General features: G+C 37.4%; 51 protein-coding genes, 1 tRNA gene, 1 pseudogene and 2 CRISPR repeat arrays (1 of these 55 only partly in view). Of the genes and pseudogenes, 34 read left to right on the top strand and 19 right to left on the bottom strand.

What is annotated here, in order from left to right; translation table 11 throughout:
* Window positions 1-82 carry the beginning of a prolyl oligopeptidase family serine peptidase gene (locus BC008_RS22830; protein WP_036265241.1) on the bottom strand. Its footprint begins 1,991 nt before the window's first position, so only the first 82 of its 2,073 coding nucleotides appear in the window; the start codon lies at window positions 80-82; its stop codon lies beyond the left edge, outside the window.
* A 491-nt stretch (window positions 83-573) separates the two neighbouring features.
* On the opposite strand from BC008_RS22830, the gene BC008_RS22825 reads away from it, so the two are divergent.
* The 4 genes from BC008_RS22825 to BC008_RS22810 all read left to right on the top strand — a co-directional run bounded on the left by BC008_RS22825 (window position 574) and on the right by BC008_RS22810 (window position 3,928).
* A complete protein-coding gene (locus BC008_RS22825) occupies window positions 574-1,041 on the top strand; it encodes an S-layer family protein (protein ID WP_058183865.1) in 468 nt (155 codons plus the stop codon).
* A 25-nt stretch (window positions 1,042-1,066) separates the two neighbouring features.
* A complete protein-coding gene (locus BC008_RS22820) occupies window positions 1,067-1,579 on the top strand; it encodes a methylated-DNA--[protein]-cysteine S-methyltransferase (protein ID WP_027842935.1) in 513 nt (170 codons plus the stop codon).
* 25 nt (window positions 1,580-1,604) lie between these two features.
* A complete protein-coding gene (locus BC008_RS22815) occupies window positions 1,605-2,372 on the top strand; it encodes a DNA alkylation repair protein (protein ID WP_027842934.1) in 768 nt (255 codons plus the stop codon).
* A 77-nt stretch (window positions 2,373-2,449) separates the two neighbouring features.
* The gene (locus BC008_RS22810; protein WP_027842933.1) at window positions 2,450-3,928 is read left to right on the top strand and encodes a cytochrome P450; all 1,479 of its coding nucleotides are present in this window, start codon (window positions 2,450-2,452) and stop codon (window positions 3,926-3,928) included.
* 6 nt (window positions 3,929-3,934) lie between these two features.
* Here BC008_RS22810 and BC008_RS22805 read toward each other — a convergent pair whose 3' ends face one another.
* Complete coding sequence (locus tag BC008_RS22805; RefSeq protein WP_058183863.1) at window positions 3,935-5,356, bottom strand: SGNH/GDSL hydrolase family protein; 1,422 nt, start codon at window positions 5,354-5,356, stop codon at window positions 3,935-3,937.
* Window positions 5,357-5,871: 515 nt separating this feature from the next.
* Here BC008_RS22805 and BC008_RS22800 point away from each other — a divergent pair.
* The 11 genes and pseudogenes from BC008_RS22800 (at window position 5,872) to BC008_RS22755 (ending at window position 15,353) form a co-directional block, all read left to right on the top strand.
* A complete protein-coding gene (locus BC008_RS22800) occupies window positions 5,872-6,828 on the top strand; it encodes a phosphate/phosphite/phosphonate ABC transporter substrate-binding protein (protein ID WP_027842931.1) in 957 nt (318 codons plus the stop codon).
* A gap of 37 nt (window positions 6,829-6,865) precedes the next feature.
* A pseudogene (locus tag BC008_RS52785) lies at window positions 6,866-6,964 on the top strand (histidine kinase dimerization/phospho-acceptor domain-containing protein); the annotation flags it as partial.
* A gap of 13 nt (window positions 6,965-6,977) precedes the next feature.
* A complete protein-coding gene (locus BC008_RS52490) occupies window positions 6,978-7,151 on the top strand; it encodes a hypothetical protein (protein ID WP_161938145.1) in 174 nt (57 codons plus the stop codon).
* 12 nt (window positions 7,152-7,163) lie between these two features.
* Window positions 7,164-8,465, top strand: coding sequence for a sensor histidine kinase (locus tag BC008_RS22795; protein ID WP_235595911.1), 1,302 nt, complete (start codon window positions 7,164-7,166; stop codon window positions 8,463-8,465).
* Between the two features lie 245 nt (window positions 8,466-8,710).
* Entirely contained in the window at window positions 8,711-9,571 is an 861-nt protein-coding gene (locus BC008_RS22790) for an AraC family transcriptional regulator (protein WP_072207748.1), read from the top strand.
* Window positions 9,572-10,035: 464 nt separating this feature from the next.
* The gene (locus BC008_RS22785) at window positions 10,036-10,725 is read left to right on the top strand and encodes an isochorismatase family protein (RefSeq protein ID WP_058183862.1); all 690 of its coding nucleotides are present in this window, start codon (window positions 10,036-10,038) and stop codon (window positions 10,723-10,725) included.
* Between the two features lie 383 nt (window positions 10,726-11,108).
* Window positions 11,109-11,840, top strand: a complete 732-nt coding sequence (locus BC008_RS22775) for an SDR family oxidoreductase (protein WP_027842927.1) — start codon at window positions 11,109-11,111, stop codon at window positions 11,838-11,840.
* A gap of 30 nt (window positions 11,841-11,870) precedes the next feature.
* Window positions 11,871-12,503: an antibiotic biosynthesis monooxygenase family protein gene (locus tag BC008_RS22770; protein ID WP_027842926.1), complete on the top strand. Its 633-nt coding sequence runs from the start codon at window positions 11,871-11,873 to the stop codon at window positions 12,501-12,503.
* A 56-nt stretch (window positions 12,504-12,559) separates the two neighbouring features.
* Entirely contained in the window at window positions 12,560-13,771 is a 1,212-nt protein-coding gene (locus BC008_RS22765; protein WP_058183860.1) for an MFS transporter, read from the top strand.
* Window positions 13,772-13,880: 109 nt separating this feature from the next.
* The gene (locus BC008_RS22760) at window positions 13,881-14,615 is read left to right on the top strand and encodes a glucose 1-dehydrogenase (RefSeq protein ID WP_027842925.1); all 735 of its coding nucleotides are present in this window, start codon (window positions 13,881-13,883) and stop codon (window positions 14,613-14,615) included.
* Between the two features lie 24 nt (window positions 14,616-14,639).
* On the top strand, window positions 14,640-15,353 hold the full coding sequence (locus tag BC008_RS22755) for an SDR family NAD(P)-dependent oxidoreductase (protein ID WP_027842924.1): 714 nt from the start codon (window positions 14,640-14,642) through the stop codon (window positions 15,351-15,353).
* 112 nt (window positions 15,354-15,465) lie between these two features.
* Here BC008_RS22755 and BC008_RS22750 read toward each other — a convergent pair whose 3' ends face one another.
* Together BC008_RS22750 and BC008_RS22745 are read right to left on the bottom strand one after the other, a co-directional pair.
* Window positions 15,466-18,696 (bottom strand): alkaline phosphatase, encoded by a 3,231-nt coding sequence (locus tag BC008_RS22750; RefSeq protein WP_027842923.1) that lies wholly within the window; start codon window positions 18,694-18,696, stop codon window positions 15,466-15,468.
* A gap of 381 nt (window positions 18,697-19,077) precedes the next feature.
* The gene (locus tag BC008_RS22745) at window positions 19,078-19,773 is read right to left on the bottom strand and encodes a Crp/Fnr family transcriptional regulator (protein ID WP_027842922.1); all 696 of its coding nucleotides are present in this window, start codon (window positions 19,771-19,773) and stop codon (window positions 19,078-19,080) included.
* A 472-nt stretch (window positions 19,774-20,245) separates the two neighbouring features.
* On the opposite strand from BC008_RS22745, the gene hcp reads away from it, so the two are divergent.
* Entirely contained in the window at window positions 20,246-21,895 is a 1,650-nt protein-coding gene (hcp, locus tag BC008_RS22740) for a hydroxylamine reductase (protein WP_027842921.1), read from the top strand.
* 519 nt (window positions 21,896-22,414) lie between these two features.
* On the top strand, window positions 22,415-23,044 hold the full coding sequence (locus tag BC008_RS22735) for a hypothetical protein (protein ID WP_058183858.1): 630 nt from the start codon (window positions 22,415-22,417) through the stop codon (window positions 23,042-23,044).
* A gap of 57 nt (window positions 23,045-23,101) precedes the next feature.
* On the opposite strand, the gene BC008_RS50690 is transcribed toward BC008_RS22735, so the two are convergent.
* The gene (locus BC008_RS50690) at window positions 23,102-23,248 is read right to left on the bottom strand and encodes a hypothetical protein (RefSeq protein ID WP_201026157.1); all 147 of its coding nucleotides are present in this window, start codon (window positions 23,246-23,248) and stop codon (window positions 23,102-23,104) included.
* 274 nt (window positions 23,249-23,522) lie between these two features.
* On the opposite strand from BC008_RS50690, the gene BC008_RS22730 reads away from it, so the two are divergent.
* Together BC008_RS22730 and tmk are read left to right on the top strand one after the other, a co-directional pair.
* The gene (locus BC008_RS22730) at window positions 23,523-23,975 is read left to right on the top strand and encodes an Hsp20/alpha crystallin family protein (protein ID WP_027842920.1); all 453 of its coding nucleotides are present in this window, start codon (window positions 23,523-23,525) and stop codon (window positions 23,973-23,975) included.
* Between the two features lie 237 nt (window positions 23,976-24,212).
* Window positions 24,213-24,869, top strand: coding sequence for a dTMP kinase (gene tmk, locus BC008_RS22725; RefSeq protein WP_027842919.1), 657 nt, complete (start codon window positions 24,213-24,215; stop codon window positions 24,867-24,869).
* 95 nt (window positions 24,870-24,964) lie between these two features.
* Here the strand turns inward: tmk and BC008_RS22720 are convergent, their stop codons facing one another.
* The 8 genes from BC008_RS22720 to BC008_RS45775 form a co-directional block, all read right to left on the bottom strand.
* Entirely contained in the window at window positions 24,965-25,600 is a 636-nt protein-coding gene (locus tag BC008_RS22720) for a Uma2 family endonuclease (RefSeq protein WP_027842918.1), read from the bottom strand.
* Window positions 25,601-25,686: 86 nt separating this feature from the next.
* Window positions 25,687-26,015: a CRISPR direct-repeat array (repeat unit 38 nt; unit sequence TGTTTCAATCCCGCAAGCGGGATTCGTAAGGTTTCAAG).
* Window positions 26,016-26,604: 589 nt separating this feature from the next.
* Entirely contained in the window at window positions 26,605-28,743 is a 2,139-nt protein-coding gene (gene cas3 / locus BC008_RS22715; protein ID WP_027845261.1) for a CRISPR-associated helicase Cas3', read from the bottom strand.
* A gap of 264 nt (window positions 28,744-29,007) precedes the next feature.
* Window positions 29,008-29,625 (bottom strand): DEAD/DEAH box helicase, encoded by a 618-nt coding sequence (locus BC008_RS45780; protein WP_063800802.1) that lies wholly within the window; start codon window positions 29,623-29,625, stop codon window positions 29,008-29,010.
* Window positions 29,622-31,772, bottom strand: a complete 2,151-nt coding sequence (locus tag BC008_RS22700) for a TIGR03986 family type III CRISPR-associated RAMP protein (protein ID WP_058183856.1) — start codon at window positions 31,770-31,772, stop codon at window positions 29,622-29,624. Before BC008_RS22700 ends, BC008_RS45780 begins: the two co-directional genes overlap by 4 nt.
* Window positions 31,769-32,341 carry a type III-D CRISPR-associated protein Csx19 gene (gene csx19, locus BC008_RS22695; RefSeq protein WP_027845260.1) on the bottom strand — a complete coding sequence of 191 codons (573 nt, stop codon included), beginning with the start codon at window positions 32,339-32,341 and terminating at the stop codon, window positions 31,769-31,771. Before csx19 ends, BC008_RS22700 begins: the two co-directional genes overlap by 4 nt.
* On the bottom strand, window positions 32,338-33,507 hold the full coding sequence (locus tag BC008_RS22690; RefSeq protein ID WP_058183855.1) for an RAMP superfamily CRISPR-associated protein: 1,170 nt from the start codon (window positions 33,505-33,507) through the stop codon (window positions 32,338-32,340). The genes csx19 and BC008_RS22690 overlap by 4 nt, the downstream gene beginning before the upstream one ends.
* 110 nt (window positions 33,508-33,617) lie before the next feature.
* Window positions 33,618-35,045: a Cas10/Cmr2 second palm domain-containing protein gene (locus BC008_RS22685; RefSeq protein WP_058183854.1), complete on the bottom strand. Its 1,428-nt coding sequence runs from the start codon at window positions 35,043-35,045 to the stop codon at window positions 33,618-33,620.
* Entirely contained in the window at window positions 35,042-36,334 is a 1,293-nt protein-coding gene (locus BC008_RS45775; RefSeq protein WP_063800801.1) for a PDDEXK family nuclease, read from the bottom strand. Before BC008_RS45775 ends, BC008_RS22685 begins: the two co-directional genes overlap by 4 nt.
* A gap of 150 nt (window positions 36,335-36,484) precedes the next feature.
* On the opposite strand from BC008_RS45775, the gene BC008_RS22675 reads away from it, so the two are divergent.
* The gene (locus BC008_RS22675) at window positions 36,485-37,909 is read left to right on the top strand and encodes a TIGR03985 family CRISPR-associated protein (protein ID WP_027845259.1); all 1,425 of its coding nucleotides are present in this window, start codon (window positions 36,485-36,487) and stop codon (window positions 37,907-37,909) included.
* Between the two features lie 192 nt (window positions 37,910-38,101).
* Window positions 38,102-38,320 (top strand): plasmid mobilization protein, encoded by a 219-nt coding sequence (locus tag BC008_RS22670; protein ID WP_235595910.1) that lies wholly within the window; start codon window positions 38,102-38,104, stop codon window positions 38,318-38,320.
* A 226-nt stretch (window positions 38,321-38,546) separates the two neighbouring features.
* On the opposite strand, the gene BC008_RS22665 is transcribed toward BC008_RS22670, so the two are convergent.
* On the bottom strand, window positions 38,547-40,097 hold the full coding sequence (locus tag BC008_RS22665) for a hypothetical protein (RefSeq protein WP_058183852.1): 1,551 nt from the start codon (window positions 40,095-40,097) through the stop codon (window positions 38,547-38,549).
* An 83-nt stretch (window positions 40,098-40,180) separates the two neighbouring features.
* Here BC008_RS22665 and BC008_RS22660 point away from each other — a divergent pair, with 83 nt between their 5' ends.
* The 3 genes from BC008_RS22660 (at window position 40,181) to BC008_RS22650 (ending at window position 45,380) form a co-directional block, all read left to right on the top strand.
* Entirely contained in the window at window positions 40,181-40,360 is a 180-nt protein-coding gene (locus tag BC008_RS22660; RefSeq protein ID WP_027846947.1) for a hypothetical protein, read from the top strand.
* A 101-nt stretch (window positions 40,361-40,461) separates the two neighbouring features.
* A CRISPR array of direct repeats spans window positions 40,462-42,106; the repeat unit is 37 nt; unit sequence GTTTCAATCCCGCAAGCGGGATTCGTAAGATTTCAAG.
* A 337-nt stretch (window positions 42,107-42,443) separates the two neighbouring features.
* Window positions 42,444-43,409: a DNA polymerase III subunit delta' gene (locus tag BC008_RS22655; RefSeq protein WP_036268759.1), complete on the top strand. Its 966-nt coding sequence runs from the start codon at window positions 42,444-42,446 to the stop codon at window positions 43,407-43,409.
* 303 nt (window positions 43,410-43,712) lie between these two features.
* Window positions 43,713-45,380: a sensor histidine kinase gene (locus BC008_RS22650; RefSeq protein ID WP_027846677.1), complete on the top strand. Its 1,668-nt coding sequence runs from the start codon at window positions 43,713-43,715 to the stop codon at window positions 45,378-45,380.
* Window positions 45,381-45,700: 320 nt separating this feature from the next.
* Here the strand turns inward: BC008_RS22650 and BC008_RS50685 are convergent, their stop codons facing one another.
* Window positions 45,701-45,853 (bottom strand): hypothetical protein, encoded by a 153-nt coding sequence (locus tag BC008_RS50685; protein ID WP_201026156.1) that lies wholly within the window; start codon window positions 45,851-45,853, stop codon window positions 45,701-45,703.
* A 545-nt stretch (window positions 45,854-46,398) separates the two neighbouring features.
* Window positions 46,399-46,908, bottom strand: a complete 510-nt coding sequence (locus tag BC008_RS22645; RefSeq protein ID WP_027844420.1) for a pentapeptide repeat-containing protein — start codon at window positions 46,906-46,908, stop codon at window positions 46,399-46,401.
* Window positions 46,909-46,923: 15 nt separating this feature from the next.
* Here BC008_RS22645 and BC008_RS22640 point away from each other — a divergent pair, with 15 nt between their 5' ends.
* Window positions 46,924-47,529 carry a YraN family protein gene (locus tag BC008_RS22640; RefSeq protein WP_027844421.1) on the top strand — a complete coding sequence of 202 codons (606 nt, stop codon included), beginning with the start codon at window positions 46,924-46,926 and terminating at the stop codon, window positions 47,527-47,529.
* An 89-nt stretch (window positions 47,530-47,618) separates the two neighbouring features.
* Here the strand turns inward: BC008_RS22640 and BC008_RS22635 are convergent, their stop codons facing one another.
* On the bottom strand, window positions 47,619-48,008 hold the full coding sequence (locus BC008_RS22635; RefSeq protein ID WP_027844422.1) for a hypothetical protein: 390 nt from the start codon (window positions 48,006-48,008) through the stop codon (window positions 47,619-47,621).
* Window positions 48,009-48,249: 241 nt separating this feature from the next.
* On the opposite strand from BC008_RS22635, the gene queA reads away from it, so the two are divergent.
* Window positions 48,250-49,395: a tRNA preQ1(34) S-adenosylmethionine ribosyltransferase-isomerase QueA gene (queA, locus tag BC008_RS22630; RefSeq protein WP_027844423.1), complete on the top strand. Its 1,146-nt coding sequence runs from the start codon at window positions 48,250-48,252 to the stop codon at window positions 49,393-49,395.
* Between the two features lie 28 nt (window positions 49,396-49,423).
* On the opposite strand, the gene BC008_RS22625 is transcribed toward queA, so the two are convergent.
* Window positions 49,424-50,218, bottom strand: a complete 795-nt coding sequence (locus tag BC008_RS22625) for a potassium channel family protein (RefSeq protein ID WP_027844424.1) — start codon at window positions 50,216-50,218, stop codon at window positions 49,424-49,426.
* 342 nt (window positions 50,219-50,560) lie between these two features.
* Here BC008_RS22625 and BC008_RS49635 point away from each other — a divergent pair, with 342 nt between their 5' ends.
* A complete protein-coding gene (locus BC008_RS49635; protein WP_161938144.1) occupies window positions 50,561-50,707 on the top strand; it encodes a hypothetical protein in 147 nt (48 codons plus the stop codon).
* A gap of 90 nt (window positions 50,708-50,797) precedes the next feature.
* Here BC008_RS49635 and BC008_RS22620 read toward each other — a convergent pair whose 3' ends face one another.
* Window positions 50,798-51,286 carry an Hsp20/alpha crystallin family protein gene (locus BC008_RS22620; RefSeq protein ID WP_058183851.1) on the bottom strand — a complete coding sequence of 163 codons (489 nt, stop codon included), beginning with the start codon at window positions 51,284-51,286 and terminating at the stop codon, window positions 50,798-50,800.
* Window positions 51,287-51,702: 416 nt separating this feature from the next.
* Here BC008_RS22620 and BC008_RS52485 point away from each other — a divergent pair, with 416 nt between their 5' ends.
* From BC008_RS52485 to BC008_RS22585, 7 genes are all read left to right on the top strand, one after another.
* Window positions 51,703-53,187 (top strand): tetratricopeptide repeat protein, encoded by a 1,485-nt coding sequence (locus tag BC008_RS52485; protein WP_063800800.1) that lies wholly within the window; start codon window positions 51,703-51,705, stop codon window positions 53,185-53,187.
* 313 nt (window positions 53,188-53,500) lie between these two features.
* Complete coding sequence (locus BC008_RS22610; protein WP_027844425.1) at window positions 53,501-53,701, top strand: hypothetical protein; 201 nt, start codon at window positions 53,501-53,503, stop codon at window positions 53,699-53,701.
* A gap of 683 nt (window positions 53,702-54,384) precedes the next feature.
* Window positions 54,385-54,460: transfer RNA gene (locus BC008_RS22605), tRNA-Gly, on the top strand.
* 729 nt (window positions 54,461-55,189) lie between these two features.
* On the top strand, window positions 55,190-55,657 hold the full coding sequence (locus BC008_RS22600) for a hypothetical protein (protein ID WP_058183850.1): 468 nt from the start codon (window positions 55,190-55,192) through the stop codon (window positions 55,655-55,657).
* 158 nt (window positions 55,658-55,815) lie between these two features.
* Window positions 55,816-56,523: a hypothetical protein gene (locus tag BC008_RS22595; protein ID WP_027844427.1), complete on the top strand. Its 708-nt coding sequence runs from the start codon at window positions 55,816-55,818 to the stop codon at window positions 56,521-56,523.
* A gap of 74 nt (window positions 56,524-56,597) precedes the next feature.
* Window positions 56,598-57,005, top strand: a complete 408-nt coding sequence (rplL, locus tag BC008_RS22590; RefSeq protein ID WP_027844428.1) for a 50S ribosomal protein L7/L12 — start codon at window positions 56,598-56,600, stop codon at window positions 57,003-57,005.
* An 11-nt stretch (window positions 57,006-57,016) separates the two neighbouring features.
* The gene (locus tag BC008_RS22585; protein WP_027844429.1) at window positions 57,017-57,472 is read left to right on the top strand and encodes a hypothetical protein; all 456 of its coding nucleotides are present in this window, start codon (window positions 57,017-57,019) and stop codon (window positions 57,470-57,472) included.
* The last annotated feature ends 199 nt before the right edge of the window (window positions 57,473-57,671 follow it).

Below are 57,671 nucleotides of genomic sequence, written 5' to 3'. Positions count from 1 at the left end.
CTGCAATTTCGGTACCGTGGTAGTTATCAATTTGGTCTTCTTTACGAGTAGATGGATAATTCAAAGGTGTTATTGAAGACATATCATCAAGTTGGGAAGGTACTGTTACATGGTAAGGTAACTCTTTGTTTTGAGAAGTTGAAACCTCAGAATTTAAATTTGATGATGTATAAAAATAATTTTTAGAGGTTAGTTCAACTAAAGTTTTTTCAAAATTTGCATAGTTTGCCTGTGTTATAACAGCTAAAAATATAGCAAAAGCAAGTATATACATCCTAATAGCTTTAATTTTTATCAATATTTTGCCCCCTATTTCCCATTTCATATTCTTTATTCTTCATTTTTCATAGCCTTTTATCCGCAATAGTAAAAAAACTTCTGGGAGTTTTCCGAGATAAATTTTAGTTTTAGGAGTAAATTGTTATCTTAACTGATGCAAAAACTACAGGACTTTCTTTCCCGTTTATCTTGCAATTATCTTTCCCTTGAAATCAAAATACGACTGCAGGCTTAAGTGTTATTTGCTACTTATGGGCACTGTATATAAAAGTCGACTAATACAGCCTCCACGTTATGTTTGTCCTCCCGCCCCAAAAGCAATATTTTCATCCTTGTTGCTGGTTGGGAATCCTGACTATTGCATCTTTACCAAACATAAAACCTTCTTCCCTCTTCCTTCGCTGTGATCCCAGTTCAAGTTTGACAGCATTACCTTCCGATATAGTTGATCGCACTCAACAAATTGCTAGGGGATGTAGTGCAAATCAAGGAAATAGTTTTACGATTATAGGTAAAGGTGGTTTTCCTACAAATCCTGAAGATATAATTTCACAGGTGAATGTATGGGAAGATCTGCGCGATATTAATATTGTTGGTCGTACTCAAAAAACAAATATTCAAATAAAAAATAATTTTCCCGAACCAATTATCGAAGCTACTAATTTGGTAATCGATAAACACAGAAATTTTGAATTGATTGCTCGGTCTGGTAATCTAAACACTCAAAATAATTGGCGTAACATCCTTAATTGCAGCGGTTAAGTAACCGAATAATATCAAAAGGCAAATGATTTACTTTACCTTTTATGAAAGTCCAATTCAATCACTGCGACTCGTCTCCGATGGGCGATCGCTAACAGGACTTTATATGATGTCTGAGAAACATCATCTCATCCCCCAAGAAAATTGGTTAGAAGATGACTCTATTGCACCTTTTCCCGAAACGAAAGAACAACTGACAGCATATTTTGCAGGAACTTTAACCGAGTTTGATTTACCTTTAAAGATGGAAGGTACTGTCTTTCAGGAAATAGTTTGGGAATCTCTTAGAAATATCCCCTACGGTAAAACCATATCTTACGGGGAGCTAGCTGACCAAATTGGACGACCTAATGCATCTCGTGCTGTAGGTTTAGCCAATGGAAGAAACCCAATATCTATTATTGTTCCCTGTCATCGGGTAATTGGAGCTAATGGTAAATTGACAGGATATGGTGGTGGTGTTGAGCGCAAACAATGGTTGATAGAACACGAGCATAATATCTGCATGAAACAGCCGATGGTTCTTGAGGGTAAGTAGTGCGATAACAGTCAACACAGGAAATATGGAAGTAAAACGTAAAGGTGCACGTCGAATAATTGATATTCCCCCTGATATTCTTGAGCAAATAAATCGTGGAGAAATTGAAACTGTCAATCTCACCGAATGTCTGGCGCTCGATTTTGCAAAATTGATGAATTATGCTCTACCAGGTATTAACGACACTGCAATCGCACAAATGAAAGCTGCATCTGAGCTTGGTTGGATGAACAGAACTCGACTTGCACCCAAACTGATCTATGAGTGTTTTGGAGCATCGATTATTGATACGCTTTTAGCTCATACTTCTGATAACGTTCGCGGTTGGGCTTCTGGGGTTGTTGCTTTGATTCCTAATCTTTCCACTGAAGAACGACTCAACCGAATAAAACCCCTTGCTGACGACCCTAATTCTAGCACTCGGGAAACTGTATGGTTACTAATGCGCGAACATATTGCAGATAATATCGAACAAAGTATTCAAGTACTTATCCCTTGGACAGCCAGCAATCGCGAAAATATCCGCCGATTCGCCACAGAATCTACCCGTCCCCGTGGTGTCTGGTGCAGTCATATACCCAAGTTGAAAGAATCACCAGAGTTAGGTTTACCATTGTTGGAACCTTTGAAGTCAGATTCTGCAAGATATGTTCAGAACTCAGTAGCAAATTGGCTCAATGATGCAGCCAAGTCAAAGCCTGATTGGGTATTGAATCTAACAAACTGTTGGTTATATGAGTCTAACACCAAAGAAACCCATTACATTGTCAAACGGGGAAAACGTAGTCTTTAAGAAAATATACGATTAAAACTTAATTTTGACTGCTAATTGCTAGACTTTTAACCAAGTCGATAGCATATATACCCAAAATGATCGTATCAACTAAAAAACCTAAGTGGACAATTCCCGGACCAGACGCTTTACCCTTGATTGGTCGCACCCTTAATGTAATTAATTTTGGCAAAGATTGTATTGCTTATAGTAATCAACTGTTTAAAACCTATGGAAATGTAGTTTCTTTAGCTGCATCAGGAGGTACGAATATTTACTCACCGGATACTGGTTGTCCGGGGACAGTTTTAGCTCACGGTCCAGATATTATTCGTCAAGTTACTAATCAACATCATATTTACTATAAAAGCCCTTTATCAGGAACCCTGTATCGTCAAAAAGATAAATCAAAAAGAACCCAACCTTTAACTAATTTTGGGGTCGGATTGTTCGGCGTTAATGAGGAAGCGCATCTGCAACAACGTAAATTAATGATGCCTGCTTTCCACAAAAATAAAGTTGAATCATATCGTGATGATATGGTTGCTATGACCCAATTTGAAATTGACCAACTTTCAATAAATCAAGTTTGTGAAATTAGTCAATTGATGCAAAGATTAACCCTGCGAATAGCAACTAAAACTTTATTTGGCGAGGATATAAATACTGTAGATAGTACTGCAGGAGAAGTGCTTCAAGAGATTCTCAACTGCCAAAGATCCTCATCAATTAAGTTATTCCCTTTTGACATCCCTGGGCTAATCTTCCATCGTTATCTCGATCTCCTCGCTGAGTATGAAACAAAAATCAAAAAAATTATCGCTGACAAAAAAGCCAAAGGGGCTGATGATAACGATGTATTATCTATGCTGATCCAAGCTCGTTATGAAGAGAGTGGTCATTCATTAAGTGAAGACGAATTAATTGCCCATACAGGAGTGATTTTTCTTGCAGGTCATGAAACTACTGCAAACACCCTGACTTGGACAATGTTTTTTTTATCACAACATCCTCAAGTAACTTATGATTTGGTTAATGAACTTGATAGCGTGCTTCATGGAGAATCGCCCACAATTGAACAATTAGAACAACTTCCGTTACTAGATCGAGTTATTAAAGAGAGTATGCGAGTCTTAACCTCTGTTCCTTGGAATGGTAGGGTTACTTCTGAAGCTACTGAACTAGGAGGTTATGAGCTTCCCAAAGGGACTGAAGTACTTGTAAGTATCTACCACACCCATCATATGCCGGAACTTTATGAAGATCCTGAAGCATTTAAACCGGAGCGATGGGAAACAATCAATCCTTCCATTTATGAATATAATCCCTTTAGTTCGGGACCGCGTCTCTGTTTGGGTGCAGCTTTTGCCAAAATAGAAATTAAAATTATTCTAGCCATGTTACTGCAACGTTTTCGATGGGAATATATCAATAGCCAAAAAGTCGACCGTGCTGGTGTAATTTCCATTAAACCTAAATATGGGTTACCGATGATAGTTCGTCCTCAAGATCGTAATTTCAATCAAGGTGTTGGTAATGTAGAAGGTAACATTCGAGAAAGTATTAAGTTACCTTAACAGGAATTACGCAACTAGAGTTGGTCTATCAATTGAAAACTTTTGATTTTCCAGGAAAATATTAGTGCGAAAGCCCCGCGCATAGTCAAAGCCTGGCATTTTGTGTTCGCTTCGCGCGTTGCGATCGCCCAATTCATTAACATCAAAAATACCTGTAAAAACGCTTGACATACTGCTACCCGGTATATTATTACATCCGGGTTCCACCTCCAATTCAACATCGGAAACTTGATTTATATGCTCATCACTAAATACATAATTACTCTGAGAGAAAGTTTCAGATTTTAAAGAAGTATTAGTTGAGGAAGTAGTAATTGCATCTTTAAACAGATCTGCAAATAATTTTTGAGCTTGGGTAGTAAAATGAACTCCATCCCAAAAAAGAAATTCATCTGGGTTTTCTGGGTTAGTCTCTTCAATTAAAGGGTCGGAAATGTTCGAGAAACCAAATTCCTGGGGAGAAGATACGATCGCTTGGGTAAATCCAAATACATCAATTTCAATGATATCTAGTCCTAAATTGCTTTCTAAATTATCAATGGTGTCAGCCAAAGCATAATTTATCGCAAGTGTTGTGAGAGTTCCTTGTAAGGAAGCGCCACTTTCAATCGCTTTTGGTAATAAACCCAAATTAGATATGTTTGGTATCGCAATTTTTTCTGCACCCAAATTCGCTAATCGTGTGACTGCTGTGGAAATATTACTCACATATTGTGCGATTGCTACTTGAATTTCTGAAACATTATTTGAAGTTAGATTTGAATTTGAATTTAAATTTGAACTTGAATTTGAACTTGAACTTAAATTCGAATTTAAAAGTTGAAAATCATTACCATTCATCCAAACAAAGTATATGTCATTGGGGTCAGCACCATCTTGACCAATCCCATCAGCAAACTGGTCAACTTGATCGAGTAGTCCCGGTAATTCTGAAGTGAAGCCTGGTTCTTCTGCAATAATATTAGTACCTTCAGGAACAAAAACTTCACGACCACTTGTTGCACCTGCAAAAGCAAAGTTTTGAATATCACTTTCTTGCAAAGATAATTCAGAAGCTATTTTGTCAACCCAGATTGGACCATTTGACAAACGTCCTTCAAAATATGGTGGACTTGGAGGAAATGTATTATTTGATAGATGAAATGCATTTCCAGTGTCTGAATAACTGTCACCAAATATAACTAAATCGTCAAAGCTATTGTTGGATTTATCTTCTAAGTTATTTTCGTTGTGATGACAAAAAGGATTTTCATAACTTTTTAAATTATTAACTTTTAAACCATTAACCTTCCAATTTGGCTTCGTTATCAGATTTTGACCAGTTGAAGGATAATCTACTCGTAAGTTATTAGATTTATTATCATTGTAGCTTGTGATATCAAATAACTGTCTATTTTGAACGTTAAAATTTGCACCTCTTTGATGCATAGTTATTTCTATCCTTGTTTTTTTAGCAATCAAAATATCTTGATGAAGATACTTGTTTACTATTTATGATATTAATAATATTTAATTAATAATATTAAGTATTTGACTTTAAGTAATAATTACTTATTTTAGGACTTGTACATACCATTAAAAAATATAAACTAATAATTTTAAATCCATAGTTTCAAACTGTGAACAAGTAAGTTTTTTATTAATTGTATATGTTTCTAATAATATATTTATTTTTGGCAAAAAGTTATCCAATATTGTAAGTAAAAACCATAAAAGTTAACTAATTAACAAAAATAATAACGATTCTATTCCAGTTCAATAAAGGATTTCTAAACGATCATCTATTAACATAATTCTTAATAATGTTCGCTACTGTATACGATTGGGAATCATACATATAGTTATAAGTATTTTACTTATGCATGGGAACTATTCCTCATGATTCATAGTAAATACTGTGCCGTCTGACTATTGATTCAAAAGCCCCATGGTAGGTAAATCTTATGAACCTTCCTCAACCATTTCCCCGACAAAATCACCCCTATCTTTTAAGGATAAGAACATTGACAATCGCTGCGATGTCTATTTTTCTATTGGGGGGTTGTGGATTAGTACAGAAAGATAAATCGTCGACAGCAAATACCTCAATTGGCTTAAAAAAAATTGCTACTTTGCGAATTAGTCCGACACAAAGTAGAGTCGAACAAGAACGGATGATTAAACCTTTAAAACGACATCTGGAAAAAGTTCTCAGACAAAAAGTAGAGTTTTTAATTGCCAGTAGTTACAAAGATAATGTAGATATGCTGGTAGACGGTCGAGCAAATGCTGCATATACCGGGGCTGTATCTTACCTGGAAGCCCTAGAACGGGGAGCTAATGTAAAACCTATAGTTGCTCCCATAGATAAATTTACTAATCGTCCTTGGTATCGCTCTTGCATAATTGTACGGGCAAACAGTCGGATTAAAACCCTCCAAGACCTCAAAGGTGGTAAGCGCGTTGCTTTTGTGAGTCCATCTTCAACTTCTGGTTATTTAATGCCCAGTGCAGCACTTAAGGAATTGGAAATATATCCCCGAAGAGACTTTACTCGAGTAATATTTGGTGGAACCCATGCTAAGACTGAAGCACTTTTGGAAAACGGTGTAGTGGATGCAATTGCGACTAATATTCCTTCTTACATGAAACGCCAAAATCTGGGTAAACTCACTCCGGAGAACTCAAGGGTGTTATGGCAATCTTCTCCTGTTCCCCATTCTCCATTACTGGTGTCCCGGAGTTTACCACCGGAGTTAATTGAATCGATCAAAGAAGCTTTTCTGACAATCCCTAACGGAATTGAAGATATTGTTGAAACTCAGGCTGCTGGATACACCTTGGTCATTGACTCTGATTATGAACCAATTAAACAAATGCGAGTTCGATTACAGCAAGAAAATAAGGAGGTTTCATCGTGAAAATCTCGACGAAATTCCTTGGATTTTCTGTTGTTCTACCAAAAGTGAGTTTCTTGCCAATATGAATCACGAATTGAGAACCCCCCTCAACGGGATATTAGGCTACACTCAAATTCTTAAACGCGATCCTGAAACCACCGTCGGAATCTTTGAAAATTCTGTATGAAGCAGCTAAAGACGGTTTTATTGCAGACGTGCGCCACGAAGCCTATCGCCTCAAACAAATCGACTCTCAGTATATTCCCTTTGCAAATAAATTATTAGAGCTCAGTCAGAACTTTGATGATGAAGCCATTCTCAATATAGTTAAACCGTTAGTTTAGGAGGTTATGCAAATGTTAATGAATACAACTCGTCCAGAGGTTGCAAGTCAAGAGACTACTATTTTAGTTGTTGACGATACTAGTACAAACCTACAAGTACTATTTGATTTATTGAGTCAGCAGGGATACCGGGTTGCGATCGCTAAAAATGGAGAAGCAGCTTTGGAACGGCTACAATCCTATATTCCCCAACTGATTCTACTAGATGTAATGATGCCTGGAATAGATGGATTTGAAACTTGTAGACGGCTGAATGAAAATCCCATGACTTCCGATATCCCAGTTATTTTTATGACTGCTCTCTCTGATTCTGTGGATAAGGTCAAGGGATTGAATGTTGGTGCTGTTGACTATATTACGAAACCAATTCAGCACGAAGAAGTACTAGCACGCATCCGAATTCACCTGCAGTTACGAAATGTAAAAGCTTTGGAAGGTATGGTTTCTCAACGCACCACGGAGTTAACTCGAGCCTTAGATAACCTTAAACGTGCTCAAATTCAGCTGGTACAAAGTGAAAAAATGTCTTCCCTCGGTCAACTGGTTGCTGGAGTAGCCCATGAAATTAATAACCCAGTGAATTTCATCCATGGAAACCTTGTTCACGTTCAGGAATATACCCTGGGTTTACTAGATTTAGTGAAACTTTATCAACAGTATTATCCCGAACCTCCGGAAGAGATTCAAGATTATACTGAGGATTTGGAGTTAGATTTTTTGGAAGAAGATTTAGAAAAGATGCTCGCTTCGATGAAAATGGGTAGCGATCGCATCCGACAAATAGTTCTTTCCTTACGTAATTTCTCGCGATTAGATGAAGCAGAACAAAAACCTGTAGATTTGCACGGGGGAATCGAAAGCACTCTAATGATTCTACAATATCGCCTTAAAGCTCGACCCGATCATCCTGCCGTTGAGGTAATTAGAAACTATGGGGAAATACCTTTAGTAGAGTGTTATCCGAGTAAATTGAACCAAGTATTTATGAATATTTTGGCAAATGCAATTGATGCTGTGGAAGAATCCCATGGAAATATAAGTCGTAAACCCCAGATAGTTATTAGCACCGAGCAATTGCATAATAAATGGGTTAAAATTAGCATCGCTGATAATGGAAATGGAATTCCTGAAAAAATAATTTCTAAAATTTTCGAGCCTTTTCTCACTACTAAACCGATGGGTAAAGGTACTGGATTAGGTTTATCTATTAGTCATCAAATCATTACCGAGCAACACAGCGGTAAAATTGACTGTTATTCAACCCCAGGTCAGGGAACCGAGTTTGTAATTCAAATTCCGTTTAAACTCATATAGAAATCTATGGAGAAGATACATACATAAGACTACATTTCCTCGCTTGGAAATTTTCTAGTCCCTTTGAAGAAAGGGGATTTTAATCTACATGCTTATTGCCATATCATAATTTTAAGATATGCAAAACATTATCAAAAATATTAAATTTTTAATTCAGATATAACTGATATTTGTGTAAATAAATCTAACTTAAGAAAAATCGCTCGTATAAAAATATTTCTTATTAGATTTAATTGAGGATAAGTATGGATATAGATGGAGCCTGTCAACAACGACGAGTTTGGCGACCTCAGCATATTGAAAATATCGAAATTGCTTACCGCAAGTCTCCATCTTTAAATCTTCCCTCTCATTTGCATGAAGAACTTGAGATGACCATCATGCATAATAGTTCTTGGCAATTTTATTATCGAGGTACTCAATATACAGTGCCTCCGGGGAGTTTTACTTTAACTCAACCAGGAGAAGTGCATAAGGCTTTCTCAGAAACTCCTGTAAATTGTACCTTTAATGGACTACGCATCAATGCAACTTTTGTGCAAGATTTAGCAACAGAAATTATTGGACATTCCCAAGGATTGCCGTTTTTCTCAACTCCGATAGTCACCGATAGAGATTTAAATCAACTTATTTTTTCTTTTCATCAACTGATAGAAAATTCAAAAGAATCTGTTCTCAAACAAGAATCAATTTTACTAAAACTCTTAGAGACAATAATTTTACGATATGCAAAACATTGTCCAAAACTAAAAGCGATTGGAGATGAGTCTCAACTGGTTCAACAAGTTCGAGATTATTTAAATGATAACTTTGCCCAAAATGTATCACTTCAACAACTGGCAGATATTACTAATTTCAGTCGTTTTTATCTCAATCGCGCATTTCGTAAACAAGTTGGAATTCCCCCTCACGCGTATCAAATTCAGATCAGAATCGCTCGCGCTAAAAATCTGCTCAATAGTGGTTTATCAATTTCTCAAGTAGCGATCGCAACAGGTTTTGCTAATCAGAGTCATTTTGGCAAACACTTTAAGCGAGCAATCGGGGTTACACCTTGGCAGTATATCAAAGAAAGTAATTGCATACAGAAGAGGACAATAACTTGATAGACACGAATATACCAACCGGATAATCTAAAAAATGTAATGTAACGTTATTGTTGCATAAAACTGAATTGGAATTTACGCAAATTGGAGCTAGAAATATAAGATTTTTGGATTTGAATATTTTTGGATTTGAATATTTTTGGATTTGAATATTTTTGGACCCCTTAAAGCTTTCTCAATTTTTTGGAGAATTTGCGTGAGTTTTATAGATTGGCAATAAGCTATCCTCAAGATATCAAAAACATTTTTGCGAGATGAACAGCTTTCACCTTGGTGCGTGCTCAGCTACGACTTATGTCATACTCACGTGCTAGGCGATCGCCATCTAGTAAAATCAGACCTTAGCAAATCCTTTATCAACCTTCTTAGGACCTAACTATATTACAAATTAGCTATACCAGGGAGGTACAGTCAAGAGTTCTTTGCGGTTGAAAATTAAATTGGATGGAAATTTAAATAGATAAATGTCAAACCCTAATACTCAAAGATACCCTAGAATTTATCGAGACGAAGATCGCCTCACTAAAGATAATGCAACTCTTATACTTATTGACCATCAAACCGGTTTGCTTTCAGCTTGTCGGGATATTCCAACAGAAACTCTTTACTCAAATATTTTGGCACTCGCAAAAATTGGTAAAGTCTTTAATTTACCTATAATTTTGACCCAGGGAGGTCACGGTGGAAAGAATGCAGGAGGTCCACTGATTCGCGAATTAGTTGAAATGTTTCCTGATGTTCCCATTGTTGACCGTCACCACGTAAATGCCTATGACGATCCTAATTTTCGAGAGGAGATTCAAAAACACGGTCGTAAGAAATTAATTATGGCTGGATGTACCACTGATGTTTGTCTCGCTTTCCCTGCAATGAGTGCTGTTGCTGCTGGTTACGACGTTTATGCAGTGATAGATGCTTCGGGTAATTGGGATTTACTCACTACTCAAGCAGCCATGATTCGCATGAGTCAAGCCGGCGTAATTGTCACAAACTGGGTTGGTATCTGGGGCGAACTACTGCGCGACCACAATAACCCTGAAGACGAACCATCAATGCAGGTTGTTGGCGAACATATTTCAGCACTCGGCTTTGTAACCAATAACTTAATGTATGCAAAAGGAATGTATCCCGATATAAAAGAGCGTTTGAAGTAAGGAACGTAGGTTGCATTGCATTCGGAGCGATACGCCGAATTGCGTATCGCAAAGCTAATATTGCCAAATAATTCTAAAAAGAGGAAAGAAAAACGATTATGAGTCAAGATTTCAGCCGGATGCTTAATTCTAAAGACTCAGTATTTTTACTGATCGATCACCAAGCCGGGTTAATGTTATTTCCAGATGACATCGAACCTAGTAAATTACGAAGTAACTCAATCGCACTTGCTAAGACAGCCAAGCTTCATAAACGCGCATCAGGGTCGTTAACAATGAAAAGCAATGGAAAGCCCTAGCTCTACATGCTTGTCTCTATCCCTAGGAATAGTCAATAGTCAATAGTCAATAGTCAAAATATTAAGACAAGGATTTTTTGAAAGATGACAGATAAACTTACAGGACAAGTTGCAATTATTACAGGAGCATCAAAAGGAATTGGTAGGGCGATCGCCGAACGACTTGCTAGTGATGGTGCAGCAGTTGTAGTTAACTACGCCCATAGCAAAGAAAAGGCTGAGAGTGTGGTTAAGGCTATTGAATCCAATGGCGGTAAGGCAATAGCGATTAAGGCAGATATTAGCCAGCCAGGTGAAGTCAAACACCTGTTTGATGATGCTGAAAAACATTTGGGTGCACTCAATATTTTGGTTAATAATGCCGGAGCTATCGTTAGCAAACCGATTGTAGAGACTACCTTAGAAGACTTTGATAAGGTCGTTTCGATTAATGTTCGTGGGACATTTTTGGCACTCCAAGAAGGGGCGCGACGAATACAAAATCAAGGACGCATTATTAATATCGCAACCACATCGACTCTTTTGAGTTCGCCAGGACAGTCGGTTTACGCAGCAAGTAAAGCTGCTGTCGAACAGTTTTCTCGCGTTGCTGCAAAAGAACTCGGAGAGCGTAAAATTACGGTCAATTCGGTTTCTCCGGGTGCAACTGATACTGACATGATGCTAAATGATATCCGCGAAATGGTTTTGCAGCAAACCCCCTTGAACCGAATTGGACAACCAGAAGATATTGCAGACGTGGTGGCATTTCTTGCTAGCGATGATGCTCGTTGGATTACAGGACAAACCATTTATGCGAATGGTGGAATGCTTTAATTAAAACAGGGAGATAACGAAGTAGCCAAAATGCCTAGAATTAACAAAAATAACAGTGTTATTACCCCTATAGTTATCTTTTCTGTCGAACCCGAACGACAGCAAAACTTAATCGATATCATTATAGATTTTTTGCCAGATGTCGAGAAACAAGCCGGCTTTGTCTCTGCTAGCTTGCACAAAAGTATGGATGGTGAAAAAGTAGTTAATTACGCTCAATGGCAGAGCATAAAAGATTACGAAGGGTTTCTTGAAAATCCAAATCTGCAATCGGGAAGAACTAAACTTTCAGAATTTAATCGCCCTGATAGTCATATTTATGAAATTGCGATCTCTGAATCAAAAGTTGGTATTCCTAGCATTTCTAAGGGTGGACTTACCCACATTGCTGAATTCAGAATGCAGCCAGAAAATCAAGCACGCTTAGTAGAGTTAGAGCAAGAAAACGTTACGATTGCCATGGAGCATCCAGACTTACTTTCTGCTACATTTCATCGCTCCCTTGACGGTACTCGCACAATTAATTACGGACAGTGGCGTAGTCTTGACAACTTTGACTTATTACTCAAAGAACCTAAATATGAATCGGTGCGCGAATACTGGAAAGAACTGGCAGAAAACGAGTTTCATCTCTATCAAGTTGTACATACTGTTGGTAATTGATTAGTTGTTTTTCAAGACTTGGCAATCAAACGTAAAGCATTGCTTTATTATTATTTATGCCTAGACAAACTCCTGACTCTTGGCTGATTAAATTAACTTTGTTGCTGGCAAGTACCTTGACAGTTATGTCTGGTGCAACTATTGCGCCGTCCTTACCTGCTATGCAAGAACACTTTTCCGATGTCACAAACGTTGAATTTTGGGTTCGACTCGTACTAACTATCCCAGCTTTATTTATCGTTATTGGTTCGCCAATTGCAGGACAAATGGTAGATAGTATTGGGCGTAAACCCCTACTAATTGGTTCTGCTGTTTTGTACGGATTTGCAGGGGGTTCAGGCTTTCTCCTTAATTCCCTATTTGCAATTTTGGGTGGACGGGCGCTGTTGGGACTAGCTGTGGCAGGTATCATGGTTAGTGCCACAACTCTAATTGCAGATTACTACACTGGCGATAAACGGGCTAACTTCATGGGACTGCAAGCTGCTTTTATGGGCTTAGGTGGCGTGCTATTTCTCTCTGTAGGCGGATTCATTGCCGATCTCAACTGGCGCTTACCGTTTTTGATTTACTCAATGTCGTGGTTGTTGTTACCAACGATGATTTTATTTTTGTTTGAGCCGCAACGGGATAAAACAAGTATTTCGAATGGGAATCAAGCCGGGGAAACAACTGCATCGGGCTTACCTGTAAAGCTATTAGTGTTGATTTATGCTTCGGCACTACTGATGCAGATTGTCTTCTATCTAATTCCGGTACAAATGCCGTTCTATTTGGGACAGATAGCTAACGCCGATGCGACTCAAAGCGGTTTAGCGATCGCTTTTGCGACTTTGTTTAGCGCGATCGCTTCGATGAATTACGGTAGAGTTAAGCAAAAATTCAATTTCATCAGCATTTTGGCGATCGCCTTTGGTCTGATGGGTTTGGGTTATGTCGGTATTGGTTTAGTGAGTACTTACTGGCTAATACTACTGGTATTAATTCCCACTGGATTAGGGCTGGGTTTGTTGATGCCGAATTTGAACGTATGGACATCTACAGAAGTATCTGACGAGTTACGGGGACGAGTATTAGGGGGGTTAACAACTTTCTTCTTCCTCGGACAATTTCTTTCCCCGATTGTGTCTCAACCTATAAGTCAGGGGGTTGGATTGACTGCTACCTATGCTTTAGCCGGGGTTTTGCTGCTGGTACTAGGTGCTGTGTTATGGACATCCAGAAAGCAAATTTGTCGATTAATTGGGAGCACAGCAGGACAGTCTTAATTCACCGAAGTCAGAAATATAAAGTCAGAAGGGGGCAGTAATTCAGATTTCAAGTATTAGATTTCAGATATTAGATTGCAAATATTAGATTTCAAATAGAGGAAAAATTATGAGATCACTTGCAAGCAAAGTTGCAATTATCACAGGCTCATCTCGTGGAATTGGTCGCGCTATAGCCCAGAGACTAGGGCGTGACGGTGCAACGGTTGTTGTTACTTATCACAATAGTCAGGATAAAGCGCAAGAGGTTGTAGAAAAAATTAAAGCGAATGGTAGTAATGCGATAGCACTTCAAGTCAATGTTAAAGAAATTGATAGCGTGCGTGGTTTATTCGAGCAAACATTGGAACACTTTGGCAAAATTGACATTTTAGTTAATAATGCAGCCAGTAAAAACATCTTCCAACCTACGGCGAAAATGACGCTAGAAGAATACGACAGTATGTTTGATATTACGCGGGGAGTATATTTTGCCCTTCAGGAAGCCGCAAAACATATGGCAGATGGGGGACGTATTGTCAGTATTTCTACTAGTGGCACGGTAATGCCGATTCCTGCAGGCGGAGCATATTCCGGATGTAAATCTGCAATTGAACAGTTTAGTGCTTGTTTGGCGAAAGAGTTAGGAGAAAGGGGTATTACAGTTAATACTGTTTCACCAGGGGTTACAGATACCGATGGTTTGGTTTTAGGTGAAGAACAAGTGAATCAACTGATTGCTCAAACACCGTTGAATCGTTTGGGTGAACCTGAAGATGTAGCAAATGCTGTTGCAATGTTGGTATCGGATGATGCTCACTGGATTACAGGACAAAGTATTCGAGCGAATGGTGGAATTGTTTAATACTTGATTTTAAAGGAAAACAAGATGGTAAAACTAGAAGGAAAAATTGCGTTTATTGCCGGTGGTGCTGGTAATGTAGGTGAAGGAATTGTGCGTTCTTTTCTTAAAGCAGGTGCAACAGTAATTACGACCTCTCGCAAGCAAGAAAAACTCGATGCATTACGCGATCGCTTAGGAGAAATAACAGACAATAAATTTATTCCCATCGTTGGGAGTTTGGGAGATATTGATAGCGCCGAAAAGCTTCGCGATCAAATCCTCCAAAAGTCAGATCGTCTCGATGCTGTGGTTGCTTCCATTGGTGGAACTTGGAAAGATGGGGTTCCCATGATCCAGGTATCGATGGAGGATTGGGAGAAATATATATTGACAAATTTAACTACCCATTTCGTCTGCGCTCGTACTTTTTTACCCGTACTAACTAAAACTAAAAGTAGTAGTTACACTTTCTTGGGTGGCTCTGCTGCCGAGAATACCATTCCCAACTACAGTTTAGTGGCAATTCCAGCAGCAGGACAACTAATGATGGCGAAGGTACTAATGGAAGAAATGAAAGATAGCGGAGTTCGTATTAACGAAGTAATGATTAATAGCTTGGTAAACACCCGCGCAACAAAAGAAGCAAAACCGGAATGGATTACCGCAGATGAAATTGGCGATTATGTGGCTTGGTTAGCTTCAGATGAAGCCCATATGGTACGTAGCAGCGTACCTTATTTACAAGAACAAAGCCGGTAAAATGCTTTGCAATACTTTTTATTTGTTTATTTTTAACACATCTACCTTACTGCTACTGGCTCCGGTGATGAGTAATGAGAAAAACCCATTACCCATTACCAATTACCAGTAATTAAGCAAAAACAAAACTGCTATCACTCAAGCCAGTGACGCCGTTAATTTCTGCTAGCTTCTGGTTATTAAAGAAGATATCGGTATTACCATCAATCTCTTTAAGTTCTAAGGTGTCTGTAGATATTCCCAAACTTTCACTACCTAAGATACCAATTACATCAGTTCCAACTTCAAAATCGAGAACTGTATTTGCATCTTTGGGTAATTCACCACTGACGATCCAAAATTGGTCTGCACCTTCACCACCAGCGATGAGATTATCACCACCGGATTGAACAAAGAATTTATCTAGATCGTTACCACCTAAAGCGCGGTCTTTTTTACCCAGAAAGAAGATATCATCACCTTTCCCACCGGACATCCGGTTACCACCCATTGCATCGGTTGCATCGAAAACGTCGTTTCCTGCACCACCAAAGACCCGATCGCCTTTACTCACAGAAATGATATCGTCTCCACTACCCAAATCGATACGATTATTACCAATATTTGCTGAGTTACCTGCTTGGAGATCTACTTCGTCATTACCCGCACCAGTAAATAATGTATCGTCTTTACCATCAAATTCGCCTTTGAGTCCGGGAATTACTAAATCGTCTCCAGGAGTACCCCCAACTAAATTACCCCCATCTCCCTGAGCTACTTCTTCTGGAGCAACTCCAAACAAAGTCCGGTACATTAACCGATACATATCTGTATTATCGGCTGTGGAAGGCAGTAAATCTGCGTTTAAACCGTGGGCTTTTGTGACGATACTACCTGCAACATCGGGGGTACCGGTATAACCAACGCCAAATGGGAATTCTTCACCCTCTGCATTGGGTGCAGAAATAAAAGGTTCAGTATTACGACCATTTTGACCGTCGAGGGGTACTTCAATTGCATCGCTGCGGTCTGCTTCGGTAGGGTTAACTGAGATAGTTCCAACTTTTTCGGGGTCGGTATCATCTACCTCTAAACCACCTCCATCGCTATCAGCTGCGGTTAACAACAAAGTATTGGGGTCATTTTTCTCGATGTAGTCCATTGCTACACCAATAGCTTCATCCGCCCGCAAAACTGCCTCTATTGTCCCTCTAGCGTTATTATTATTGGGGAAATTATCACTACCTTCTTCTTCCAAAACTACAAAGAAGCCATCTTTATCTTGAGAAACTATTGGTAAAGCAACCTCCAGCATTTCTGCTACTGTGGGCGGATTTTCGTTTCCAGGTTGACCGTAGTTATCAAGTCCCTCAGCAGCATTGGCTTCTTCGGTAGTATCGTTGTAAGTATCTTCCGCTGCGAAAATACCTAAAACTTTACTACTACCCTTGGGTAGACTTTGCAATTCTTCCCGAGTAAAGACAACTGTATAACCTAATTCTTTTGCTTCTTCAATTAAGTTACGTCCATCGGTGCGAATACCTTCTTCACCAAACTTTCCAACAGTTCCTTCTGGTAAATAATGAATTTCTCCACCACCGAGGATGACATTAGCACCAGAAAAAAGAATTTCTTCAGTAATTTCAGCAACATTACTGCGGTCTTCTGTATCGGATAAAAAGACACCAGTACCAGGTTCAGCAATAAAACCAGAGTTGATGACTGCAACCGCTTTTCCTGCGTCTATAGCTTCCTCCATGATGGTCTTTCCCTCTTTCCCGGAAAGGGAAGTCACGGGGTTACCTTCTTCATCCAAGCCATAGGAGTTTGCTTGAGGTTTGACACCAAAAGCGTGAACTACTGCTCCTGCATTAGAAGTAGAAACTAATCTATCTTTAATATGTCCCAGATATACCCCAGCATCAGACATCTTATCCCAATTTAAACGTCCGTCTGGACCTTCCTTAGCAAAGCGTCCAGCAGCATAATGGGAAGGACTGGTTCCGTCTGGATGGATAAAAATTACATTTCCAGTATCTTTAGTTGCTTCCGGCGCTCTTTCGGGTAACGGTGCTGGAACTGCTTGGGGTAATTCCTCCTCAAATAAAGTTTGGTACATCAATCGGTAAATATCGGTGTTATCCAAAGTACTGGGTAACTCTTCAGAATTTAAACCGTAGGTTTTTGCGACAATACTACCTGCAAAATCAGGGGTACCGACATAACTCACACCAAAAGGTAATTCTTTCCCAAAAGCGTTGGATGCAGAAACAAAAGGCTCGGTGTTACGACCACTTTGACCGTCGCGGGGTACTTCAATGGCGTCGCTGCGGTCATCTTGGGTGGGGTTAACTCCCACAGTTCCGACTAGATCGGGTTCGGTATCATCAACTTCCAAACCACCCGCATCGCTATCAGCTGCAGTAATTAATAAAGTATTAGGATCTGTCTTATCAATGAAATCTTGAGCAACACCAATAGCCTCATCCGCCCGTAAAACTGCTTCGATCGCACCCCGAGCATTATTATTGTTAGGGAAATTATCGCTACCTTCTTCTTCCAAAACTACATAAAAACCATCTGGATCTTGATCCAGAATCGGTAAAGCAGCTTCTAACATTTCCCCTACTGTAGGGGGATTTTCGTTTCCTGGTTGACCGTAGTTTTCTAGTCCCTGGGCTGCGTTTGCTTCTTCAGTGGTGTCATTATAGGTATCTTCTGCTGCAAAAATACCCAATACTTTACTAGTACCTTGGGGTAAATTTTGCAGTTCTTCCCGAGTAAAGACGACTGTATAACCTAACTCTTTGGCTTCCTCAATTAAATTGCGTCCGTCGGTACGGATACCCTCTTCACCAAACTGTCCAACAGTTCCTTCCGGTAAATAATGGATTTCCCCACCACCGAGAATAATATTTACTCCCGACTCAACAATTTCAGCCGTAATTTCCGCCACATCATTGCGACTTTCTGCATCGGCGAGAAATACCCCAGTACCTGGTTCGGCGATAAACCCAGAGTTAATTACAGCAGTTGCTTTACCTGCAGCGATCGCTTCTTCCATAATGGTCAAACCACTTTCATCAGCCGCTCCCGACTTAAAAGAAAGTGACTCTACCGGATTACCATTTTCATCCAAACCATAGGAACCAGCAAAAGGTTTTGTTCCATAAGCATGAACTACCGCTCCTGCATTCGAAGTAGAAACAAGACGGTCTTTGATATGTCCCAGATAGACTCCAGCCTCAGTCATCTTATCCCAGTTAAGGCGTCCATCTGGCCCTTCTTTGACAAAACGTCCTGCAGCAAAATGAGAAGGACTGGTACCATCCGGATGGATAAAAATTACATTATTTTTTGCCATGAATCTTCCCTGAATTTAATTTCGATGCAAGACACGTAAGTTTAGGAATTTTTGCACTTCACAGCTTCTCCACTAGCATCTAGATAGAAAACCAGAAGCAAGGGAGGAAGGAAAATTGTTCGATTGATAGTTGTAAAAGTTAGCTCTATGGGGTATTTACTAAGAAATCAATTGTAAATTTGTTGAGAATTTATACTTAGTTTTAGCCTCTGAGAAAAATTAGGTTCTGAAGATCATTATGCGAACTAGGTGTCAATTTTTGGGTTAAGGGAATACTATGTTTCAATTAAAGTCAATATAAATTTTCAGTAAATATCAATATCAATAAATATAAATATCAATAAATATAAATAGATTTATATACGGGATAATTTTCTCATATCAAAACCTTTTACCTGTTGCTAGAACTTTTAAGCCCTCCAAATCTAACAGTTGAATTTCAGAACCATGGATGGCAATTAAACCCTCAGAACTTAATTTATAAAATACTCGTGATAATGTTTCTGGGATAGTTCCCAACAAAGCTGCTAGCTGACTTTTAGAGATATCTAATTGGATCATGCCAATATTACCATGACTTTCTCTTAAATCTAGCAAGTAAACAGCTAACCTGGCTGGGACTTCTTTGAGGGATAAATCTTCAACTAAACGGGCAAATCGTCTGAGATGACGGGCAAAAGTAGCTAACATATTAATTGCTAAAGTTGGATATTTCTCCAGAAGCGTGAGAAAATCAGAGCGGGGAAAAAATAATAATTCTGTTTTCGTTATAGCAATAGCTGAAGCCGGGAAACATTTACCGTCAAAAGCAGATACTTCAGCAAAATGTCCTCCTGTTTCAAAGATATGTAAAATCTGTTCTTTTCCCAAGCTAGACATCTGAAATATTTTAACTTTTCCCTTTTTGATTAAATAAAATCCATCGCAAGGTTCTCCTTCCCAAAAAATATTTTCTCCCTTGGAAAAAGTCTTATAAACTACAATTTGATTAACTACTTCAATCTCTTGTGGAGAAATTCCTTGAAATAATTGGGTCTGAGATAAAAATTGCTGCCAATCTTGATGCTCTTGTACCATCTGAACTAACTAAAAGATTTATCGAAGAACAAAGATGTATAGCGCTACGTGTAAGTCGTTAGCATAGCGTGTCCGTAGGACATAAGTCATCCGCACCTAGCGTAAGCGTACCGGATCCGTAGGTAGCGCAGCTATAGGTTATGACGCTGTAGACACTGAAGTGTCTGTGCTTACGCCCCGCCTTGCTAACACTTTATGAACGCGTCACACTGCGTTAATGCGTGTCCGTAGGACATAAGTCAAAATAGCTTTGCTAACAAAACAGAACGCGCCCGTAGGGCGACCAAAAGGATACTACTCATAGCTTTAAGTATTAATAAATACCTTAAACTAATTACGTAATGCTATATCTAATTTTATTATCTGCCAGAAGTTTAACAAGATTTGACTTAAGTCAAGGAAATTTATATCGATATCTTCCACAGTTAAAGATAGATCTACCAATAACCTATCAATGTAGGAGAGGGGAGAGATGTTTTGCGAACAATGTGAACAAACAGCTAGTGGTAACGGTTGTCATCAATGGGGTGCTTGCGGTAAAAGTCCCCAAGTGAACGCAGTTCAAGATTTATTAATTCATTGTTTACAAGGTTTAGCCCAAGTTGCATTACGCGCTCGTGAATTGGGAATCAAAACTCAAGTCGCAGATTTATTTACCTGTGAAGCGCTTTTTGCGACGATGACAAATGTTAACTTTCAACAACAACGTTTTACCGAATATATCAAACGAGCGATCGCAATTAAGGAAAAACTCAAAGCGCAAATTCAGCAAGTTTCTAATACATTGGAAAATTGGTCGGAATTAGCTTGTTTTGAACCCGATTGTAATTCTAGTTTAGTAGAACAAGGTCAAGATATCAGCCTCAAGTTTATTAGTCAATCAGGAACTGATATAGATATTTTTTCTCTTAAACTTACTGTTTTGTATGGGATTAAAGGTGTCGCTTCCTACGCTTTCCACGCTCAAGAATTAGGACAAGCTGATGAAGCAGTTTATCAATTTTGCTATCAAGCACTTGTCAATCTTCAATGTCAAGACCTTAGTTTAAATGATTGGGTCAATCTTGCTCTGGAAGTTGGGAAGATTAATCTGCGTACAATGGAATTACTTGATGCTGGACACACCAAAACTTATGGTCATCCTATACCTACCCCGGTACCTCTCAATACCAAAAAGGGTAAAGCTATTCTAGTTTCAGGACACGATCTAAAACAACTCAAAGCCTTATTAGAACAAACTGTTAATACTGGTATTACTGTTTATACTCACGGTGAATTACTTCCTGCCCATGGTTACCCTCTATTAAAACAAACCTATCCCCATCTCTACGGACATTATGGTACAGCATGGCAGAATCAAACCAGGGAGTTTGCGAAATTCCCGGGTGCAATTGTCCTCACAACTAACTGTCTAATGCCTCCCCATGAAGAATATCAGGATAAATTATTTACATTAGGTCCAGTAGGCTATGCTGGTTTAAGTTATCTTCCTGGGAATTCTGAAGGTACGCCAGATTTTACGCCTGTAATTCAAAGAGCTTTAGAATTACCTGGATTTAGGGAAGATGAACCTCCACGTCAAGTAATGACAGGATTTGCTCGCAATGCTGTTTTAGGAGTAGCGGATCAAGTTCTAGCGGCAATTGGTTCGGGTAAGATTCGTCACTTATTCCTAATTGGTGGTTGTGATGGAGCAAAGCCAGACCGCAATTATTATACTGAAATAGTTGAAAAAGTTCCTCAAGATTGCCTAGTTTTAACCCTTGCTTGTGGTAAATTCCGTTTCTTCAACAAAAATTTAGGCGAAATAGCTGGTTTACCTCGACTCATGGATGTTGGTCAATGCAATGATGCTTATTCTGCAATTCAGATTGCTTTGGGATTAGCTAAAGCATTAAACACCACCGTTAATGAGTTACCTTTATCTCTAATTCTTTCCTGGTACGAACAAAAAGCGATCGCTGTCCTCTTAACTTTGTTATATCTAGGGATTAAAGATATTCGTTTGGGTCCAACTGTCCCTGCATTCTTTTCTCCTAATGTCCTTAAACTGTTAGCGGAGAATTATAACCTTAAACCAATTACTACTCCTGACCAAGATTTAGCTGCTTGTCTCGGTTAATCTATTTTCTCAAATAAAAACCTGCTTTTTTGAAGTCGCTACAGATATTTTACCTATATCTGATTTTGCTAAAGGTTTTCAGTTAATTCTAGGATAATTATTTGGTTGTTTGTTGGATTAATATCATATCCAGTAAAACACTTGTAATAAAGTTCGTAGTAGCGCTTTAGCGCAATAGACAAACATTGGCGCTAAAGCGCTACTACAAATATATTTCTTCATAAGTAATTAAGTGGCATCATATAACACTCCCACGCCTTAAATATAGTTGATTGATTTTTGCATCAACTTTTAACTAGCACATTGTCAAAGCCTTATATCGCAAAACAAGGAGTCGTGTTACAGGTTAAAAAGCATAGATTCACCTTCATTACTAATTAGTAAAAATTCATACACTCTTCATGCATAAATTATGAATGTTTACTTGATTACACTCATAAATGTTTGCTTAATAGTAAGAGTAAGGTCAAAAAAGTAACATTATTTTTTTGTATCCTTGGTAATTGAGAATGGTGTCCTATGAAACTTGTTCGTGGTTTATCGAGTATTGTCCTTATCTCTTTTCTGAGTACTACTCCATGTTTTGCTTTAAACCCTCTGTCTAGTAATTTACCTAATCAGTCCTTATCTAATCAGCCAAGGGCTACAAAGTTAGCTGGATTCTTTGATTCAGCAGATAAATTGCTGAATACAGTGGAGCGTGAGAGGAGGCGTCAAGAGCGGCGAAAAGCCAGAGAAATGGCAAGACGAAAACGTGAAGAGCAGCGAAAAGCCAGAGAAAGAGCAAGACAGGAACGTCTTGAAGCGGCTAGAAAACGGCGAGAGAAGTATGAAGCAGCTAGAAGAGCAGCTACGGAACGACAACGCTTAGAAGCTGAACGTCGCCGTCAATATTTTGAAAGTCTTTCTCCAGAGGAGAAAAAAGCTTACTTAGCTCAGCAATACGCCAGACAAGAAGCTGCCGCAAAATTACTTATTCTTATGCTGGGGGCATCAATGAGTGACTCAGGTTCAGGAATGTCATCTGGAGATTCACACACAGGTATAATAATGCGAGATAGGGATCGAACTTATAGACCAGCTCCTCAGCCAGTTCCCCGACCTGTTAAGCCAATTTCTCCTTTCTATGGAAATGGTCCAAAATACTAAGGATATTTGCCAAAAGTAAACATTGGGTGATTATCTAGTAACCACAGCTGTTCTTCCCTAGTCCAGCGCTCGCTGTGGGGGTTGGATAACTAGTTCGTCTTTGTAGTACGTTACGCTTTCCAGTCTCCACAATGCTTCTGGTTTGATGTTGGGGTATTCTTCAAAATCTTCAATCTTTACACTTATCGCTCGCCCCAGATACATTACAGTCGATGACTTCTTGATATGATGACAGATAAAAATCAAAAACTAAAAATTAAAAACACTTCATTATAAAAATATTATCAATAGAGTTAACCGTACCAATATTTTTGCAGTTAACCGTATCTTTTATTTACTCTATCTTTTACGCCGGTTTCCATCAATAATTAAGTGATGAAAACCGAATTTACACTAATTTTAATTGTTACTAATATAGAAATCAAAGGAACAAATTAAACCTGAACAAATTAAACAAAAAGTTAGGAGTTAAAATAATATGACTATTGTACGTTATAGTCCTTGGAAGACGCGTGGCCTGGCATCACAAAGGGCAGAAATTACTTCACTACAACGTCAACTTGACCGTATGTTTGAAGATGTTAAAGCACCAGTATTTAGAACTCCAGCAGCTGAGTTGACTGAAACTGATGATGCATTACATCTCAAATTAGAACTTCCTGGGATGGAAGCAAAGGATATAGATGTTGAAGTTACTGAAAAGGCTGTAAAAGTCCTAGCTGAGCGTAAATCGGAAACTCAAACTGAGGGTAAAGGTAATACCAGAAGTGAATTTTATTACGGCAAATATCAGCGTGTAATTCCTCTTAAAGCAAGAATCCAAAATACTAATGTTACTGCTGAATATAAAGACGGTATTTTGAATTTAAAACTACCTAAAACTGTTGAGGAAAAGAACAAGGTAGTTAGGATTAATTTGGAACAAAATTAAGGTTTTCTCTTTGCATTTGTGGAAGGGATATTGGTTGTAAAGAACTATTTTGGTTTTCCGTTTATGTAATGTGTTGATTTAGGTATAAGCCTGGTTGTGTGAGAGCAGCTGGGCTTTTTTATTTGTGGTGGAATTGAGAAAATCATATATAAGTTTCAGTAGATAGAGATTTCTTAACCTTCTGACCTCTAGAAAAGATTATGATTCATATTGTTGTTATTCAACAGCAGCAAAAACATGCAAGGAAAATTAATTGTCTTTGAAGGAGTAGAGGGTTGTGGAAAAAGCACCCAGATGCAGATTTGTTGTGAGTGGTTGCAAAGTTTGGGTATTCCCGTATTAGTCACCCGCGAACCAGGGGGAACAGTTTTAGGTGCAGATATCCGCAGATTGTTATTAGAGAAAGCAGAAGATAAACCAATTACATCTACCACTGAGTTACTGTTATATGCAGCAGATAGATCGCAGCATGTAGAACAGGAACTTAAACCCAATTTAGCTGCAAGAAAAATTATTTTGTGCGATCGCTATACTTATTCAACTGTTGCTTATCAAGGTTACGGTCGCGCTTTGGATATGAATTTAATTAACCAACTAAATGCGATCGCCACAGGAGGATTAGAACCTGATCTAGGTTTATGGCTAGATTTGGATGTTGAGGTGGGTTTTGCGCGTAAGCGGGGAAGTGGGGATATTGCTGACCGCATCGAGCAAGAAAAAATCGATTTTCACCGTCGGGTGCAGTTGGGATATAGTAAATTGGCTGCTTCTAAACCGGGAATTATATTTAGAGTTGATGGTAGTTTGACCAGAGAAGCAGTAACACAACAAATTCAAGAAATTTTGAATCCAAAGTTGGAAGCATGGGGATATCAAAATCCTGTAGAGACTTAGCATGCTACGTCTCCCCCGTGAACTGTATTCGTGAGTTGTCAAAAACTTTCGCCTAGAATAAAGATAATACTTGTAAGTGCAAGAACTTCCATCTTTCAAGCAATACCTCGTTCAAATTCGTTAACCGCTTCGATTTGATCTGCAATTAAAGTGCATTTTTCCAGTAAACAAATATCTAACTCTGGAAGTAATTCACTTGCTTGAATTTGTTTATAGCCGTAGATGTATTGGGAAACTAATTGTGATTCTTCCTGTAAATCATAAAGTTTAAGAAAGTTATTTTCCCAAAACCAAACTTCTCTCACTCCAAGTCGGCGATAGGTTTCTAGTTTTTTAATGTTCCCACTAGTAAAAACTACTTCTATCGCTAAATCTGGAATATCTTTTTCTTCTTCAATACAGTAACATTCGTCTGGTTCTGCACCAGCTTTTTGTAATCGATTTTTTAAGGTGGTACTCCCCATTGGAGTATGTTTGATTTGTTTTTTAAAAAGATAAAATTCTATAAGAAAAGCTAAACGAGTTTTTATTTTTTCGTGTCTTTTCGACGGCGACACTATTTGCAATACTCCATCTAAATAAGTGACGCGGTAGTGGGAATTATCTTCTAATTTCACTAGTAACGCTTCATAATTTTCCCAGTTTATGTCACTACTAACAAATATTTCTTCTGGGTCGGAAGCATTATTTAATTCAGGTTCGTAAATTAGTTCTTTTAGGCTGTTGACCACGATTAAATCTCTTGAATTATTTTCACCGAGCGAGATTTATTAGATTTTTATCCCGTGACTGGGATTTGTCTTTTTTCAAGTTTAACAGTTTCAATCCCACAAGCGGGATTCTTAAGGTTTCAAGGATTTCCAAATTAAAGGTATTAACAGTGGTGAGGTGTTTCAATCCCGCAAGCGGGATTCGTAAGGTTTCAAGCCTTTAACCAATTTTCAGCATCATTTTCGATGACTTGTTTCAATCCCGCAAGCGGGATTCGTAAGGTTTCAAGTGCAAACACGGTGGAGCAATCTAAATCTTTATCTCTGTTTCAATCCCGCAAGCGGGATTCGTAAGGTTTCAAGAAACCAAATGTTGGGAAGGGTTAAGCGAACTAAAAAGTTTCAATCCCGCAAGCGGGATTCGTAAGGTTTCAAGTCTGCAGTCTGTGAGGCTGAGCAAGCTTTAATCTTTACTGAAGAGTCCTACAAAGTCGAGGTTGTTTTTGGACTTACCAAATTTTTAACGACCGAATACAAACCGCTTGGATTCTACGTTGGTGGCGATTGGGCACAGAACGCGATGGAGACTTGGGGCGATCGCTTAGAAAATATCCCTGAAAACGACGGTCTTATACTAATTTTCAATACAGCAACGGATCCAATTGTTTCAATCCCGCGAGCAGGATTCGTAATGTTTCAAGTCCGCCGCCCAGAACCCTTACAGAGCAAGGATTCCAGAATCAATTTTGGCAGACCTCAAAAATAGCATCATTTCAGCCACTCTTATTGAAACAAATTATCACTTAATCCAATAACCAAAACGCTGTAACTATTTAATTGTCAAGGTTCCGGCGATTTTGGCAGAACCCCCCAGGTTTTGACCCCCGCTTCGATTTGCCAAACATCAATCTAATAACACAATAATGCTTTAGCTAAGAAAAGTCCAGACTACTGCAATAAAAATATACTTTTACATCAAAACTATCGTAAGTATAATGCAGGAGATTAAACAGATGGTATTAATATTAAATTAATTGTACCGCTCTTTGGTCGCATAACCTTAAAGCTCTAACAACCAACGAATAAAGCTGTAAGAACTCAATTTCATCAGTACCAAATGCATTCAAATCTAACTCTTTTAGTTTGTAAATATTTTTACTTAAGTTAGCTTCCTGTAAAAGTAAAGTATCGGGTAAAAATCGCGTCATAAATTTCCAACTATCAGCAATAACCTGTTGTGAGTCACTACATAATTCGATTGGTTTTAATTTAGCGACATTTTCACTTGTAAACCCATGACTCCAAGCAGAATGATGACGACCAGCAGACATCATTACCACATAACAAAAGTATTTAATCTGTTCCTTATCTTCTGTAAAATGCTCTTTGAGTAAAGGTATCAAAGATTTTTTTAAAATTTCTCGTGTCAGAAAAGCACTTTCAACTGCATGATTGGGACGTTTATTTTTCTTTTCAAACTCTTTCAAAGCAGCTTTTTGCTTATCATCACTGGGATTGTAATCAGTATGCGCTAATAAATATTTGTGGGGATTTTTACCTTTAAAATCTCGATATGCAATGTCTTGCCATCCTCTCATAACCTGTTGCCATTTTACCTGTAACTTCCCTAAATCATGGGTAAATATTGCTAAAAATACTAGAATTTCAAACAAAGCTTCTGTCTGATTGATTTCTGCTTCAGGTAAAATTTTGGTTTTGATAAAATTACCACCAGCTACTAATAACTCATCTCTAACGCTATTGTAAGTAACTTCAACAGAATCACCATTTTGTAAAATTTTAGTAGTAAAAACTTTTCGCCAACATTTCCACATACAACCTAAATGAGCAATGTATGTATCCATGCGATAGCGATATTCATTAGAAATTAGTTTATCCTGTTTTGGTGGTGATTTAAATCCATTTCCGATGATATTGACCCCGATTTGTAAACCAATTTCCTCATCATAGGAAATGTAACGAGGATTTACCAATATTCGATAACAACCAAGTAAAAAATTACGGTTTGCTATTTTACTTAGAACTGGTTGAGCATAGGTTTGAGATTTATCTTTGGGTGTTTCAATTCGTTTAAAAATCCAATCGTCACCAAAACCTAAACTCTCCTTAAAATCTCGCAAAGCTTTACATAACGTGGAAATGGGAACAGAAAAAGGAATTAACTTTTGAATATCGATTTCAGAATCATCATCAAAATCAATCAAAGCTGATTCTTCCCAAGTAAAAACATTACGATTGTCTACATGACGAATTAGATCCCTTGCGGAAGATTCATCACCTCTAAATACAGCAGCTTCATATTTACTTTCAAACTCAACCCGATTGTTATCTATACGTTTGAGATTAAGTAAATCTTCCTGAGAATGAACCTGATTAATCCATTCTTCCTCGGTTCTGAAACCAACATGATAATTTATATTTTCTGATATACCATTTGCTTGTAAATTTGTATGAGCTTCTAAAACTTCCCAAGTCAACTCGCAAATCTCTTTTTTATAAGGTAAAAATTTTTCTTTCGGTTTTTCTATATTTTCAGGGTTCTCATTTTCTTTTTCTGTCTCTTTCTCAATAGAAGCATCTAACGAAGAATCTTTCCATTCATATAAATCAGTATCAGCTAACTCATGATTATCTTGACTTACTTCTACTTTTCTATATATCAAAACTTCACCAACTTCTCCCGTAAATCTCGCGCAACGTCCAGCACGTTGTAATAGAGAGTTCATTGGAGCGAGTTGAGTATGTAAAACTTGACAAGTAATATTAATTCCCGCTTCGATTACCTGAGTAGAAATTAAGATTTCACAAGTACTATTATCTTGTTCAGACCAATTTCGAGCGAACTTTTCTCTTAAATAAGTTTCTTTTTGAGCGCGGTGTTCTGGTAGAAAGCGAGAATGAAGCAAAGTTATATTAATCTGACGATCTGAATCTAAAATTTGCTGTAAGTTCTGCAAATCGCGGTAAATTCCTTGAGCTTGGGAAACCGTATTACAAATAATAATGACACGCTGACGTTGTTGTTTATAAATATCATTCCAAATAGTTTGTGCTTTGAGAGGTTCAGATACAGCGCGAAATAATCTTTTTCGATTACCTTCAATAGCTTTTAAATCATTTTCTTCAATTCTAATAATTTTCATGAGGAATAATTCCCATCGGACGATTTTAGATTATGATTGGGAGCATCCCAAATGTGTAAAAACATATTTTGTCATTGCGAGCGTAATGAAATGGACTGAAGCAATCACAAAGTCTAGATGTTGCGATTGCTTTCTCCTAAACGGAGACGCTGCGCTAACACTTCGCTACGCTTCATATGCGCTTCGCGCACGCTGCGCTAACGCAATGACAATCTATATTTTGGTAAATTTGCAAAATTGGGATGCTCCCTTATGATTTTTCAATTATCTATTCTCAATAATTTCTTTAATTTGCACAGCTAATTCATCAGTTAAGGTTGCTGTCATTAATAAAAATGGTGAAATTCCTTTAATTTGCTGCAATAATTTTAAAACCGTAGTAAAAGACCGTTCTGGGTCGAGTAAATGCAACTCATCAAACACCAAATAAGAAGCAAAAACGACTCCAGCATTCACATTCCCAGAACCACGACCGACAGAATAAGGAATATTTAAAAAACTACTCAACAACTGGTCAATGGTACAAAAAATGATATCACCCTCAAAACGCGGGTCTTCGGGATTTTCTCCCGTTTGTAAACTCACAACTAAAGGACGAGATAAAGAATAAAAATTTTCCCAGTTTCTAACTAACATTTCAACACGTTGACGCAAACTATTTGCAAGGGTACGTAAAGGTACAACGTAAATTAGTTTATTGGGAAAATCGAGATTGAGAGTTTTTGCGAAGATAAAGGGTGCGATCGCGGTTTCAGTTTTTCCCGAACCAGTGGGTGCGCGGAGGATGGTATCTTGACGGTTGAGGATGCGTTCAATTGTTTGGGTTTGGAAGTTGTAGGGGTGATGGGTGGTAAGGGTTTCAAAGAGATGGGGGATATTCATTTTTTAGGTCGTTTTGGTCTTTGGATCGCACGATTATAATTATTCCCATCATCATAATTAGAACCACTGATACTATTGCGAGAGTTATTTTGTTTATTAATTTTATTGTCACGCTTTACTTGCAATGGAGTTGGTAGAATTGGGCGTTTAGCATACTCATTTGTTCCTTTTTTATTTCGTTTCAATCGACCAATACAAGGTTCCTGGTCGCGTGAAATTTCCATGTAGCGACTATAGTTTTCACATATACCTTCCCTACTCAACATTGTGAGTAGAGACTTGATACGCGGTAAATCTTTTAACTTTTGAACATTAGGGTTAATGCATTTTAGAACGTAGTCTTCAAAAGCTTGCGTGCATTTATTCCAGATTCTTCTTTGTGAGTCTAATTCATTAGCTTCAGCCCAATTATTTCCTATAAGTAAATTTTGATATCTTTTTTGACGATTGCTTAACCATAATTCTTGATTTATAATCCTGATTGCTCCCATTCCTAAAGGTTTACCCATCCCTAAAGATAGGCGATAATCTCCATTACCAGCAATATCTAATATCCAAAGTAAACTTCCTAATTCTGCAGCGCTTAAATTTTCAAAGTTTATAGTAAAATCAAAAGATATATCGGATTTTATAGGCTTAATTTCAGTATATTGAAGAGGTGAATTATTAATATTTTCTTTGTTATTTTCCTTGATTTGACTTAGTTTAACTTCTCCTTTATGCCAATATAATTTATGACCGCGAATCACAGTTTCATTTCGCTCACTAGCGTAATGTTTTAATTTTATTTGTTCTTCACTATTTTGAACTAAATAATGTTGAAATGTTGTCGGCTTAGGACTGGCTAATATCTTAGGAGTGATAGATTTGGTTTTCTCACCAGTTAACCAAATATCTTCATCAGTAGTATTATGACATTTAGCATCACTAAAAAATACTCTTCCAGCTTGCTCTTTCCCTTTCTTATTACGCTGAATAAAGCCAAAAATAGCTTCAGTAATATCTACTTTTAGCTGTTGAGTTGTAGAATTATATAAATTGTCAGGAATAAATTTTTTGATTGACTGCTTGTAAGGCAGACGAAACATCATTGTATGACCGAAGAATACTAACTTATCATCTTCTAATAAATAAAATACGGGATGCATTGGTTTTAACACACCATCTTTACCCAAAAGTTCGATTTGCTTTTTTGTAATTTGTTCTTTATACTCTTGAATCATGGAATAATCAGAATTATCAGGAATCGGTATTAGTTTTGCATCTTCATCAGGTAAACCAAATACACATTCCATCTTTTTCTTATCTGATATTCCTCCGGTTTCTACCAATACTCCAGAAGATATATTTTGACGATGTCTATTCAGTGGAGTAGCTTTTGCATAGTATAAGTCAATATATCCTCCTCTACATGAATGCCATGCTAAAGGTTCAACAGATACAGAGACTCGGCGAGTATGTTTAATATTGTGCCAAGAACGCTTTACTAATTTATCGATTTCTTTAATTTCAATTCTTGCAAATGATGCTCCTGAAACTAATTCTTTAGCAGGTCTAATCGACCATCCAGAACCTTTTTTCGTTGGAATTAAATAACCTGCTTGCATCAAGAATTTATATCGATGTTGAGAATCTTCATTGTTTTGTGTTTCTACTTTTTGCAGAAGGCGATCGCGATAAAATGTACCTAAAGATGTTGTATCTGCAAAAGCTCGATAAATGAGTTGTCTATCTGCAACTTGGTCTATCTTGCTATAACTAATAATTTCTATCAAATTACGTATCATTCCCCTAATACTACTTCCAGGAATCGTTGGATGAGAACGATCTGGGTAATTGTAAAATGGAGCGAGTATTTTTCGTTTTTCTTTTTCCCATTGTTTTTTTTCTTCTTCTGTTAATTTTTCATCAGCTTTACCTTCATACTTAGCAAAATTAGATGGAGTCCATCCACAGCGAATATAAAGGGGAGAAGATGTTGTCAGGGTACAGTTAATTTGTCCTGTATGACGCTGAGAATCATAAATATTATGTGGTGGAAGTGGTAACTGTGCTGGTACAACTTTGTCAGGTAACTCCACAAAATTATAAGGAGCAACAGCAATACGTTCAGATTCACTAATTTCTTTAATATGTCTAGGATTCATGCTTTAATTTCCTTTGCGTACAAATCGACCAAACGACTAAGATAAATATATGCAACCCCAGAATCATCATCGTAATCAATATAATGATGTACTCTAAGACGAACTGAATTTTTGAGTTTTCTCTCTTTTTCTTCTTCAATATTTATTAAAGGTACAGCATGTTCTAGTCCTTGCTTTCCATGACGAAGTAAAGTAAAACCTTCTTGTCTGACTTCTTTAACATGGGTTCCCCAAAGAATTTGATGTTCTGGAATATATTCTTTCTTATCTATATGCTCGTCGTTAATTAGACGTGCTTTAAAACCTTCATCGGTTCTCCAAAGCATTACTTCTGATTTTTCCCCAAATATTCGACATTGTTGTAATGTCAATTGACGTAGTTTAGGGAATTGAGAAAATACAGTATCTGCTGTTATCAAACTTCCATTGTGGAATTTACCCCAAATTACTCCATCTTCAGCATGTGCTAATAAAAAGCGTAATTGGAATTTACTCCCTTGTTCTTCACACCATTCTTTCGGTTGAAAATCATTTGGAACTTCCACAGGGTCGCATTTTCGTTTATTCAAGCACTTACCTCCTGATGTAGAGCAGCAACAAATTTTTCTAATTCTTCTAACTTTGCTAAATCTTCACCACCATCTACAGTCAAAGATTTATTTTTTGAATCTTGTGAAATTTCCCAGGTTTTATTGTCAAAATTAATCGTCGCGTGTTTTCCTTGTAATCTTCCCCGTCCGATGCTGCTCGTTCCACCCACGGGTAAGTCGCTAGTCCACAAATCTTTGAGTAATAACAGTAGTAACCCGATTTCCGAATCTTTTGGTTGACGCAATTCAAGTTTGATGACTAACCTTGTTTCGTCGTTTCCAAAAATAGGTTGCTCGTCAAACAAAGCTCCATATAAAGCACCACCGGTAAATCTATTGATCGCAATCCGATTTTGAACTAAATCTGTTGTGTTATTGATTTCAGCTTCATCGACAATTAAACGACTTGCTTTTGCTTGTTTTGTATTTTCGTCACTAAAACCAAATATCTCATTAATAATATTGGTATTTTGATTTTGATCTTGATTTTGATTTTGATTTATATTCTGTTTGAGAGTATTGATTATCCTTTCTCCACGATGTCGCAATACTCCAGCTAAACTGGTACCGGGTAATATTGGTTTTAAATCATCACTACCACTACGTTTAGATTTGAGATGTACGACATCGGGTGCTCGATCGCTCGATGCTTGTCCGGAGCGAATTAAGAGGGGACTTGCAAGACTGAACACTCCTATGATGGTAATACGATGTCTTTTATCTTGTTTGTCTTCCTCATTTAAAGAGACACCCAAAGCATTCGATTTAAGCTTCACTCCTAACTTTGCTTCTAATACTTTTGTAATTGGTGCATACTTTTGTTTAGAAGAAGGAGGAATAACTGCATAATGTCCCCGTTCATCGCGCAGAATAAGATCACTTAATAAGGTAATTGTAAAATCTTCGTGTTCGGTACGAATATCGGGACTTTCAACCTCGTTCCAATTTTCATGAGCAGTAATGTCTGTGATTCTCGTATGTCCATAACCCGCACTTTGAGAACCACCCAACCATAAATCAGATGATTTTTGGAGCAATTCTAGTAAGTGTGGATCTATTTCCTCACATACAATTACAGCTTGAAAAGTTTGTCCCGAATCAATCGCATCATAGCGAAAAATTTCGCCTGAACCTGTTTTACCCAAACGTCCTTTAGTGCGATTATTGCGTCGGTTATGAATATTTATTCTTCGTTGTTCCTTGTAGGATATAACATCTTCATCTTCTTGTGTCCAAAATCCCTCACCAATAAACTTTATTTTTTATCTTTATAAAATTGTGTTAATACTTGCGTGAAACCTTCCCAAGTACGCCATTCATTAGCATTTTGCTGTAGACGTAAAGGACGCATATTTAAATTACCAGAATTTTCTTGATATTCTCGCTGGCGAATATCTTTAATTGTACCAATTAAACCACTTGCAGCTAAATGCCAATCGAGGGCTGAAAATCCTTCAGGTTCAAGTTCTCGTTCATTTTTAACAAATTTCTTTGCTTCCTGACATAAAACCTCACTAATACTATAAGCACGCGCAAAAGGATAATGAGTTTTTACAACACAAATACCCGCACAAGCTGTTAATTTAATTCCATCAGCTACGGGTTGTTTTTCTAACTCTTGCAGATACAAAGCTGCTAATTCTAAACCTAATCTTCCTTCGCAAACAAAAGTAGTATCATCACCACCATAAATTAAAGGACGAAATGGAAGATTATTTCTTTTTAGAGAAAACTTTGCTTGTTTTCCTACAACCTGACCTTCTGAAAGTGAGTTAATAATGGTTTTAATTACTGCGATTAAAGCATTTTCTCCCGCTTTTTTAATACTTTGGGAAAATTTACGCATCGCTATAATATAATCGCGATTTTCTCGACCTTCTCCATAATTTTGAAATCGTTTACCCATACCATTTCCATCAGCATGAATCACAGCAGCATAACTTGATTCACCTTCAGAACGACCTAAGTTATCGGTACGATAGGGAAATTGATAGAAATTAAAATGATAACCAGAAGTAGACTTATAATCAGACTTATAGTTACATTTAGAATTAATTACCCTAGCTAAAAGCTTTTCTAGTTTTTCATTAGCTTTAGGTGCAGCAATTAACTTATGTTTAGTTTCTGTAGATATTAAGTAACTCTTTTCCTGCTCGTCGTCATCATATCTAATATATTTATCGCTACTAGCTACAGCAGGTAATAAATTTGAATTACATGTTGCAGTAACTCCTAAACCTAATAGAGGTACAGAAAGACTTCGCTCATGCTTTTGACGTTCTATTCGATCTGTAATTAACTCTTTAACTAATTGATATAATTTTTTCTCCCCATACCAATCAAACTCACAATTAGCAATTAATAAATTAAGTCCTGCGGCTTCTAATAATACTCTTTTACTAAGGATTTTGCTAAATTTGCTTGCAGCCTTTTTTTCTTTGAATATCAGTAAAGCATTACCACCATCCCCATAGACTAACTCAGCATCATAATTACTATTTTCAATTGGTTCTGTTTGCTTATCTTCAGGTATGTTTAATTCTTTTTCTAAAGTTTCCCGTACCCATTTTCCCGTAGCAGCAGAAACTAAATAAGAAGCTCCAATATTTTCTCGCAAGCGGTTACTACTAAATATATAATTTTGAATCCCTGTTGTATCGATAAATATTACTGTATAACTCATTTTGTAACCTCGCGGTCAACATCAGCAATCCATTTAGTAAATTTTTCCGATAATTTAGTTAAATCTTGGCGTCTAAATACTCGAATTTTGTCATCATTTGTAGAAGCCAAAATCTCAGCTTTGAGGGTTTCATCATCGGAACAACAAACCAAAGCAATTCTAGCCTCATCTCCTCCCATTTGTCTCGCTCTGAGATATGCTTCAAATAATTTCGATTTACATAGTGGTCGTTTACTAGTAGTTGTACAAGAAATAGCAAAAAGCCGATAGCTGCGGGTAAATGCAACATCAAATTGAAACCCTTTTTCAGTACCACTAAGAGGTATATTAAAATCTTGTCCCCAGTGGTAAATAGAATTATCTTTTGCAATCTTTATAACCTGTTCCAATACATAATCTTCTAGCCATTCCCCATCAAGCCATTTACAAAATTTTTCAATTTCTGTAAATAAGTTTAATATTTTAACTGCTGATAAATTTAGCCGATTGTCATCTGTTAAAAAATCTTCTTCTTTAAATGCTGCAATGATTTTCGGTGGTAATTTTTCTAAAGGTATCAGTAATTTTTTCAAGGTATCTTGACCTTTCCACTCTCCCCAAGTACCATTCCTTTTTTTCTTCCGAGCTTCTTTGCAAAAAACATTGACATACCAATCAAACCAACGATCTGCTTGGTCTTTTTGTTTAAATAATTCGGCTAGTGCTACAGCTAATTTTGGCAATTTAGCTTGTTTTTTCGGCTTTTTACTTAACACCAAACCATGTAGCTGAAATAGTTTTTCCAGTTTTACTGGTAAAGTATCAGGCTTAATTTTTAAACGAATGCGCTCGGAATCTTCTTTATCTATGCAGACTTCTAATCTACGAGAGTCGAGATAACTGAAAATAGCATCAGGACAATTAGCAAAAGCTGTTTTATAACTATGTACAGCCATTGCTTTTGTTCCACCCGTGTAATTCAATCCTATTTTTCCACGATTGATTTCGCCTAATTCGTCCCTAATTTTTGTTTGAATGTGGAATGCATCCGATTCATATTCACCAAGGGAACATAGTTTTGCTGTAAAACGATTTAACTCGCTATTCAGTATCTTTTGCAGTCGTGTAGCGGATTTTGCGGTATCCGTTGTATGTACCAAATATGCGATTCCACCTTCCTTCAACAACAACTTAGCCGCAACATAATTGGGTAAAGGATTCTCCCCAATCAGCAAGAATAAATGGTCAACTTTATAAGCTTCAAACTTATCAACTTCAAACTTATCGGCTTCAAACTCAGATGTACTCACGCTGTAAATGCATCCATTTTCAAGATAACCTTAACCAGTATTACATAGCATTGGAAATACCCTTTTCCGAATAGCTGCTAATCTTGAAAACATCAACAAAACTCAACACTCAAAAACTAAACACTTAAAAAATTAACATTCAAAACAATTATGAACGCTCTCTTTAAAGACAATCCAGATTGTAAACTTTTACAAAAACTCGCAAATGGCTCCCTCGATCAACACCACAACCTAACCCGTGCAATTCGGTTATGGGTGCTGTTACGCTGGCTATACAGCGACAGGGGTTACACTATTATTCCTAGCGATTTTACTTACACTGATTGGCGTAAAGCCTTTTTTACCGAAACCCATAAGGATGAAAAACAAGCAGATATTCTCAACCATCAAGATGTTAATTGTGCTTGCACTAAAACAATTAAAAAATGGCTGTTAGATTTGGAAGTACCCCTCAACGAATGGGGAAACTTTCTGCAAACAGAAATATCCATTTCTAGATCTGAACTAGAAAAGCTTTTAGAACAAAGATTATTTGCTCAGGTTCGTAAGTCTTTACAGAGTGACTTTGATTTATTGGTCAGTCGTAATTATCTGCAAAGGGTAGAACATACCACTGGTAGGAGCAAATATTATCATCGAGTTGAAGAGTTACCACATCTAACAAAAGCCCAAGTAACCATAAAAACAACTCCTAAAGTAAATCTAAGTAGCAGGAAACAAGCTTATTTAGCAGATACTTTAGGTTTATTTAGTTTTCTCGATCCTAATTTACCGGTACTTGCTGAAGAGTTTTCTGCAGACGAAATAGATGAAACTAATCATCGTATATTTCTTTATGTTGATTATGTTGTTCCCGAATCTAGTTCAACACAAGATGAGGTAGATCAAATTCAGAGTCAGCTACAGGAAATTTGGGATTCGGGAGAAATTCCACCTTTACTTTTGACCTATCATAGCGCCCATCAAAATCAAGTTAAAGAATGTATTATTTACCCGGTTTGTATTTATTTTATGGAACGGGCAAAATATTTATGTGCTTACGGTAATACTCCCAAGGGTGATATTAATTGGTACAAATATCGCTTGGATCGCATTCTTTCCCAACGTATAGAAATCCTAGATTGGCAAGATATCCGGGTTCCTCAAATATTAAGAGAAATCCATGAGAATAATCAACTACCTACTCCTAAAGTCGTCAATACTAAATTAAAAGAAGCTTGGGGATGTGACTTTTATAAAGATAAGGCATTAATGATATTGCGTTTCGACCGAGATTTCCATCAAAGTTATGTTGATGGTGTAAGCATTCACGATACTTTTACTAAAATTAGTTACGATGAAACATTTAAGTTAGTCGAACAAAATCTGATTCATCGAGAACATCAACAAGTAGTTTTAAATATTCTCCAATCTCGACCGAGTACCGATGCTTACTATCGAGTGAACTATCGAGTTACTGATTATTACGTTATTAGGTGGTTACGGGCTTTAGGTTCAAAGGTTGAGGTTTTACTTCCCTGGAGTTTGCGTCAGGATATGGTTCGTGAGATTCAAAGTCTTTTGAATTTATATTAGTTTTGAGCTGTTTTGCGATCGGGATTTTTAAGGTTTCAAGGTTAATTTGAATTTTAAAAGAAAGAGTTAAATCAAGGTTTCAATCCCGCAAGCGGGATTCGTAAGGTTTCAAGTTGAATATTGGGTGAACTAACGTGTTGTGAAATGTTTACCCAAGAGCTAATATTTATTAGCTATGAGTTAGGGATAAATATGAAAGAATCACGGTTGTCAATTCGTGTAAGTTCTGAAGAGTTGGAGTTTATTAAGAAATCTGCAGCGGACGCAGGAATGACATTAGCAGATTATTGCTTGTCAGCGATAAGGGATAAGCAAGGATTCAAACCAGAAGCTTACGATAATATAAGTCTTCATCAGAGGATTAAAGTTTTAGAAGAAAAATTTGAAATTTTAAGTAAGCAACTTGGTTGAAAGTAATGCTAATGAGTTTGATGTAATAATTCCCCAAATAGAAGATATCTATCCGGGGAATTGTAATTTAGGTTGTAGGCTTACTTATATTTGTACAATTTTTGATAAGCCTGAAAATCTTTGAAGCCTCTAACGTAGAGTTATTTGACCTGATGTTTCAATCCCGTGAGCAGGATTGGTAAGGTTTCAAGGTTTGAGCCACTCTCCGCACTAAAGTGACGGAGATTCAGGCATGGCTTTCTGACTTGTCGTCCTTAATGACTATCTGGTCAGAAGCTAGCACTTGGATGGATAACCGCTCTGAGGAGTTGTAACACTTCCTACTTTCAACGACGCGCCCTGACGGACGAACAGGCTCGCTTACTCGGTTCGCGGTTTGTTGATATTGCTTCCATGCATCCATCAAGAGCGGCTCCGCTCTCGGATACTCAGACTGGGCATCCAGCAATGAAAGCTTATCGTCACAAACATGTCTACTCAAAAATGCAGAGAATAAATCGCGGTGCATCTCAAAGCCAGTAACGTCCCTATGAATTCGCATCGATAAAGTTTTCTTAATACGACTTCCATCTAGGTGCGTTTGAGATAACGCGGTTTTTTGAGTAGAAAATTCTAGAAATGACCCGTTAGCATTTTCGGCTTTACGTTTCAATTCTGACTGAAAAAATCCTGGAGACTTGGCAGATATTGCCTTACCATAACGTTTCTGCCAACCCTTAATACTTACCTTTTCGGTTTTAATTTGGTTGCCATGTCGTAGTATCTCGTTAACCAACCTACGATTTTGAAACTTTGCATAACTGGCTTTACGTCGTTCTAGTTCGGCTTTCTTCCTCGCAGCTTTACGGTAATTACTAGACTTAATCCACTGACGTCTACCTTTTTTAACTTTCCCTTTCTTGCGAACAACCTTATTGCCAACTTTCTTGTCAAAGTTAGGTTCAAAATTATCAGGATTGTTGATACGTTGAGAGCGTTGCATCTTACGTTGCAAGGCTTGTATCTCCCGTTGATAAGTAGGCACTTTGTCAGCAAAAGGTAGCAGACCGGATTGATTGTCGGCGACAAAAGCAACGTTGGATATGTTCACATCAAGCCCCACAGTACCTTTAATACTGTAGTTCTGTGGTTTTTGATAAGGCGTGCCTTTATTTATTAGTTGGATGTACCAACGTTTTTTGCCGTTAAGGTTGCGCCACAACAGACGACAATATTTAACCGGTGAATTTACTCCATGAACCATTACTGGATTATTCCAATCAATAATCGGCTCAATGGTTAAACCACACCAAACAACTTTGTCCTTAAGCCAGCGCAGACCTTGCTTGTTTGACTTCCTTTCAACAGACTTAAAACGAGAAGAAACCTTAAACCGTGCATGTTTAGCTTGTCCAAACAATATTTTTTCAACAGCCTTAAATGCTCTTGTCGCAAGTTTCTGCTGAGTATTTGAATCAACATTTTTAGCTATCCAAACGCTAGACTTAGCCGTAATAGTTGCAAAACTATGCAAATCGTACTCGCTAAATCTATATTGCTCTCTAGCTTTTTTAAATAAATCCTTCCGTTGTTTTTTCTGCTTTTGTCTGTTTAATCTTTTAGCTTGTTGATATGGCTCCGACTTACGCACCAACTCCATACGAATTAACGCTTCATTCAAGCAAGCATTTAAAAGTTGTCTGCCAGCCTGAAACCTTGCATCAAGATTACTTCCTAGTTTGCTGTCTACTTTTAAGGGGATTTCCGTTATGAATGATGGTGTTGTAGCCTTAGCCATTTGTATCACCTGCGGCGACGCTGCGCTAACGACCTCCAAATGTATGTTATATGTATGTTAACGAACTACTACAATAAAAGTCAATGCCTTTTCAGAAAAATAACAAACTTGGTGCAAAAAAAATATTAAGCCGACCTCTGGACAAACAGATAATCGGCTTTAGAGGTTATGAAGGGCAGAAAGAAAAACTCAAGCTAGTCCCAAACTGGCAAGAAAAATTGAGGTTGTATGTTGACCAATTAATCGTAGAGAATGGCAGTTAAAACTGCCCGTGTCGCTTTTCCACCCTGCCTTAAAAGAGCAGGGCTACCAAGCTCCCAAACTATTTACGTGTGTGTGGAAGTAATCCCAACCGCAGGTTAACGTTTCAATCCCGCGAGCAGGATTCGTAATGTTTCAAGCGTCTTTAATCCCAATTTCACTATGACGGTGTTCTAGTTTCAATCCCGCGAGCAGGATTCGTAATGTTTCAAGCCTGCAAGGCGGTTGATCCAAGGTGTGATTCGTGATGTTTCAATCCCGCAAGCGGGATTCGTAAGATTTCAAGGTTATTGCGCCAAACGTATGAATTCCCGTTGTAATTGTTTCAATCCCGCAAGCGGGATTCGTAAGATTTCAAGCAAGGAAAAGTTGTCCGATATTTCGCCAGAAGAGTTTCAATCCCGCAAGCGGGATTCGTAAGATTTCAAGCTTGCTGATGGTATTTGGGTGCTTAATATTAACGACGTTTCAATCCCGCAAGCGGGATTCGTAAGATTTCAAGTTTTGCCTTGGAAAAGCAATTCCAACTGAAATAATGTTTCAATCCCGCAAGCGGGATTCGTAAGATTTCAAGGGAAACTGTTGCCAGACGGAAAAAAGCGATTTGGTGTTTCAATCCCGCAAGCGGGATTCGTAAGATTTCAAGCTTGTATCTGGACGAAAGAATAGACTCCCTGATGGTTTCAATCCCGCAAGCGGGATTCGTAAGATTTCAAGGTTGCGGAATTGGGGGATAACTATTCACAGTTTGCTGTTTCAATCCCGCAAGCGGGATTCGTAAGATTTCAAGAAGAGATTTATTCCGAGAGGTGAAATCCACCAAAACGTGTTTCAATCCCGCAAGCGGGATTCGTAAGATTTCAAGATAGTTTCATCATTGGTGGGGGCGTCTTGCCAAACGGTTTCAATCCCGCAAGCGGGATTCGTAAGATTTCAAGAAAGAAATATTCAAGCAATTATCCGCATATTTTCCACGTTTCAATCCCGCAAGCGGGATTCGTAAGATTTCAAGCTAACGCTATTAGTGGTGTAATTGCAGGGTTTGAATTGTTTCAATCCCGCAAGCGGGATTCGTAAGATTTCAAGCTCTTTTGATATTCAATGTAGTGCAGATCAATTTAGGTTTCAATCCCGCAAGCGGGATTCGTAAGATTTCAAGCTAGGAAATTAGCAATATTTTATTGTATTTTGTGATTCAAATGTTTCAATCCCGCAAGCGGGATTCGTAAGATTTCAAGGATAACGAGACAACCACCCCGGAAAAAGAAGAATTTGTTTCAATCCCGCAAGCGGGATTCGTAAGATTTCAAGTAAAATCACTCAAATCAGCAAGCGCCTTACTCAAATTGTTTCAATCCCGCAAGCGGGATTCGTAAGATTTCAAGATTACAAAATTCTAGAAAAATAATGTGGATAATTAAGTTTCAATCCCGCAAGCGGGATTCGTAAGATTTCAAGATAGTAATTTTTAAAGTACTCAATTTTGCTACTGTCGTTTCAATCCCGCAAGCGGGATTCGTAAGATTTCAAGCTAATTTAGATAAACTTTGTGTTCAGCTAGCAAGGAGTTTCAATCCCGCAAGCGGGATTCGTAAGATTTCAAGCGCTAAGGTGGCGACCTCCGAGCCGGTACACAATGTTTCAATCCCGCAAGCGGGATTCGTAAGATTTCAAGAGAACTAACTCTGGCGTAGATGATACTAACCCTGTTGTTTCAATCCCGCAAGCGGGATTCGTAAGATTTCAAGTCCGCCGCCCAAAACCCTTACAGAGCAAGGATTCCACAATCAATTTTGGCAGACCTCAAAAATAGCATCATTTCAGCCACTCTTATTGAAACAAATTATCATTTAATCCAATAACCAAAACGCTGTAACTATTTAATTGTCAAGGTTCCGGCGATTTTGGCAGAACCCCCCAGGTTTTGACCCCCGCTTCGGTTTGCCAAACATCAAGCTAATGTCAATATCATACTGGAAAGTAATTCCTTCTGTCGAGCATTTAAATAATAAAGTACAATGCGATCGCGCAGCAACTTTAATATAAAGTCTCCCATTATCTGCCTTTATCATCAATAAAAATGAGATGACATCGTCCACCCCATTTAGCTCCCTGATCGGACAACCACAAGCAATTGAATTACTCACACAAGCCGTAATGCAAAACCGAATCGCCCCGGCTTATTTGTTTGCGGGTGCGGATGGAGTGGGAAGAAGTTTAGCTGCAAGGGGCTTTATTGAATTGATATTTACCCATACCCTGACAGAACGAGCTTCCAGACCCGATGCGATCAAAATTATTCAAACCAAATTACAAAAAGGTAATCACCCAGATGTTTTGTGGGTAGAACCAACCTACCAACACCAAGGACAGCTATTAACACCAACCCAAGCTGCAGAAAAAGGACTCAAACGCAAAGCACCACCTGCAATTCGTCTCGAACAAGTCCGAGCAATTACCGAGTTTCTCGGACGTCCACCCCTGGAAGCCTCAAGGAATATAGTAGTACTAGAACAAGCTGAAACAATGGCGGAAGCTGCAGCAAATGCTTTACTTAAAACCTTGGAGGAACCGGGAAAAGCAACCTTAATTTTAATTGCACCTTCACCAGATTCAATTCTTTCAACTTTAGTATCGCGCTGTCAAAAAATTTCCTTCGTCCGTTTAAATACAGACGCGATGGCTGAAGTACTCAAAAAAACCGGAAATCAAGAAATTTTACAATATCCAACCATATTAAATGTTGCAGCTGGTAGTCCCGGTGAGGCGATAAACTCCTACCAACAATTACAAACAATCCCTTCCGAATTACTGCAAATTGTTAGTCAACCTCCCAAAACCTATCGTAACGCCCTAGAGTTAGCCAAAAAAGTAGATAAAGAATTAGATACCGAAGCCCAATTATGGTTAGCTGACTACCTACAGCAAACTTATTGGAATCATCTACGTCAAGCAAATGTCGTCCAAGAGCTAGAAAAAGCGAAGAAAGCTTTACGTTGTTATGCTCAACCGCGCCTTGTTTGGGAATGTACTTTTTTGTCTTTAGTTTAATTTGACCGAAAGAAGATATATTTGACTGGAAGAAAATATATTTTAAGAGAGAACAGGGAATAGGAAACAGTAAATACAGGGAATTAAAGCTTTTTGTTAAGAAACTGGGTGCCTATAATTCCTAATTTTTTGTGTTATCTAACACCGAATTTATACTTGCTAAAAATTTCATATATCTGTATATAAATTCATTTGCAACCGTAATTTTACTTGATTTATTTGAACTATTACAAAAATACTTTTAAGTGTAGTCTATTAACTATTTTTGGAATTATAACTGATTAAAGATTGTTTTTTTAAAAGATGTTTAATTGGTTTTCATCTCAAAACTTTAATACGCAGCTATCCAAAAAAATTACACTGTGGATATTTTGTAGTCTTTTGATTATTGAGACTATTATCTTTATTCCCTCATACCTCAATCGCCAAAAATTAATCCTGACCGATCTACAGCGAATTTCTCAAACTGCAGTTAAGGTAGCTTTTTCAGAAACAGCATCTATCAATTCAAATATTGCGAATAAATTGTTAACAAATCTTCAGCAGGAATCTATCATCAGCGGGGGAAAAATTTATCGAGAAGATGGGAAAGTTTTAGCTGCAATCGGGGATAACCCGAATATAAACTTCCAAATATTAAAGCAAGAAAAAAAATCCCGTTTATCGCCAAAATCCTCTCAGGGAGGTTACGACACTGCAATTTATTTTGCTCAAAACGAGCAACCTTTATGGATTGTACTGCGTTATGATGGCATACCAATTCAAGATGAATTATCAGCTTACACCGTTAGAATTATTGGCTTAGTAATTTTAATTTCCATAGTTATTACCTTGGCTAGCATGTTTGTGATTAGCCGTATTTGTGTTCGACCAATCTTATATTTGCGTGATGACTTGTTAACTGCTGCAAAAGCTGTTCGTCAAGATAATCCCTACTCTAATTTTTATTCTATTAAAATGCGACGAAAAGATGAATTAGGTGAGGTGATTACTGCTTTTGAATCAATGTATAAACAAATTTGGCAAGAAATTTATCAACGCAAACAAGCTCATCAAGCAGAGCTTGAAGAAAGACAACGTTCTGAGGAATTAATTCAAACCTTGAAAAAATCTCGACGAACCCAAGCGCTACTAATTCAAAAAGAAACAGTAACTTTTATCGATCAAATTTATGCTGGCGTGGTTCATGAGATTAATAACCCAATTAATATCTTATATGCCAATGTTAAGCATATAGAAGATTACTTTAAAAATTTGTTAGAACTTGTAAATTTGTATAAAAATGAATTTACTGAATTACCTCAATACATAAAAGAATTTGAAGAAGATATTGATCTAAATTTTTATAGCAAAGATATTGAAAAAATAAATCTATCCTTCAAAAACTCGCTCCAGAGAATTATGAAATTAATGTTAGCTCTCAAAGTATTTTCTGGTTTTGAAGAATCTCAAACAAAAACTATAGATATTAACGAAACTATAGACAATATTTTAGTTTTAATGAGCTACCGTCTTGGAAAAAATTCCAAGCGTCCCAAAATTAAAGTAGTCAAAAATTATAAAGATATTCCCCATGTTGAATGTTATCCAGATTTATTGAATCAGGTATTTATGAATCTTCTCACTTATGGGATAGACATGCTAGATGATGTACCTAGCAAGGAAGACTTAGCAAAAGTGAATATGAATCCCGACAATTGGGATTGGTATCCTCAAATTTCAATCGAAACAAGTCTTAAATATTCTAAATTTGTTCAAATAAATATTAAAAATAATGGTTCCTGTTTATCAAAACTCCCACAAATAAAACAATTTGAAGAATTTTGTCATAACCAATCAATTACAGAAGAAATGGATATAGGGCTCTTAAGTAGTTATCAAATTATTTCTGAAAGACATGGTGGTTCTCTGAAAATTATCGCCAACCCCAATGAACCTTTTATCTTTGATATTAAATTACCAGTTAAATGATCGAAAATATCCCACCTTTGTCAATTACAGTTGAAAGTTAATCATCAACCGTTAAAAGCTTGGTGTGGGATAATTTCTTACTAGATATGGTTCTTTTGGTTCTGAAATATTTCTGAGGTTGAAAACTATTTGATTTGATAGTCATTTGAGTCTAAATTATTTAGACCAAGAAAAGTTTAGACTTGGGGAATTTTTAGCTTAGAATTAATTACCTGCAGTTATTAGCTTGCAAGCATGAGTCAGAAATTATGAACCAAAAATAAAGTGTTGAACAAAAATGTTTTATCTGAGTTTTTGGTGTGATTAATATTAGCTTTGTTCTAAAAAATACCAATTAATATTGCAGCAGTAAACAAACAAAAGGCTACAATTGAAATTGCGACAATGCTTTGATAAGGAGCGTGATTAATTTTGTCTAGATATTGATTTACTCTTTCGTCTCGCTCTTCAGGTTGCCAAACCATCTGTTTCATTGTTTTTGCCTCACTTTTGGAGAATATGCAAGAAGCTAACTAACTCCTTTCAAGGGCTATGATTAACCAAATAGCTTCGATTCTCAAACTTCGACACTTGCTCTAGCTGTAGAACTTTAACTTTACAGCTTTAGTTGATAAAAAGAGTTTGATTAGTCTTGCTTCTAATATTTATTCTAGCTAAATTAACTACATTATTAATTAAGAATTGTTCCCATTGTAATCAAGTTATATTTCTAGGATTTTACTTATGTAATCAAAAGTAAATATTTTTTCATGTATTATTTTTAATTTTGACTTTTGGTCGCCCTACAGGCGCGGTCTGTTTTAACTTTTAATACCAAATCCGATTTTTAAACCCCTTTATACTTTTTGGGATTTCCCCCCACACTTCCCACACCTCCCTCTCTCATTCTAAAAAGGGGAATTAACCCGGACTTAGTGTATATAACTTGCGCGTAGCACCATATCATTACTCCAAGGGCTTATCCCGTAGTAAAAAATAGGATAAGCCCTCTGATTGAGACATAATTCATCAAAGATGATTACGGGCACATCAAAGTATCCCGCGTATCGCGTCCTGTAATACTATTAGTACCTTTAGCTACCTTGCATAATTTTGCTTGAATGTCGCTACGTAAAAATACGTCAGTAAAATCAGCCCCGTCAATTGTCGCACCATCAAACATGGCGTTGGTTAGAAATGCTCCCTCTAGTAAAGCATTATTTAAATTTGTTTTTGTCAAACGGGTTGATTCTAAATCAGCAAATCTCAAATCAGCACCTGTCAAATCTACAGCAGCTAAATTTGCGGAAAAAAATCTAACCCCAACTAAATTACAGTGACTGAAGTTGCTATTGCGCAGATTAGCGTGATCGAAGCTCGAATCTGTTAAATCTTGATTGGAAAAATCTTCTCCAATCAAACTGCGATTGTTATAGTTAATTGCTAAAGCATTGGGAATAACACTGAACATTAAAGTGATGCACAGTACTCCCCCAAGTAATATGCCGATAATGCTTTGCCAAATTTGCTTACTTAACCAAGAATTCATCCTATTTTTTAGCCAATGAACCGTTTTTCATACAATAATTATCCCGATATTGGCGCTAAAGGAGAAGAGTTAGTTGCCAAATGGTTACAATCCACAGGGTGGATAATTTTGAACCAGCGGTGGAGCTGTCGCTGGGGAGAAATTGATATCGTTGCTCTGCAGCAGAAAGATGGGGAGGAAATAAAAATAAAATTAGAAGATTCAGAATTAGAATCAAAATCAGAACAGAATCAAAAAAATCGAGAATACCCCATCCATAAACTTGAGAATTTCAGAGCGAACCCTGATGACTCCGTATTAGCATTTGTGGAAGTCAAAACTCGCAGTCGAGGAAGTTGGGACGCGGGGGGAAGAAATGCAATCGACCGAAGAAAACAGGGTAAAATTTGGCGCACAGCCCAAATCTATTTAGCCCAAAATTCAAATCTAGCGGATCTTCCATGTCGATTTGATGTGGCTATTGTTAAATTTCAGCCAAAACCAAATCAGCATACAGTCAAAAAAATCATTGGGAAGGAAGTACTAGCCAGTTCGTCAACGCAAGAATATCAATTCAATTTAGAAGAATATATTCCAGGAGCATTTGATTTAAATATAGATGATATGAATGGTAACAAGTAACCAAAAACAGAAAACAATTCTGCTACTACCAATTACCAATTACCAGTCATCAATGATTCTCGTGCTACTACTTGTCAAAAGTGCTGGTATCATGCTAATGTCTCTGGGCAATATCCCAATCCTCGTACAAATTGCTGCCTGAATGCTTCAATTTCTTCTTTTTCTGGACTGCCGTGTGACACAACCGCCACTTGGTAACGACGCATTACATCAACAGGACATTGTCCTGTTTCTAAACTCCAAAGTGCCATTTGCACGCGCATTGGTGGCTCATAGGTAATTCCTAATTCATTTAAGAATGCCCTAAAATTGCGATCTTCATCGACCGAGATTTCACGTCTGAGCTTAATTCTAACCACCCAACCATCTATTTGATGAATAACAGTGATGAAAGCAACGGGTATCTCAGGTCTGGAATGCAAGAATTGAACTACCCTCAAAGAGAGACTGGCGTTAGCCAGGTAATACAAATATTCCATCTTGGTACTAGGGATCAAAGCCAATCCTACATTTATATATTCCTCAATCAACCCCATGAACCGGTAGGGTAAATGTCCCCGTTTTTTGATGGGGAGTTTTACCCAATTTTTATAATTGTATTTACGTGATACTTAATGGTATTAATCCGAAAATCTATGGATGCAACTAAGGGATAACCCGAGATAATGCATTGACGAAGAAAAGCTGAAGTACCCACTATTCCATAAAATTTTCAAATAAATGCAGCAACACACTCCTGATTTACTACGGGAAAACCACGAATTAGATTTTAATTTGCAAGGATATGATTACGAATTGCCGCCCGAATTCATTGCTCAAAATCCCGTAGTACCTAGAGATAGTTCAAAGTTATTACTAGTAAATACCCTGAGTGCAGAAGAGGAAAAAGCTAACGGACATTATATTTTCCGAGATCTGCCAGAAATATTGAAACCTGGCGATTTATTAGTCATGAATAATACCCAGGTTATCCCAGCAAGATTATACGGTCGCAAGTCTACCGGTGCGGAGGTGGAAGTCTTACTTTTACAAGAGCAACAATCTAATTGTTGGTTAGCTTTGGTTAAACCGGGGAAACGCTTTAAGCTAGGAACAAAAATTATTTTTACTACAGGTGGAAATCAACCGGAAAATGGAGGGGGAACTTTTCCTAATTCTTTAACAGCTAAAGTCCTCGAAACAGATGAAGCTACCGGAGGACGCTTGTTACAATTTGACCTACCTTCTGATGTTTCATTACTGCAATGTTTGGATAAGTTTGGTGAAGTTCCATTTCCTCCTTATATTACTGATACAAAAGCAGCCAGCGAGCAATATCAAACTGTTTATGCAAAAAATCCAGGGGCTGTAGCTGCACCAACTGCTGGATTACACTTTACACCAGAGCTTTTAGAAAAGTTATCGCAAAAAGGGATAGGTAGCTCCTTTGTTACTCTTCATGTTGGTGTGGGTACCTTTCGTCCGGTAGAGGTAGAGAATGTTACTACCCATAAAATGCATGAAGAATGGATTGATGTTCCTAGGGAAACAGTAGAGAAAATTCGTCAGACAAAAGCTGCTGGGGGTCGGGTAATCGCCGTGGGGACGACCGTCGCCCGTTCTTTGGAAGGTGCTGCAATTGGTGGTGAAATTCAACCATTCACGGGAAAAACTGATATCTTTATTTATCCGGGTTATAAGTGGCAGGCGATCGACGGTTTAATTACTAACTTTCACTTACCGCGTTCGAGTTTAATGATGATGGTTAGTGCTTTAATTGGTAGACAGAGATTACTAGATGTTTATCAAGAAGCGATCGCATTGAAATATCGTTTTTATTCCTTTGGTGATGCGATGTTGATTTTGCCGTACGTAAGTAAGGAATAAATAATAAAGACTAGGATAGTCAACTACCTCAACTCTGAATTTGATGATTCTGTTTTTGAGAAAAAATATCTTGACTATCTTGTTCTTGCTCAATTTTTTGTTGCACTGCGATCGCATCTTGATGCGCTCTTTCCCCTACTATACCAGCATCGCGGCTGTCCAATTCCGTTAAACCTGATTTGCGTCCATAAAGAATAAGTGAATCGCCCGGAGAAATACAGGTTGAAGCATGGGGTGCGCCAATATAAGTTTCGTCTTGTCGCTCGATACCCAAAATAACAATACCTTCGTCCCGCAAATGCAGTTCTTCAAGTCTTTTATTTGCGAGCCAATCCCCCGCTTTTACCTCCATTTCCATGACCTGATAATCACCCTTGAGGTGTAATAAGCTGGCATAATCTCGCACATCTAGATCGGTCCAACGCTTCAAAGCTACTCTTACCCAACGGGTTAAAAAGCGGTTAAAAGTATAGTTAGTCGCCACTATCCACAAAAATCCAATTCCAAGTAAAAGTAGCAATAAGCGAGGTAGCCATTCATCAAAACCAGCAGTGGAAATAAAAGTCAGTACTAAGGAAGAAATAACAGTGATAATACCGGCATTTCCAAAGAACATCAACCACATAATGATACGGCGTCGCACTGGATGGTTCATAACTTTTTCTGACTCATCAGTAGTGAAACCAGAACCAGTAAACGCCGAACGTGCTTGAAATGCAGCTGCAGGACGTGAGAGTCCGGTCAAAGCAAGCGCCTCGGTTGCAGTGCGAGTGATAAGTAGGGATAAGCTAATAGCGATAAGTACTGAAACCAAAGCAACCATGTTTTTTAGAAAGGAAGTCGTGAGGGGGAAGGCGATATCCGCATAAGTAAGGGAAGCTGGGGGGAGTGGAAAAAGAGGAAAATACAGATGAGAGAAAAGGATTTGTAAATTAGAGACTGTTAATTAAGTGATTCAAAACTTTTAGAATTCAAAACTTTTAGAATTCAAAACTTCTAGTATTTAAAACTTCCAATCCCCCATCGCTCACCCTTAATTACTTCCTCACCGAAGCTTTTCGTAGTATTGTTTTTTCTCCAAGAATTGCTACTCCCTTAGCCTCCCAATAATACCGATTAAAATAAATCCAAGTGTCTGAATATAAAGATAGAAATCAAATAACTAATGTTACACGGGGAAGGGAGTTATTGTGCAAAGGGAGTTATTGTGCGATCGCTAAATATTTTGAAAGCAAATACCCCAAAAGCAAATATTTTGAAAGAAATTGTTTTGAAAGAAATTGTTTTGAAAAATACACGTAATCGTGCATAAAGCTATTAGCACAGAGTAACCTTAGCCACAATTATGAATATTTAATCGTATGTGACACTTTATATTTTACGTCTTCATGGGAGGCAATTACTAACAATTTTCTACGTTAACTTGACAGTCTTTACTCGAGCTAGCCGAACTAATATTTACTTTGCTAACTTTAATATTTTGTTTTTCAGTTTTAGGTAGTTCTAACTTCAAAATACCGTTTTTATAATTACCTTTAACATTCGTATTATCTACCCAGTTTGGTAAAGGAATAGTGCGACTAAACATACCGTAACGGAACTCAGAGCGAGTTACACCATTCTGCTTCGAATTCGATTCTGATTTGCGTTCGCCGTTAATTATTACAGCTTCTTTGGTAACTTGTACATCCAAGTCCTTAGCTTCCACACCAGGAATTTCTAACTTTAAATTAATTGTATTCTCGGTTTCTTCCATCTCTGCAGCAGGTAAAAATGTCATTTGCTGCATCATGCTTTGCTCTTGTGTTGCAGATAGACTATCAAATAAACGATTCATATCTCTTCGCAAAGCCTCCATTTCTTGGAAAGGCTGCCAATGAATGAGTGCCACTATATTTACCTCCGTAATAAGTGTTTTTACTTTTATAGAATCTTATGTTCTTTCTAAATTCTTACCGATATTCCAAAGACTAGGCTTCTTTCACTAGAAATATAAAATTAATAATGGTAATAAAACTTTGGATAGATTATCTTACAAGAAATTTCTTACTATCCTGGTAATAACTAAGATATTTTTTCCGTTATTATTAATATCCCCATTTTTCACAGAAAATAATTTAGTTCAAACTTTTATTGTTTTTGCATTAGGAGAACAAGCCTTATTTTTAAAACAAAAAGTTCTCTGTAGCAAATAAAAAACTAAAGCAACGCCAAAACACAGAATCCTTTACAAGAATATAAATTTTTAAGACTTTGCTGGGTACCCTGACTTTATAGCATCAAGCAATAATGGTAGGTCTAGCATTCATGTCTCACAAAAATGAAAAAAAGGATCCGCATATTTACTTCTGTCGGAAAATAGCAATTTTGTGTACTTCTGTGTTTTTGAGTTTGGGTTGGCAAATATTTGCTGAGCGACCAGAAAGTAAACTATTAGCACAGACCATACCAGCAAATACGGATTTAAAAGCTGCTAGTTTTTACCAACAGGGAGTCATGCGTTACAATCGCAAAGATTTAGAAGGTGCTGAGTCTGCACTCCGTCAAGCTTTACAACGCGATCCAAATTTTGCTGCTGCTCGCAATTATCTCGGTAACATTCTTCTAGAAACCAATCGCTTGGAAAGTGCGGTACAAGAATACTCAGAAGCAATTCGCATAAATCCTAATCTTGCTGAAGCCTACTATAACTTAGGTTTGGCTTTACAAAAACAAGGGCAAAGCGAAGCTGCAATTACTGCTTACCGTCAAGCTTTGGTAGTAGCACCGACCATGGCATCTTCCTACTATAATTTGGGACTAGTACTCTACGAACAAGGTAGATTGGATGAGGCGATCGCAGCTTATCAACAAGCAGTTAACTTTGACAATGAAAATGCTAACGCTTATTTCAATTTAGCAATCGCGCAGCAAAACGCCGGTAATTTAGAAGATGCGATCGCAGCTTATCAACGAGTTATAGAGCTAGATCCGAAAAACACGCAAGCATATAATAATATCGGCAGTCTTCAGGTGATTCAGGGTCGAACCCAGAATGCAGTTGCAATTTACAAACAAGCAATTAATAATGACCCCAATAACCCTCAGGCTTATTACAATTTGGGAGTAACTTGGTACAACCAAGGCGAAATAAAAAAAGCAAAGTCTGCTTTCAAACGTGCTGGCGATCGCTTCCGCAGTCAAGGTGATTTTCAGCAAGTGGAAATCATTGAACAATTGATGCAGCAAATTACTGCAGAGAAAGAAAAACCAGTAGTACCAGATACGAGTGAAAATCCTCCTGTTGACGAAACTTCAAATCCTGAAGTCTTTCCAACCGAAGATAGTGTAATTGAAGGTGATACTAACTTATCCCAGCCTGAAAATGAACCAACTCCCTCTGCTAACGATAATTCAACTTCTGAAGGTAATGTAGTTGGAGGTGATGGGAACTTCTCTCAACCCGAACAAGGAGTTCCATCTGAAGTTGATGAAAATGCTCCTTCAGTTGAGGAAGATAGTTTATTTCCCAAGGGAAATGTGGATTTAGGTGATGTGGACTTAAGTGACGTGAACTCAGAAAATCAGAACTCAGAAAATCAGAACTCAGACAATCAGAACTCGTCTGAGCCAGTAATTCCCACCCAAAATAATGAAATGGTTCCTTCTTTTGAAAATGGTTTTAGTTCTGAAGATAATGCGGCTGAAGATAATATGAATTCATCTGATTCCGAAATTTTGAATCCTCCTCAAGCTGGTGAGATAAATCCTTCCATTGAGGATAATTCCAACATGGATCGGATAGATGAATAGGAAAGCAACGGGTGGAAGGAAGAGAACAAATAAAACACTCAAAACAATAAAGGTTTTGACGACGGGCGAACATATCAATAGTCGATGGATACCTGTTATTCATACTTCCAATATTGCTTGCTAATGTGTACTACATCTAATAAGCTGCGGGAAACTTTGTAATAAGGCAATTACAGCGAAAATAGAAAAAATTTATTCTGGGGTATTGACAGCAATGTAGTATTTAAGTAGTATATTAATAACGAGAGATAAAGCACTGAAGTTCTTCTTCAAATTTTCACCTCCCAATTATTAACTATCAGGAGGTTTTAAAATGATTCATGTTAGATTTCAAGGTCGTTCTTATGACATTACTCAAAGTCAAATTAGTTTAGACTCAAACATGAGTGATGTTGCGATTAAAGAAAGACTAGCACAGCATTTTGATGTGAATTTAATAAGTTTTGAATCTTACGTAATTGACCGCAGACCAAGTGGCGATCTGATAGTAAGACCAGAAGCAGTTTATGGTTAGAAAGTTTTGAGTTGAAAATTTAAATATAGAACTTGAAACTTTAAGCTAAAAACTACAAAATTGAAACTAAAAAAATTAGTTCCGCACCCTAACAGGTGAAGCTTACATACATTTGTTCAGAAATGAACATGCAGGTATGCCTTCGGCACGCTTGCGCTAACAAATCCCACCCTCTTCACTCATGGAGAGGTGGCCAAATTGGTATAGGCGAATGTAATATTCAAGGCTTTTCTAACTTGTGTGGAACTATTTAAAATAATAGAAAATAGATTTTGGATTTTAGGTTTAATGTATTGTTAACTAGATTTCAGATCAGTAAAAATCATAAAACAGAACCACGAAAATTAAATATATATAAGGCAAGCAATTAAATTTATTTGTTATTGATTCTATAAAAAAAGTAATATATTTACGAACATTAAGTATATAGCTTTTGTAAGTTACATAGAATCATAAAAAATTCACTCTGCGCCCTAACTTAGAAAGCCTACATACTAGCTCATAGGTAGAGCATTCGGCTATTAACTGGCTGGTAACAGGTTTCTCCTAGCGGAGACGCTTCGCTAACAATTCCTGTGTATGAACTCACAGCTTTATTAACTTGCGCGGAGTGTTTAATTAATTTTGATTTTTCGATTTCTCATACAGACATTTCATTTTGCGCCCTAACTTAAAAAGCTTACACACTTTGTAGAGCAACAGTAGCTCGCTTGACTTCCAATCAAGAGGTTGCAGGTGCGATTCCTGCCAAGGGTACCATAAAAAAAGCTTTTTTGACTTGCGCAAAATGACAAAAATGATTGTGAATTAATAGCTTGCACAAGAACGAGATAAATAAATAGTTTTACATAATTTCCGCGCCCTAATTTGTGAAGCTTACATACCATTTTTAATCGTTGTGGTATGGGTTCAATTCCCATCATCTCCACTAATGGAGATGTAGCTCAATTGGTAGAGCAAACGAAGGTTATTTTATAGCTTTGCTGACTTGCGTGGAATATAAAAACTACGCCTCGTATCCTAACCGATAAAGCTTACATACTTTTCGTAACTATAACGACCCTAAGGTAGCAGAATTCGGGTGACCGAAAGAGCGAAGCATTACAAGTCTCACGTTAGATGCGTAATGCGTGCCCACTGCTCAGGTTATCTTGAGTAAGAGCGGTAGCTATGTCACAGCTTTTTTAACTTATACGAGGTTTTAAAAATGGGATTGGCTATTGGGGATTGGTGATTAGGTAATAGAGTTTATCTACTATATGTCTAGCGCTGGTAAAAAAATTAATCTTTAATTATTAGTTAAACATAACAAGTACTGAAGAAACAATATTTTCATCCTGCGCCCTAACAAAAAAAGCTTACATACTAGCCTAGTAGTTGAAGGCGCTTGATTCTGGCTCAAGTAACTCGAAAGAGTTCGTAGGTGCAAATCCTATGTATGAACAAACAGCTTTTTTAACTTGCGTGGGGTGATTAAAAATCATCATCATGAGTAATAAAATGAAACCTTCAGAATACTATAGTTTCTCTTCTACAGGGGTCATTTTTTACGACTACAACAAAACAGAAACATCCGAGCCCTTTTGGGGTATTCTCAAATGTGACGAGGAAATAATTAACTATTACCTTTGGTTACTTTTAAGATGGGGTATTGCAGTTAATAAAGGCTCGCGTTCTGGCGCTCATATTACCTGGAATAGAGGAGAGAAACCTCCCAATTTATCTCTTTGGGGTAAATACGAAGGGGTAGAAATAAATTTTAGATATTCAAATTACTTATGGTGGGAAAATGGTAGGCATGTATGGATAAATGTTTACTGCCCGAAGTTGGATGAGATTCGAGTTGAACTTGGTCTAAATCCATTACACAGAAACGCACTTCATTTGACTATTGGTCGATTATTAATACCAAAAGATAAAATGAAAGTTTCACTGGAATATCTATATCAATATTAATCTTATTAAATACATTTATTTATATTTATAAAAGGTGAGAAAAATGCTCTTAAACTTTATTACAAAAGAGAACAAAATTTCTCTATTAGAATATCTAATTTACCAGTTAACCAATATCAGTAAAAGTTTAGTTAAAGACCCAAATAATAATCCAAGCTATGAGCGAACATCGTTTGGGAGAGATTGTTATTGAACGTCCCCGTAGTGGATTGAGAATAAGTTTAAGAAAGCACAGTGGTTATAGAAAATGTTTGGATAAGATTACCGCTGATGCTACTGAAGATGGTTTATTAAGTCAATATATCATCAAGCCTAGAAATAAGACTAAGTATTTCTCTGATCATCTTGGACCATTACATCGTTGGTTGCGTTCCAAAGTAGGACAGCCTTGGAATAAGGTTTACAGTGAGTTGTGTTACAAACTCGATCCAAGAGGACTCTCTGGACAGCATATTCTTTCTCATGTTTGGAGCTTTGTAGAACTTCATGTAGTGTTAATCGATGGATTACCTTACGAACGAATTAATGAACGTTCTTTGGCTAATTATTGGCGTGAAGCATTATACGTTCATCCAGAAACAGGTATTCTTTGTATAGCTCAGAAGCAGAAAAAAGAAGCTCCTAAAAAACGTGATGATTTATTAGTGATAGATAATTATCATCAGTATCAAAAAATTAATGATATCTGGTATTTGATAACTTTTAAAGACTTGATTTTTGATGCTGCTAGAGATGTTTTACTGAGAATAGTAATCAATGAAAAATTAGCCGTTAAGAATTATCATCGCAAAATTTACGCTGCAAGTAAACGACAGTGTAATAAAAAAGAAATTAAATTAATTAAGATGCAGCTTGCTCAAGCTTAATCAACATAATTGATAATAATTAATTTGATTTCTGCAAGAAAGTTTTTTATATAGATGGACTACAGGTTTGGATTGTGTCTAGCAAAACTGTTGTAATTTTAGAGCAGTTGAAAGATTTAACCCTACTTGAAACTGCTGAATTAGTTAAGAAAATCGAAGATACCTTTAATGTTGATGCTTCTCCACGTTCTCTAATTCAACCGTCAGTAATAGATGACTCTGCTTATTTTCAAATAATCGAAGATGAAATAGAAACTGATACAGTATTTGATGTTGTTTTAGAAGAAGTACCTCCAAACAAAAAAATTGCAATTTTAAAAGAGGTACGAGCAATTACTGGTTTAGGATTGAGAGAAGCAAAAGATTTCGTTGAATCAGTTCCCAAAACTGTAATATTTGCGACCGCTTATAATGAAGCTGCAAATATCAAGCAAAAATTAGAGGCTACAGGAGCAAAAGTATCTCTGAAGCAATCAGTCTGAAGTAATCAATAATGAGTCATGAATATGATGAATATCAAAATGGTAAATACCAAACTGAAAATGAAATAGAAGCTTTGGTAACTGCGTTCAATAATTGTACTTTGTCTCGAAGTGAATGGAATCACAGTGCACATTTAACCATTACATTGTGGTATCTCATCCACTATAACGAGCAAGAAGCAATTCAGGAAATTCGTAACAACATAAAGCGTTATAACGCTGCGATGGGTATTAAGACTACAAAAAATAGTGGTTACCACGAAACAATTACTCTGTTTTGGGTTTGGGTAGTACGAGATTATCTTTTGGTTAACCGTCACCAAGATTCAATATTGCAGTTAACAAATGGCTTAGTTGATGCTTATGACAACAAGTACTTACCATTGCAATATTACACTCAAGATTTACTCATGTCTTGGGAGGCTCGTAATAACTGGCTTCAACCCAACATAAAGCCTTTAAACTGAGATTTTTATATTAACAGTAGTTGTTGCCGCGCCCTCACAAAGAGAGCTTACATACGCAAAACTTCCACGTTTGCAATAAACACAAGGCTCCCTAAACTTGCGCGGTGATTATATAGATGATTATATAAATCACTCGCTGCGTGCGACATCTACTTCCAAGAAAGATGTAATAAGTACTTTCCATAAATTACGTCTTGAA

The sequence above is a fragment of the Mastigocoleus testarum BC008 genome (assembly GCF_001456025.1).
GTDB lineage: Bacteria > Cyanobacteriota > Cyanobacteriia > Cyanobacteriales > Nostocaceae > Mastigocoleus > Mastigocoleus testarum.
Note: the sequence above shows the minus strand (reverse complement) of the source record. Positions and strands in the feature narration are given on the sequence as shown.

What these genes read in the sequence shown, in the direction of transcription:
- BC008_RS22585 (WP_027844429.1), top strand. Translation starts at nt 57,017, where the DNA reads ATGAGTCATGAATATGATGAATATCAAAATGGTAAATACCAAACTGAA.
- cas3 (WP_027845261.1), bottom strand. Translation starts at nt 28,743, where the DNA reads ATGAAAATTATTAGAATTGAAGAAAATGATTTAAAAGCTATTGAAGGT.
- BC008_RS22800 (WP_027842931.1), top strand. Translation starts at nt 5,872, where the DNA reads ATGAACCTTCCTCAACCATTTCCCCGACAAAATCACCCCTATCTTTTA.
- BC008_RS22735 (WP_058183858.1), top strand. Translation starts at nt 22,415, where the DNA reads ATGAAACTTGTTCGTGGTTTATCGAGTATTGTCCTTATCTCTTTTCTG.
- hcp (WP_027842921.1), top strand. Translation starts at nt 20,246, where the DNA reads ATGTTTTGCGAACAATGTGAACAAACAGCTAGTGGTAACGGTTGTCAT.
- BC008_RS22655 (WP_036268759.1), top strand. Translation starts at nt 42,444, where the DNA reads ATGACATCGTCCACCCCATTTAGCTCCCTGATCGGACAACCACAAGCA.
- BC008_RS22820 (WP_027842935.1), top strand. Translation starts at nt 1,067, where the DNA reads ATGATTTACTTTACCTTTTATGAAAGTCCAATTCAATCACTGCGACTC.
- BC008_RS22685 (WP_058183854.1), bottom strand. Translation starts at nt 35,045, where the DNA reads ATGAGTTATACAGTAATATTTATCGATACAACAGGGATTCAAAATTAT.
- BC008_RS50685 (WP_201026156.1), bottom strand. Translation starts at nt 45,853, where the DNA reads ATGAAACAGATGGTTTGGCAACCTGAAGAGCGAGACGAAAGAGTAAAT.
- BC008_RS22775 (WP_027842927.1), top strand. Translation starts at nt 11,109, where the DNA reads ATGACAGATAAACTTACAGGACAAGTTGCAATTATTACAGGAGCATCA.
- BC008_RS22700 (WP_058183856.1), bottom strand. Translation starts at nt 31,772, where the DNA reads ATGAATCCTAGACATATTAAAGAAATTAGTGAATCTGAACGTATTGCT.
- BC008_RS22770 (WP_027842926.1), top strand. Translation starts at nt 11,871, where the DNA reads ATGCCTAGAATTAACAAAAATAACAGTGTTATTACCCCTATAGTTATC.
- BC008_RS22645 (WP_027844420.1), bottom strand. Translation starts at nt 46,908, where the DNA reads ATGAATTCTTGGTTAAGTAAGCAAATTTGGCAAAGCATTATCGGCATA.
- BC008_RS22670 (WP_235595910.1), top strand. Translation starts at nt 38,102, where the DNA reads ATGAAAGAATCACGGTTGTCAATTCGTGTAAGTTCTGAAGAGTTGGAG.
- BC008_RS22660 (WP_027846947.1), top strand. Translation starts at nt 40,181, where the DNA reads ATGCCTTTTCAGAAAAATAACAAACTTGGTGCAAAAAAAATATTAAGC.
- BC008_RS22675 (WP_027845259.1), top strand. Translation starts at nt 36,485, where the DNA reads ATGAACGCTCTCTTTAAAGACAATCCAGATTGTAAACTTTTACAAAAA.
- BC008_RS22635 (WP_027844422.1), bottom strand. Translation starts at nt 48,008, where the DNA reads ATGGAATATTTGTATTACCTGGCTAACGCCAGTCTCTCTTTGAGGGTA.
- BC008_RS22610 (WP_027844425.1), top strand. Translation starts at nt 53,501, where the DNA reads ATGATTCATGTTAGATTTCAAGGTCGTTCTTATGACATTACTCAAAGT.
- BC008_RS22790 (WP_072207748.1), top strand. Translation starts at nt 8,711, where the DNA reads ATGGATATAGATGGAGCCTGTCAACAACGACGAGTTTGGCGACCTCAG.
- BC008_RS22805 (WP_058183863.1), bottom strand. Translation starts at nt 5,356, where the DNA reads ATGCATCAAAGAGGTGCAAATTTTAACGTTCAAAATAGACAGTTATTT.
- BC008_RS22650 (WP_027846677.1), top strand. Translation starts at nt 43,713, where the DNA reads ATGTTTAATTGGTTTTCATCTCAAAACTTTAATACGCAGCTATCCAAA.
- BC008_RS22625 (WP_027844424.1), bottom strand. Translation starts at nt 50,218, where the DNA reads ATGGTTGCTTTGGTTTCAGTACTTATCGCTATTAGCTTATCCCTACTT.
- BC008_RS22815 (WP_027842934.1), top strand. Translation starts at nt 1,605, where the DNA reads ATGGAAGTAAAACGTAAAGGTGCACGTCGAATAATTGATATTCCCCCT.
- BC008_RS22810 (WP_027842933.1), top strand. Translation starts at nt 2,450, where the DNA reads ATGATCGTATCAACTAAAAAACCTAAGTGGACAATTCCCGGACCAGAC.
- BC008_RS22750 (WP_027842923.1), bottom strand. Translation starts at nt 18,696, where the DNA reads ATGGCAAAAAATAATGTAATTTTTATCCATCCGGATGGTACCAGTCCT.
- BC008_RS22785 (WP_058183862.1), top strand. Translation starts at nt 10,036, where the DNA reads ATGTCAAACCCTAATACTCAAAGATACCCTAGAATTTATCGAGACGAA.
- BC008_RS22595 (WP_027844427.1), top strand. Translation starts at nt 55,816, where the DNA reads ATGAGCGAACATCGTTTGGGAGAGATTGTTATTGAACGTCCCCGTAGT.
- tmk (WP_027842919.1), top strand. Translation starts at nt 24,213, where the DNA reads ATGCAAGGAAAATTAATTGTCTTTGAAGGAGTAGAGGGTTGTGGAAAA.
- BC008_RS22665 (WP_058183852.1), bottom strand. Translation starts at nt 40,097, where the DNA reads ATGGCTAAGGCTACAACACCATCATTCATAACGGAAATCCCCTTAAAA.
- BC008_RS45780 (WP_063800802.1), bottom strand. Translation starts at nt 29,625, where the DNA reads ATGAATATCCCCCATCTCTTTGAAACCCTTACCACCCATCACCCCTAC.
- queA (WP_027844423.1), top strand. Translation starts at nt 48,250, where the DNA reads ATGCAGCAACACACTCCTGATTTACTACGGGAAAACCACGAATTAGAT.
- BC008_RS22795 (WP_235595911.1), top strand. Translation starts at nt 7,164, where the DNA reads ATGTTAATGAATACAACTCGTCCAGAGGTTGCAAGTCAAGAGACTACT.
- BC008_RS49635 (WP_161938144.1), top strand. Translation starts at nt 50,561, where the DNA reads ATGTTACACGGGGAAGGGAGTTATTGTGCAAAGGGAGTTATTGTGCGA.
- BC008_RS22825 (WP_058183865.1), top strand. Translation starts at nt 574, where the DNA reads ATGTTTGTCCTCCCGCCCCAAAAGCAATATTTTCATCCTTGTTGCTGG.
- BC008_RS22600 (WP_058183850.1), top strand. Translation starts at nt 55,190, where the DNA reads ATGAGTAATAAAATGAAACCTTCAGAATACTATAGTTTCTCTTCTACA.
- BC008_RS22760 (WP_027842925.1), top strand. Translation starts at nt 13,881, where the DNA reads ATGAGATCACTTGCAAGCAAAGTTGCAATTATCACAGGCTCATCTCGT.
- BC008_RS22730 (WP_027842920.1), top strand. Translation starts at nt 23,523, where the DNA reads ATGACTATTGTACGTTATAGTCCTTGGAAGACGCGTGGCCTGGCATCA.
- BC008_RS50690 (WP_201026157.1), bottom strand. Translation starts at nt 23,248, where the DNA reads ATGTATCTGGGGCGAGCGATAAGTGTAAAGATTGAAGATTTTGAAGAA.
- BC008_RS52485 (WP_063800800.1), top strand. Translation starts at nt 51,703, where the DNA reads ATGTCTCACAAAAATGAAAAAAAGGATCCGCATATTTACTTCTGTCGG.
- BC008_RS22745 (WP_027842922.1), bottom strand. Translation starts at nt 19,773, where the DNA reads ATGGTACAAGAGCATCAAGATTGGCAGCAATTTTTATCTCAGACCCAA.
- BC008_RS22765 (WP_058183860.1), top strand. Translation starts at nt 12,560, where the DNA reads ATGCCTAGACAAACTCCTGACTCTTGGCTGATTAAATTAACTTTGTTG.
- BC008_RS22755 (WP_027842924.1), top strand. Translation starts at nt 14,640, where the DNA reads ATGGTAAAACTAGAAGGAAAAATTGCGTTTATTGCCGGTGGTGCTGGT.
- BC008_RS22640 (WP_027844421.1), top strand. Translation starts at nt 46,924, where the DNA reads ATGAACCGTTTTTCATACAATAATTATCCCGATATTGGCGCTAAAGGA.